Annotated in this window: 55 protein-coding genes and 1 riboswitch (1 of these 56 cut by a window edge); of the genes, 36 read left to right on the top strand and 19 right to left on the bottom strand. The window is 71.7% G+C overall.

What is annotated here, in order from left to right:
• Nucleotides 1-85 precede the first annotated feature (85 nt).
• Both ACZ7L7_RS28720 and ACZ7L7_RS28715 read right to left on the bottom strand, forming a co-directional pair.
• Nucleotides 86-1,060: an NADPH:quinone oxidoreductase family protein gene (locus ACZ7L7_RS28720; RefSeq protein WP_471592841.1), complete on the bottom strand. Its 975-nt coding sequence runs from the start codon at nucleotides 1,058-1,060 to the stop codon at nucleotides 86-88.
• A gap of 261 nt (nucleotides 1,061-1,321) precedes the next feature.
• Nucleotides 1,322-1,894 carry a helix-turn-helix domain-containing protein gene (locus tag ACZ7L7_RS28715; protein WP_285514945.1) on the bottom strand — a complete coding sequence of 191 codons (573 nt, stop codon included), beginning with the start codon at nucleotides 1,892-1,894 and terminating at the stop codon, nucleotides 1,322-1,324.
• 63 nt (nucleotides 1,895-1,957) lie between these two features.
• On the opposite strand from ACZ7L7_RS28715, the gene ACZ7L7_RS28710 reads away from it, so the two are divergent.
• The 8 genes from ACZ7L7_RS28710 (at nucleotide 1,958) to ACZ7L7_RS28675 (ending at nucleotide 9,579) form a co-directional block, all read left to right on the top strand.
• Nucleotides 1,958-2,890, top strand: a complete 933-nt coding sequence (locus tag ACZ7L7_RS28710) for an NAD(P)/FAD-dependent oxidoreductase (protein ID WP_472077599.1) — start codon at nucleotides 1,958-1,960, stop codon at nucleotides 2,888-2,890.
• 54 nt (nucleotides 2,891-2,944) lie between these two features.
• A complete protein-coding gene (locus tag ACZ7L7_RS28705; protein WP_472077598.1) occupies nucleotides 2,945-4,483 on the top strand; it encodes an ATP-dependent DNA ligase in 1,539 nt (512 codons plus the stop codon).
• The gene (locus ACZ7L7_RS28700; protein WP_285514948.1) at nucleotides 4,480-4,944 is read left to right on the top strand and encodes an NUDIX hydrolase; all 465 of its coding nucleotides are present in this window, start codon (nucleotides 4,480-4,482) and stop codon (nucleotides 4,942-4,944) included. Before ACZ7L7_RS28705 ends, ACZ7L7_RS28700 begins: the two co-directional genes overlap by 4 nt.
• Nucleotides 4,945-5,012: 68 nt before the next feature.
• The gene (locus ACZ7L7_RS28695) at nucleotides 5,013-6,407 is read left to right on the top strand and encodes an NADP-dependent succinic semialdehyde dehydrogenase (RefSeq protein ID WP_453604146.1); all 1,395 of its coding nucleotides are present in this window, start codon (nucleotides 5,013-5,015) and stop codon (nucleotides 6,405-6,407) included.
• Nucleotides 6,408-6,432: 25 nt separating this feature from the next.
• The gene (locus ACZ7L7_RS28690) at nucleotides 6,433-6,663 is read left to right on the top strand and encodes a DUF6213 family protein (RefSeq protein ID WP_093719193.1); all 231 of its coding nucleotides are present in this window, start codon (nucleotides 6,433-6,435) and stop codon (nucleotides 6,661-6,663) included.
• A gap of 87 nt (nucleotides 6,664-6,750) precedes the next feature.
• Nucleotides 6,751-7,839: a type III polyketide synthase gene (locus tag ACZ7L7_RS28685; protein WP_453604198.1), complete on the top strand. Its 1,089-nt coding sequence runs from the start codon at nucleotides 6,751-6,753 to the stop codon at nucleotides 7,837-7,839.
• Nucleotides 7,836-9,050 carry a cytochrome P450 gene (locus ACZ7L7_RS28680; RefSeq protein ID WP_285514950.1) on the top strand — a complete coding sequence of 405 codons (1,215 nt, stop codon included), beginning with the start codon at nucleotides 7,836-7,838 and terminating at the stop codon, nucleotides 9,048-9,050. The genes ACZ7L7_RS28685 and ACZ7L7_RS28680 overlap by 4 nt, the downstream gene beginning before the upstream one ends.
• Nucleotides 9,051-9,057: 7 nt before the next feature.
• A complete protein-coding gene (locus ACZ7L7_RS28675) occupies nucleotides 9,058-9,579 on the top strand; it encodes a cupin domain-containing protein (RefSeq protein ID WP_453604149.1) in 522 nt (173 codons plus the stop codon).
• Here the strand turns inward: ACZ7L7_RS28675 and ACZ7L7_RS28670 are convergent.
• On the bottom strand, nucleotides 9,576-10,799 hold the full coding sequence (locus tag ACZ7L7_RS28670) for an acyl-CoA dehydrogenase family protein (protein WP_285514952.1): 1,224 nt from the start codon (nucleotides 10,797-10,799) through the stop codon (nucleotides 9,576-9,578). The two genes, ACZ7L7_RS28675 and ACZ7L7_RS28670, sit on opposite strands and share 4 nt — an antisense overlap.
• Nucleotides 10,800-10,971: 172 nt before the next feature.
• Between ACZ7L7_RS28670 and ACZ7L7_RS28665 the strand changes: the two genes are divergently transcribed.
• Complete coding sequence (locus ACZ7L7_RS28665; RefSeq protein ID WP_093719198.1) at nucleotides 10,972-11,616, top strand: TetR/AcrR family transcriptional regulator; 645 nt, start codon at nucleotides 10,972-10,974, stop codon at nucleotides 11,614-11,616.
• Nucleotides 11,617-11,645: 29 nt separating this feature from the next.
• On the opposite strand, the gene def is transcribed toward ACZ7L7_RS28665, so the two are convergent.
• Nucleotides 11,646-12,191: a peptide deformylase gene (def, locus tag ACZ7L7_RS28660; protein WP_453604152.1), complete on the bottom strand. Its 546-nt coding sequence runs from the start codon at nucleotides 12,189-12,191 to the stop codon at nucleotides 11,646-11,648.
• Nucleotides 12,192-12,274: 83 nt separating this feature from the next.
• Here def and ACZ7L7_RS28655 point away from each other — a divergent pair, with 83 nt between their 5' ends.
• From ACZ7L7_RS28655 to ACZ7L7_RS28625, 7 genes are all read left to right on the top strand, one after another.
• Nucleotides 12,275-13,513 carry a MurT ligase domain-containing protein gene (locus ACZ7L7_RS28655; protein ID WP_093719200.1) on the top strand — a complete coding sequence of 413 codons (1,239 nt, stop codon included), beginning with the start codon at nucleotides 12,275-12,277 and terminating at the stop codon, nucleotides 13,511-13,513.
• Between the two features lie 17 nt (nucleotides 13,514-13,530).
• The gene (locus tag ACZ7L7_RS28650; RefSeq protein WP_093719201.1) at nucleotides 13,531-14,259 is read left to right on the top strand and encodes a type 1 glutamine amidotransferase; all 729 of its coding nucleotides are present in this window, start codon (nucleotides 13,531-13,533) and stop codon (nucleotides 14,257-14,259) included.
• Between the two features lie 227 nt (nucleotides 14,260-14,486).
• On the top strand, nucleotides 14,487-15,512 hold the full coding sequence (locus ACZ7L7_RS28645) for a 6-phosphofructokinase (RefSeq protein WP_285514954.1): 1,026 nt from the start codon (nucleotides 14,487-14,489) through the stop codon (nucleotides 15,510-15,512).
• A gap of 104 nt (nucleotides 15,513-15,616) precedes the next feature.
• A complete protein-coding gene (locus tag ACZ7L7_RS28640) occupies nucleotides 15,617-16,567 on the top strand; it encodes a cytochrome c oxidase assembly protein (protein WP_285514955.1) in 951 nt (316 codons plus the stop codon).
• Nucleotides 16,568-16,634: 67 nt separating this feature from the next.
• Entirely contained in the window at nucleotides 16,635-17,927 is a 1,293-nt protein-coding gene (locus ACZ7L7_RS28635; RefSeq protein ID WP_472077597.1) for a DUF6777 domain-containing protein, read from the top strand.
• Between the two features lie 31 nt (nucleotides 17,928-17,958).
• The gene (locus tag ACZ7L7_RS28630; RefSeq protein WP_472077596.1) at nucleotides 17,959-19,743 is read left to right on the top strand and encodes a serine/threonine-protein kinase; all 1,785 of its coding nucleotides are present in this window, start codon (nucleotides 17,959-17,961) and stop codon (nucleotides 19,741-19,743) included.
• Between the two features lie 13 nt (nucleotides 19,744-19,756).
• Nucleotides 19,757-19,927, top strand: a complete 171-nt coding sequence (locus ACZ7L7_RS28625) for a hypothetical protein (protein WP_285514958.1) — start codon at nucleotides 19,757-19,759, stop codon at nucleotides 19,925-19,927.
• Nucleotides 19,928-19,930: 3 nt separating this feature from the next.
• Here ACZ7L7_RS28625 and ACZ7L7_RS28620 read toward each other — a convergent pair whose 3' ends face one another.
• Genes ACZ7L7_RS28620 through ACZ7L7_RS28605 form a run of 4 tightly spaced genes read right to left on the bottom strand, consistent with a single transcriptional unit; the run spans nucleotide 19,931 to nucleotide 23,980 of the window.
• A complete protein-coding gene (locus ACZ7L7_RS28620) occupies nucleotides 19,931-21,145 on the bottom strand; it encodes a sensor histidine kinase (protein ID WP_285514959.1) in 1,215 nt (404 codons plus the stop codon).
• Nucleotides 21,142-22,851 carry a sodium/solute symporter gene (locus ACZ7L7_RS28615; RefSeq protein ID WP_285514960.1) on the bottom strand — a complete coding sequence of 570 codons (1,710 nt, stop codon included), beginning with the start codon at nucleotides 22,849-22,851 and terminating at the stop codon, nucleotides 21,142-21,144. The genes ACZ7L7_RS28620 and ACZ7L7_RS28615 overlap by 4 nt, the downstream gene beginning before the upstream one ends.
• Nucleotides 22,852-22,857: 6 nt before the next feature.
• Entirely contained in the window at nucleotides 22,858-23,226 is a 369-nt protein-coding gene (locus ACZ7L7_RS28610; RefSeq protein ID WP_285514961.1) for a hypothetical protein, read from the bottom strand.
• A gap of 1 nt (nucleotide 23,227) precedes the next feature.
• Nucleotides 23,228-23,980, bottom strand: a complete 753-nt coding sequence (locus ACZ7L7_RS28605) for a LytR/AlgR family response regulator transcription factor (RefSeq protein ID WP_472077595.1) — start codon at nucleotides 23,978-23,980, stop codon at nucleotides 23,228-23,230.
• A gap of 78 nt (nucleotides 23,981-24,058) precedes the next feature.
• Between ACZ7L7_RS28605 and ACZ7L7_RS28600 the strand changes: the two genes are divergently transcribed.
• The 6 genes from ACZ7L7_RS28600 (at nucleotide 24,059) to ACZ7L7_RS28575 (ending at nucleotide 31,445) form a co-directional block, all read left to right on the top strand.
• Entirely contained in the window at nucleotides 24,059-24,562 is a 504-nt protein-coding gene (locus ACZ7L7_RS28600; protein WP_285514963.1) for an Lrp/AsnC family transcriptional regulator, read from the top strand.
• A 122-nt stretch (nucleotides 24,563-24,684) separates the two neighbouring features.
• Complete coding sequence (gene ddaH / locus ACZ7L7_RS28595) at nucleotides 24,685-25,497, top strand: dimethylargininase (RefSeq protein WP_285514964.1); 813 nt, start codon at nucleotides 24,685-24,687, stop codon at nucleotides 25,495-25,497.
• The gene (rocD, locus tag ACZ7L7_RS28590; RefSeq protein WP_471592836.1) at nucleotides 25,494-26,711 is read left to right on the top strand and encodes an ornithine--oxo-acid transaminase; all 1,218 of its coding nucleotides are present in this window, start codon (nucleotides 25,494-25,496) and stop codon (nucleotides 26,709-26,711) included. Before ddaH ends, rocD begins: the two co-directional genes overlap by 4 nt.
• A gap of 124 nt (nucleotides 26,712-26,835) precedes the next feature.
• Nucleotides 26,836-29,283: a SpoIIE family protein phosphatase gene (locus ACZ7L7_RS28585; RefSeq protein ID WP_285514966.1), complete on the top strand. Its 2,448-nt coding sequence runs from the start codon at nucleotides 26,836-26,838 to the stop codon at nucleotides 29,281-29,283.
• A 68-nt stretch (nucleotides 29,284-29,351) separates the two neighbouring features.
• Nucleotides 29,352-30,581: a PP2C family protein-serine/threonine phosphatase gene (locus tag ACZ7L7_RS28580; RefSeq protein WP_285514967.1), complete on the top strand. Its 1,230-nt coding sequence runs from the start codon at nucleotides 29,352-29,354 to the stop codon at nucleotides 30,579-30,581.
• Between the two features lie 138 nt (nucleotides 30,582-30,719).
• Nucleotides 30,720-31,445: a lysophospholipid acyltransferase family protein gene (locus ACZ7L7_RS28575; protein WP_285514968.1), complete on the top strand. Its 726-nt coding sequence runs from the start codon at nucleotides 30,720-30,722 to the stop codon at nucleotides 31,443-31,445.
• A 337-nt stretch (nucleotides 31,446-31,782) separates the two neighbouring features.
• Here ACZ7L7_RS28575 and ACZ7L7_RS28570 read toward each other — a convergent pair whose 3' ends face one another.
• The 7 genes from ACZ7L7_RS28570 to ACZ7L7_RS28540 all read right to left on the bottom strand — a co-directional run bounded on the left by ACZ7L7_RS28570 (nucleotide 31,783) and on the right by ACZ7L7_RS28540 (nucleotide 36,766).
• Nucleotides 31,783-32,553: an urease accessory protein UreD gene (locus tag ACZ7L7_RS28570; RefSeq protein ID WP_472077594.1), complete on the bottom strand. Its 771-nt coding sequence runs from the start codon at nucleotides 32,551-32,553 to the stop codon at nucleotides 31,783-31,785.
• Nucleotides 32,541-33,218: an urease accessory protein UreG gene (gene ureG / locus ACZ7L7_RS28565; protein ID WP_285514970.1), complete on the bottom strand. Its 678-nt coding sequence runs from the start codon at nucleotides 33,216-33,218 to the stop codon at nucleotides 32,541-32,543. Before ureG ends, ACZ7L7_RS28570 begins: the two co-directional genes overlap by 13 nt.
• Nucleotides 33,219-33,347: 129 nt before the next feature.
• Nucleotides 33,348-34,022, bottom strand: a complete 675-nt coding sequence (locus ACZ7L7_RS28560; protein WP_453604167.1) for an urease accessory protein UreF — start codon at nucleotides 34,020-34,022, stop codon at nucleotides 33,348-33,350.
• Nucleotides 34,022-35,743, bottom strand: a complete 1,722-nt coding sequence (locus ACZ7L7_RS28555) for an urease subunit alpha (RefSeq protein ID WP_471432225.1) — start codon at nucleotides 35,741-35,743, stop codon at nucleotides 34,022-34,024. The genes ACZ7L7_RS28560 and ACZ7L7_RS28555 overlap by 1 nt, the downstream gene beginning before the upstream one ends.
• Nucleotides 35,736-36,047: an urease subunit beta gene (locus ACZ7L7_RS28550; RefSeq protein ID WP_471432223.1), complete on the bottom strand. Its 312-nt coding sequence runs from the start codon at nucleotides 36,045-36,047 to the stop codon at nucleotides 35,736-35,738. Before ACZ7L7_RS28550 ends, ACZ7L7_RS28555 begins: the two co-directional genes overlap by 8 nt.
• Nucleotides 36,048-36,060: 13 nt before the next feature.
• Nucleotides 36,061-36,363 carry an urease subunit gamma gene (locus ACZ7L7_RS28545; RefSeq protein WP_093719218.1) on the bottom strand — a complete coding sequence of 101 codons (303 nt, stop codon included), beginning with the start codon at nucleotides 36,361-36,363 and terminating at the stop codon, nucleotides 36,061-36,063.
• Between the two features lie 109 nt (nucleotides 36,364-36,472).
• Entirely contained in the window at nucleotides 36,473-36,766 is a 294-nt protein-coding gene (locus ACZ7L7_RS28540) for a type II toxin-antitoxin system Phd/YefM family antitoxin (RefSeq protein ID WP_285514974.1), read from the bottom strand.
• Between the two features lie 66 nt (nucleotides 36,767-36,832).
• Here ACZ7L7_RS28540 and ACZ7L7_RS28535 point away from each other — a divergent pair, with 66 nt between their 5' ends.
• From ACZ7L7_RS28535 to ACZ7L7_RS28525, 3 genes are all read left to right on the top strand, one after another.
• Nucleotides 36,833-37,462 (top strand): ATP-dependent Clp protease proteolytic subunit, encoded by a 630-nt coding sequence (locus ACZ7L7_RS28535; RefSeq protein WP_453604171.1) that lies wholly within the window; start codon nucleotides 36,833-36,835, stop codon nucleotides 37,460-37,462.
• Between the two features lie 7 nt (nucleotides 37,463-37,469).
• Nucleotides 37,470-37,775 (top strand): hypothetical protein, encoded by a 306-nt coding sequence (locus ACZ7L7_RS28530; RefSeq protein WP_285514976.1) that lies wholly within the window; start codon nucleotides 37,470-37,472, stop codon nucleotides 37,773-37,775.
• A 351-nt stretch (nucleotides 37,776-38,126) separates the two neighbouring features.
• A riboswitch (cyclic di-AMP (ydaO/yuaA leader) is annotated at nucleotides 38,127-38,322 on the top strand.
• A gap of 3 nt (nucleotides 38,323-38,325) precedes the next feature.
• Nucleotides 38,326-38,799: a C40 family peptidase gene (locus ACZ7L7_RS28525; RefSeq protein WP_285514977.1), complete on the top strand. Its 474-nt coding sequence runs from the start codon at nucleotides 38,326-38,328 to the stop codon at nucleotides 38,797-38,799.
• Nucleotides 38,800-38,960: 161 nt separating this feature from the next.
• Here the strand turns inward: ACZ7L7_RS28525 and ACZ7L7_RS28520 are convergent, their stop codons facing one another.
• Complete coding sequence (locus ACZ7L7_RS28520) at nucleotides 38,961-39,419, bottom strand: ATP-binding protein (RefSeq protein ID WP_285514978.1); 459 nt, start codon at nucleotides 39,417-39,419, stop codon at nucleotides 38,961-38,963.
• A 212-nt stretch (nucleotides 39,420-39,631) separates the two neighbouring features.
• Between ACZ7L7_RS28520 and ACZ7L7_RS28515 the strand changes: the two genes are divergently transcribed.
• Both ACZ7L7_RS28515 and ACZ7L7_RS28510 read left to right on the top strand, forming a co-directional pair.
• Nucleotides 39,632-40,498 (top strand): helix-turn-helix domain-containing protein, encoded by an 867-nt coding sequence (locus tag ACZ7L7_RS28515; RefSeq protein ID WP_093719223.1) that lies wholly within the window; start codon nucleotides 39,632-39,634, stop codon nucleotides 40,496-40,498.
• A 9-nt stretch (nucleotides 40,499-40,507) separates the two neighbouring features.
• The gene (locus ACZ7L7_RS28510; protein ID WP_285514979.1) at nucleotides 40,508-40,735 is read left to right on the top strand and encodes a DUF397 domain-containing protein; all 228 of its coding nucleotides are present in this window, start codon (nucleotides 40,508-40,510) and stop codon (nucleotides 40,733-40,735) included.
• A gap of 102 nt (nucleotides 40,736-40,837) precedes the next feature.
• Here the strand turns inward: ACZ7L7_RS28510 and ACZ7L7_RS28505 are convergent, their stop codons facing one another.
• Nucleotides 40,838-41,965 carry an 8-amino-7-oxononanoate synthase gene (locus ACZ7L7_RS28505; RefSeq protein WP_471592833.1) on the bottom strand — a complete coding sequence of 376 codons (1,128 nt, stop codon included), beginning with the start codon at nucleotides 41,963-41,965 and terminating at the stop codon, nucleotides 40,838-40,840.
• Between the two features lie 147 nt (nucleotides 41,966-42,112).
• Here ACZ7L7_RS28505 and bioB point away from each other — a divergent pair, with 147 nt between their 5' ends.
• The 4 genes from bioB (at nucleotide 42,113) to ACZ7L7_RS28485 (ending at nucleotide 46,045) form a co-directional block, all read left to right on the top strand.
• A complete protein-coding gene (bioB, locus tag ACZ7L7_RS28500) occupies nucleotides 42,113-43,282 on the top strand; it encodes a biotin synthase BioB (RefSeq protein ID WP_453604177.1) in 1,170 nt (389 codons plus the stop codon).
• Nucleotides 43,275-44,555 carry an adenosylmethionine--8-amino-7-oxononanoate transaminase gene (locus ACZ7L7_RS28495; RefSeq protein ID WP_471432217.1) on the top strand — a complete coding sequence of 427 codons (1,281 nt, stop codon included), beginning with the start codon at nucleotides 43,275-43,277 and terminating at the stop codon, nucleotides 44,553-44,555. The genes bioB and ACZ7L7_RS28495 overlap by 8 nt, the downstream gene beginning before the upstream one ends.
• A 1-nt stretch (nucleotide 44,556) precedes the next feature.
• The gene (gene bioD, locus ACZ7L7_RS28490; RefSeq protein WP_472077593.1) at nucleotides 44,557-45,279 is read left to right on the top strand and encodes a dethiobiotin synthase; all 723 of its coding nucleotides are present in this window, start codon (nucleotides 44,557-44,559) and stop codon (nucleotides 45,277-45,279) included.
• A 79-nt stretch (nucleotides 45,280-45,358) separates the two neighbouring features.
• The gene (locus tag ACZ7L7_RS28485) at nucleotides 45,359-46,045 is read left to right on the top strand and encodes a class I SAM-dependent methyltransferase (protein ID WP_285514984.1); all 687 of its coding nucleotides are present in this window, start codon (nucleotides 45,359-45,361) and stop codon (nucleotides 46,043-46,045) included.
• Nucleotides 46,046-46,052: 7 nt separating this feature from the next.
• Here the strand turns inward: ACZ7L7_RS28485 and ACZ7L7_RS28480 are convergent, their stop codons facing one another.
• Nucleotides 46,053-46,427 (bottom strand): fic family toxin-antitoxin system, toxin component, encoded by a 375-nt coding sequence (locus ACZ7L7_RS28480; protein WP_285514985.1) that lies wholly within the window; start codon nucleotides 46,425-46,427, stop codon nucleotides 46,053-46,055.
• Between the two features lie 4 nt (nucleotides 46,428-46,431).
• Complete coding sequence (locus ACZ7L7_RS28475; RefSeq protein WP_093719231.1) at nucleotides 46,432-46,659, bottom strand: antitoxin; 228 nt, start codon at nucleotides 46,657-46,659, stop codon at nucleotides 46,432-46,434.
• Nucleotides 46,660-46,803: 144 nt separating this feature from the next.
• On the opposite strand from ACZ7L7_RS28475, the gene ACZ7L7_RS28470 reads away from it, so the two are divergent.
• The 5 genes from ACZ7L7_RS28470 to ACZ7L7_RS28450 form a co-directional block, all read left to right on the top strand.
• Nucleotides 46,804-47,622: an ABC transporter ATP-binding protein gene (locus ACZ7L7_RS28470; protein ID WP_285514986.1), complete on the top strand. Its 819-nt coding sequence runs from the start codon at nucleotides 46,804-46,806 to the stop codon at nucleotides 47,620-47,622.
• 4 nt (nucleotides 47,623-47,626) lie between these two features.
• The gene (locus ACZ7L7_RS28465; RefSeq protein WP_472077592.1) at nucleotides 47,627-50,194 is read left to right on the top strand and encodes an ABC transporter permease; all 2,568 of its coding nucleotides are present in this window, start codon (nucleotides 47,627-47,629) and stop codon (nucleotides 50,192-50,194) included.
• 57 nt (nucleotides 50,195-50,251) lie between these two features.
• A complete protein-coding gene (locus tag ACZ7L7_RS28460; protein WP_472077591.1) occupies nucleotides 50,252-50,677 on the top strand; it encodes a GNAT family N-acetyltransferase in 426 nt (141 codons plus the stop codon).
• A gap of 267 nt (nucleotides 50,678-50,944) precedes the next feature.
• Complete coding sequence (locus tag ACZ7L7_RS28455) at nucleotides 50,945-52,282, top strand: hemolysin family protein (RefSeq protein WP_285514989.1); 1,338 nt, start codon at nucleotides 50,945-50,947, stop codon at nucleotides 52,280-52,282.
• Nucleotides 52,279-52,371, top strand: partial view of a hemolysin family protein gene (locus tag ACZ7L7_RS28450; protein ID WP_285514990.1) — the beginning only. 921 nt of this gene lie beyond the right edge of the window; 93 of the gene's 1,014 nt are visible here — the first part of the coding sequence; its start codon is at nucleotides 52,279-52,281; the stop codon falls past the right edge of the window. Before ACZ7L7_RS28455 ends, ACZ7L7_RS28450 begins: the two co-directional genes overlap by 4 nt.

Here is a 52,371-nt window from a genome sequence, read left to right as displayed (position 1 = left end):
AGATCAACGTTCTCTACGCCATCCTGCGCGACCGTCGCCCCTACGAGGCCCGGCCGCCTCTTCGTCTCGTGGCTTGACAACAGCATTAGGCAGCGGCCTCCGCTTCTTCCGGTACGACCACGACGCGGCCGGTGGTCACTCCGTCGCCGACGCGCTGCACGGCCGCCGCGGCGTCGGCGAGCGGGATGCGTTCGCTGATCAGCGGCTTGACGGCGCCGCGGGCGGCGAGGTCGACGAGCTGTTCGTGGCAGTGCTGGACGAGCTTGGGGTTCTTGGTGTTGTACAGGCCCCAGTGCAGGCCGAGGATCGAGTAGTTCTTCACCAGCGCGTGGTTGAGCGCCGGGGTCGGGATGGTGCCGCTCGCGAAGCCGATGACGACGATCCGGCCCTCGAAGGCGACGACCTTCGTGGACTGCGTGTAGGCGTCGCCGCCGACCGGGTCGAAGACGACGTCGGCGCCCCGGCCGCCGGTCGCCTCCTTGACCGCGGCCACCACGTCCTCGGTGCGCCGGTCGATCACCACGTCGCAGCCCAGTTCCCGGGCGACCGCGGCCTTCTCGGGGCCGCCGACGACACCGATGACGGTGGCGTCGGCGGCCTTGCCGAGCTGCACGGCCGCGCTGCCGACCCCTCCCGCGGCAGCGTGGACGAGCAGCGTCTCCCCCGCTTCGAGTCCGGCCCGGCGGTGCAGTGCGAACCAGCCCGTCTGGTAGCCGATGTGCAGCGCGGCGGCCTCGGCGTCGTCCAGCGAGTCCGGCGCGGGCAGCAGGGCGGCGGCGTCCGCGACCGCGTACTGGGCGAAACCGCCGTACGGCAGGGCGGGGTTGGCGATGACGCGGCGGCCGTCCTCGGTCTCGCCGCAGATCTCCACGCCGGGCGTGAACGGCAGGGGCGGGCGGACCTGGTAGTGGCCGCGGCACATCAGCACATCGGGGAAGTTGATGTTGGCCGCGCGTACCTTCAGCAGGACCTGGCCGTCGCCGGGAGTGGGCTGCTCGACGTCCGCGAGCCGCATCACCTCGCTCGGCTCGCCGTTCTCGTGCACTTGCCAAGCCTGCATGCGGGCCTCCACGGGACTGCGTCGTCTGACCGGGGTCGATTCGCATACTAAGCGGTCGCTTGCCGATCAGGGAACAGTAGCGTGCGTCACGGCGCGGCCGGTCCGGCTCAGGCCCCGGCCCGACACGGCCGGTCCGGCTCAGGCCCCGATCCGACACGGCCGGCCCGACACAGGCCCCGGCCCGACACGGCCGGCCCGACACAGGCCCCGGCCCGACACGGCCGGTCCGACACAGGCCCCCTCCGGCGCGGCTCGCCCGGCTCACGCCCCCTTCGGCTTCGCCCGTACGTGCATCCGCTCGCCCTGCGGCCCGAACAGGCTCAGGAACTCCGCGGGCCCCTCCCCCGTCGAGCCGAACCAGTGCGGCACCCGGGTGTCGAACTCGGCGGCCTCCCCGGCCGTCATCACCACGTCGTGCTCGCCCAGGACCACCCGCAGCTTCCCGGAGAGCACGTACAGCCACTCGTAGCCCTCGTGGGTGCGCGGTTCCGGCTCCTCCGCGCTCTGCGGTACGAGCACCTTGAAAGCCTGCAGGCCGCCGGGCTGCCGGGTGAGCGGCCAGAAGGTGCGGCCGTGCCGCACCATGGGCGCCGTGCGCACTCGCGGATCCCCCACCGGCGGCGCCCCGACCAGCTCGTCCAGCGGCACCTGGTGGGCCTGGGCGATCGGCAGCAGCAGCTCCAGGCTGGGCTTGCGCAGGCCGGACTCCAGCCGGGACAGGGTGCTGACGGATATCCCGGTGGTCTCGGACAGGGCCGTCAGGGTGACCTCGCGCTCCTTGCGGAGCCGTCGCAGCCGGGGGCCCACCTCGGCGAGAACGTCTTCGGTACTCATGCCGACATTGCAGAATCGGCAAAGAAGTTTGTCAATCCCGCAGCCGCGAGCGACGGTGGCCGCATGACCGAGACCTATGAAGTGATCGTGATCGGCGGCGGCGCGGCGGGCCTGTCCGCGGCCCTGGTGCTGGGCCGCTCCCGGCGCCGCACCCTGGTGGTCGACGCGGGCGAGCCCCGCAACGCGCCCTCGGCCCATATGCAGGGCTACCTGTCCCGGGACGGCATGAGCCCGGCCGAGTTCCTGGCGATCGGGCGGGAGGAGATCGCCCGCTACGGCGTGGAGCTGGTCCGGGACCGGGCGGTGGACGTGACGAAGGACGGGTCCGGCTTCACCGTCGCCCTGGAGAGCGGGCGCGGTGTGCGGGCCCGGCGGCTGGTGATCGCCACCGGGCTCAGGGACGAGCTGCCCGAGGTGCCCGGACTCGCCGAGCGGTTCGGCAGGGACGCGCTGCACTGCCCGTACTGCCACGGCTGGGAGGTGCGCGACCGGGCCTTCGGCGTGCTCGCCACCACCCCGCTGAGCGTGCACCAGGCGCTGATGGTGTCCCAGTGGTCCAAGGACGTGACCTTCTTCCTCCACGAGGTCGACGAGGGCGAGCTGTCCGACGACGACCTGCGCCGACTTGCGGCGGCCGGGGTCCTGGTGGTGCCGGGCACGGTGGCGGAGGTGCTGGTCGAGGACGACCGGCTGACCGGCGTACGGCTCGCGGACGGCTCGGAGCACGCCCGCGAGGTGCTGTTCGTGGCACCCCGGGCCGTCCCGCAGACCGACCTCCTCCAGCGGCTGGGCGCGGAACTGACCGAGACCCCCTTCGGCGCGTACCCGGTCGTTGACCCGACGGGCCTGACGACCGTGCCGGGCGTCTGGACGGCCGGCAACGCGATGGGCTTCGCCGAGCAGGTGATCAACGCGGCGGCGGGCGGCTACCGGGCCGCGGCGACGATCAACGGGGAGCTGCTGATGACGGACCTGGACGCCGGCGACGCCTCCTGAGAGCACCTCCGCGGTGGGCGTGTGCTCCGGCGCCGCCCGTTGCACCATGGGGGCATGCTGCTGACCCGGCTGGCCCAGGTGTCCCAGGAGGTCGCCGCGACCTCGGCCCGGTCCCGGAAGGTCGCCCTGCTGGCGGAGTTGTTCCGGGACGCCGAGGCCGCGGACGTGCCGATCGTCATCCCGTATCTGGCGGGGCGGTTGCCGCAGGGGCGGCTCGGGGTCGGCTGGAAGGTGCTCGGGCGTCCCGTGTCCCCGGCCGCCGAACCCACCCTGACCGTTGCCGAGGTCGACGCCCTGCTGACCGGGCTGGCCAAGGTGTCCGGCGCCGGATCACAGGCCGAACGGTCCCGTCTGGTGGGCGAGTTGATGAGCGCCGCCACCGACCGGGAGCAGCGCTTCCTGATCGGTCTGATCACCGGCGAGGTCCGTCAGGGCGCCCTGGACACGGTGGCCGTGGAAGGGCTGGCCAAGGCGACCGGCGCGGACGCGGCGGCCGTACGGCGGGCGGTGATGCTGGCCGGCTCGCTCCAGACGGTGGCCGAGGCGCTGCTCGCGGACGGTCCGGCGGCGCTGGAGCGGTTCCGGCTCACCGTCGGGCGGCCGGTGCTGCCGATGCTGGCGCACAGCGCGTCCTCGGTCGCCGAGGCCGTCGACAAGCTCGGCGCCTGCGCGGTGGAGGAGAAGCTGGACGGCATCCGGGTCCAGGTGCACCGGGTCGGCGACGAGGTGCGCGTCTACACCCGCACCCTCGACGACATCACCGACCGGCTCCCCGAACTCACCTCGGCCGCACTGGAGTTGCGCGGCGAGCGGTTCATCCTGGACGGCGAGGTCATCGCCTTCGACGCCTCCGGACGGCCCCGTTCCTTCCAGGAGACCGCCGGGCGTGTCGGCTCCCGTACGGACGTGGCGACGGCGGCCCGCGAGGTGCCCGTGGCCCCCGTCTTCTTCGACGCCCTGTCCGTCGACGACCGCGATCTGCTCGACCTGCCCTTCGCCGAGCGCCACGCGGAACTGGCCCGGCTGGTCCCCGAGCCGATGCGGGTCCGGCGCGCCCTGGTCGGCGGTCCCCAGGACGTGGGGCGGGCCGAGGAGTTCTGGGCCGCGACCCTGGAGCGGGGCCACGAGGGCGTGGTGGTCAAGGCGCTGGACGCCGCCTACAGCGCGGGGCGGCGCGGCGCTTCCTGGCTGAAAGTCAAGCCCGTGCACACCCTCGACCTGGTGGTCCTGGCCGCCGAGTGGGGCCACGGCAGACGCACCGGCAAGCTCTCCAACCTGCACCTCGGCGCCCGCACCGCCGACGGCTCCTTCGCCATGCTGGGCAAGACCTTCAAGGGCATGACGGACGCGATGCTGACCTGGCAGACCGAGCGGCTGAGGGAACTCGCGGTCGAGGAGAGCGGATACGTCGTCAAGGTCCGCCCCGAACTCGTGGTCGAGATCGCCTACGACGGACTGCAGAGATCCAGCCGCTATCCGGCGGGCGTCACCCTGCGCTTCGCCCGTGTGGTTCGCTACCGCCAGGACAAGCGTCCCGAGGAGGCGGACACCGTGGAGACCCTGCTGGCGGCACACCCCGAGGTGAAGCCGTGAAGTACAGCGCCGGGCTGCTGCTGTACCGGCGCGACGGCGACGGCGGCACGGAGGTACTGCTCGGCCATATGGGCGGCCCCTTCTTCGCGCACCGCGACGCGGGGGCGTGGGGCGTGCCCAAGGGCGAGTACGAACCGGAGTCGGAGACCGCCTGGGACGCGGCCCGGCGCGAGTTCCAGGAGGAGCTGGGACTGGAGCCGCCGGACGGGGACCCGGTGCCGCTCGGTGAGGTGCGCCAGTCCAACGGCAAGCTGGTCACCGTGTGGGCCATCGAGGCGGACCTCGATCCGGGCGCCGTCACCCCGGGGACCTTCCGGATGGAGTGGCCGCCGAAGTCGGGACACGTGGAGGAGTTCCCGGAGCTGGACCGGGTGGCCTGGTTCCCGCTGGACCGCGCACGCACGGTGATCATCAAGGCCCAGGGGGCGTTTCTCGACCGGCTGGCGGAGCACTCGGGCTGAACTCCGCGTTGCGGGCACCGGCGACGCGCGGGAAGGTCGAAGCACATCAGCTCCCCGGGAGGTCAGTCATGCCCATCGCAACGGTGAACCCGGCGAACGGCGAGACGCTGAAGACGTACGAGGCCATGGGCGCCGAGGAGACCGAGCGCCGCCTCCAGCTCGCCGAGGCCACGTTCCGCACGTACCGGACGACGACGTTCGCCGAGCGCGCCCGGCTGCTGAACCGGGCCGCCGGTCTCCTGGACCAGGACCAGGAAGACATCGCCCGGGTGATGACCACCGAGATGGGCAAGCCGATCAAGCAGGCCCGCGCCGAGGCCGCCAAGTGTGCCAAGGCGATGCGCTGGTACGCCGAGCGCGCCGAGGACCTCCTCGCCGACGAGGTGCCCGCGGACACCGACGTCCGGGACTCCGGCGCCGTACGGGTGCGGGTCCGCTACCGGCCGCTGGGCCCGGTGCTGGCGGTGATGCCGTGGAACTTCCCGCTGTGGCAGGTCATCAGGTTCGCGGCACCCGCGTTGATGGCGGGCAACGTCGGCCTGCTCAAGCACGCCTCCAACGTCCCGCAGACCGCGCTGTACCTGGAGGACCTCTTCCATCGTGCGGGCTACCCCGAGGGCGCCTTCCAGACGCTGCTGATCGGCTCCGGCGCGGTCGAGGAGATCCTGCGCGACGAGCGGGTCAAGGCGGCCACCCTCACCGGCAGCGAGCCGGCCGGCCGGGCCGTCGCCTCGGTCGCCGGGGACATGGTGAAGAAGACGGTGCTGGAGCTGGGCGGCAGCGACCCGTACGTGGTCATGCCCTCCGCCGACCTCGACCGGGCCGCGCAGGTCGCGGTGACGGCACGGGTGCAGAACAACGGCCAGTCGTGCATCGCCGCCAAGCGGTTCATCGTGCACACCGACGTCTACGACGCCTTCGCCGAGCGGTTCGTGGCGGGCATGAAGGCGCTGACGGTCGGCGACCCGATGGACGAGGAGACCGAGGTCGGGCCGCTCGCCACCGAGCAGGGGCGCACCGATCTGGAGGAGCTGGTCGACGACGCCACGCGCAGCGGCGCGACGGCACTGTGCGGCGGCCACCGGCTGCGCCGGCCCGAGCTGCCCGGCTGGTACTACCCGCCGACCGTCCTGTCCGGCATCACCCGCGAGATGCGCATCCACCGCGAGGAGGCCTTCGGGCCGGTGGCCACGCTGTACCGGGCGGGCGACCTCGACGAGGCGGTGCTGATCGCCAACGACACGCCGTTCGGGCTGAGTTCAAATGTGTGGACGCGCGAGGCGGCCGAGGCCGAGCGGTTCGAGCGGGACCTGGAGGCGGGCAGCGTCTATGTGAACGGGATGACCGCCTCCCACCCGGCGTTCCCGTTCGGCGGCGCCAAGCGGTCGGGGTACGGGCGTGAGCTGTCCGGGCACGGAATCCGCGAGTTCTGCAACATCACCACGGTTTGGCACGGCGCGTGACACCTGCGCGGCTACCATCCCGTTTGTGAACCGCGAAGTGACTCTGCCTCTGATCGTCGACGACCGCGGGACGTTGCAGGTGGCCGCGGCCGACGTCAGCAAGTTGTTGCGCACCGTGGGCGGCCGCTGGCTGCACCTCGTGGAGGCCGGCGAGGACCTCGACGAGGACACCGTGGCCGCCCTCACCATCGAGCTGGCCAAGCTTGCGGATCGTATCGACGTGGCCTGCATCGCGCACAGCAGCGGTACGCCGTAGGAGCCCCGCCGGTCCCGCCGTCGCGCGTTCGGAGTAGCCCCGCGCGAAGTCGCCGCCCTCCGGGGTGAAGGTGGACTGGACCACCTCCTGAGGCGAAAGCAGGCACGGTTCATGGCGACTTTGTGCAGACCCTCGGTGTCCGTTCCAGAGCACGTGATCACCATGGAGGAGACGCTGGAGCTGGCCCGCTCCCGGCACTCCGATCACCCTCAACTGCCGTTGGCGCTCCGGCTGATCGAGAACACGGGAGTGCGCACCCGGCACATCGTCCAGCCCATCGAGGAGACGCTGAGGCATCCCGGCTTCGAGGAACGCAACAAGATCTACGTGGCGGAGGCCAAGTCCCGGGTCCCCTCCGTCGTGCAGCGGGCGCTCGACGACGCCGAGCTGCTGGCCACCGACATCGACGTGATCATCTACGTCTCGTGCACGGGCTTCATGATGCCCTCGCTGACGGCCTGGATGATCAACGAAATGGGCTTCGACGCCACCACCCGGCAGATACCGATAGCCCAGCTGGGCTGTGCGGCGGGCGGCGCGGCGATCAACCGGGCCCATGACTTCTGCACGGCCTACCCGGAGGCCAACGCGCTCATCGTGGCCTGCGAGTTCTGCTCGCTGTGCTACCAGCCCACCGACCTGGGCATCGGCAATCTGCTCTCCAACGGCCTGTTCGGCGACGGGATCGCCGCGGCCGTGGTGCGCGGACGCGGCGGCGAGGGCATCTCGCTGGAGCGCAACGGCTCGTACCTGATCCCCAAGACCGAGGAGTGGATCATGTACGACGTCCGGGCCACCGGCTTCCACTTCCAGCTGGACAAGCGGGTGCCCGCCACCATGGAGCCGCTCGCTCCGGCGCTCCAGGACCTCGCGGGCCTGCACGGCTGGGACGCGGCCGACCTGGACTTCTACATAGTCCACGCGGGCGGTCCCCGCATCCTGGACGACCTGAGCAAGTTCCTCCAGGTCGACCCGCACGCCTTCCGGTTCTCCCGGGCCACCCTCACCGAGTACGGCAACATCGCCAGCGCCGTCGTCCTGGACGCGCTGCGCCGGCTGTTCGACGAGGGCGGTGCCCGGCACCGGGCGCGCGGGCTGCTCGCCGGGTTCGGACCCGGTATCACCGCCGAGATGAGCCTCGGCCGCTGGCAGCGCACGGACGAAGAGGCGGCATGACCGAAGAGACACTCACCGAGATCCTCCCCCCGCTGCGGCACTGGCCGGCCCTGGACCTGTCCGGTGTCGCGTTCGACCCGGTGCTGACCGAGCTGATGCGGGAGGGCCCCATCACCCGCATCCAGCTCCCGAACGGCGAGGGCTGGGCCTGGCTGGTCACCCGGTACGAGGACGTGCGGATGGTGACCAACGACCCCCGGTTCAGCCGCGAGGCGGTGATGGACCGGCCGGTCACCCGGCTCGCCCCGCACTTCATCCCGGAGCGCGGCGCGGTCGGCTTCCTCGACCCGCCGGACCACACCCGGCTGCGCCGCTCGGTGGCCGCCGCGTTCACCGCCAAGGGCGTGGAGCGCATCCGGGAGCGGTCCCGGCACATGCTGGAAGAGCTGGTGAGCGAACTGATCCAGGACGGCCCCCCGGCCGACCTGACCGCGACGGTCCTCTCGCCGTTCCCCATCGCGGTGATCTGCGAGCTGATGGGGGTGCCCGCCGGGGACCGGCATCTGATGCACACCTGGACCCAGTTGATCCTGTCCTCCTCGCACGGCGCCGATGTCAGCGAGAAGGCCAAGAAGGAGATGGGCGCCTACTTCGCCGATCTCATCGGGCGGCGCGAGAACAGCTCCGCCGAGGACGTCGCCTCCCTGCTCGGCGCGGCCGTGGGACAGGACGAGGTGACGCTCCAGGAGGCCGTGGGCCTCGCGGTGCTGCTCCAGATCGGCGGCGAGGCGGTCACCAACAACAGCGGGCAGCTGTTCTACATCCTGCTCACCCGCCCCGATCTGGCCGAACGGCTGCGCGCCGAGCCGGAGATCCGCCCACAGGCCATCGAGGAGCTGCTGCGGTACATCCCGCACCGCAACGCGGTGGGCCTGTCCCGGATCGCCATGGAGGACGTGGGCATCCGGGGTGTGCGGATCCGGGCCGGGGACGCGATCTATGTGTCGTACCTGGCCGCCAACCGGGACCCGGACGTCTTCCCGTACCCGGAGACGATCGACTTCGACCGCTCACCGAATCCGCATGTCTCCTTCGGCTTCGGGCCGCACTACTGCCCTGGCGGGATGCTGGCGCGGATGGAGGAGCAGCTGCTGGTGGACGCGCTGCTGGACCGGCTGCCCGGGCTGCGGCTCGCGGTGGAGCCGGAGAAGGTGCCGTTCAAGAAGGGCGCGCTGATCCGCGGGCCCGAGGCCCTGCCCGTGACGTGGTGAGCGGCCGATGACGGCGACGGAAGGGCTGCTGGTGCCGCCGGGTGCGGGCCGGGTCGTCGAGGCTCCGGCCCAGCAGGTGACCTTCAAGGTCACCGGCTCCCACTCACGGATGGCGTCCACCTTCGAGGTGGTCGTGCCGCCCGGGTTCGACGTGGGCGCCCATGTGCACACCCGCAGCGAGGAGTTGTTCTATGTGCTGGAGGGCGAGCTGGACGTGCTCGCCTTCGAGCCGAAGGTGCGGACCCCCGACAACTGGCAGCGCTGGGAGTCGGGTTCGGGCAACCGGGTGGTACGGGCGACACCGGGCACGGTGATCGTCGTACCCCCCGGCTGCCCCCATGCCTTCGCCAATCCGACCGGCGAGCCCGCGAAGATGTTCTTCCAGGCGAGCCCGCCGCCGGACCACGAGCGGTACTTCGAGGAGCTGCTGGAGATCCTCGGCGCCGGCGGTCCGCCGGACCACGCGGCGATCGAGGAACTGCGCCGCCGCTACGACATCGAGCAGCTGACCCCGCTGAAGCATCGTTAGCGGATCGGCATCCCCGACAGGGTGCGGGCGATGACCAGGCGCTGGATCTCGCTCGTGCCCTCGAAGATGGTGTAGATCGCGGCGTCCCGGTGCATGCGCTCCACCGGGTACTCCCGGGTGTAGCCGTTGCCGCCGAGGATCTGGATCGCCTGGGCGGTGACCTTCTTGGCGGTCTCGCTGGCGAACAGCTTGGACATCGAGCCCTCGGCGGCCGTGAACGGCTTGCCGTTGATCGCCATCCAGGAGGCCCGCCACACCAGCAGGCGGGCGGCGTCGATCTGCGTGCGCATGTCGGCGAGCTGGAAGGCGACGCCCTGGTTGTCGATGATCGGGCGGCCGAACTGCTCACGGGTGGAGGCGTACTCCAGCGCCACCTCGTACGCGGCGCGGGCGGTGCCGACCGCCATGGCGCCGACGGCGGGGCGGCTGGCCTCGAAGGTGGCCATGGCCGCGTTCTTCACGCGCTCGCCGGACTTGGCCTTCTCACGGGCACGGGCCAGGCGCTCGTCGAGCTTCTCCTTGCCGCCGAGCAGGCAGGAGCCGGGCACCCGGACGTTCTCCAGGACGACCTCGGCAGTGTGCGAGGCGCGGATGCCGTGCTTCTTGAACTTCTGGCCCTGGGACAGGCCGGGGGTGTTCGGCGGGACGATGAAGGAGGCGTGGCCCTTGGAGCCGAGCTCCGGGTCGACGACGGCGACGACGACATGGACATTGGCGATACCGCCGTTGGTCGCCCAGGTCTTGGTGCCGTTGAGCACCCACTCGTCCTTGGCCTCGTCGTACACGGCACGGGTGCGCATGGAGGCGACGTCGGAGCCGGCGTCGGGCTCGGAGGAGCAGAAGGCGGCCACCTTGACATCGTTGGCGTCGCCGTACATCTGGGGGATCCAGGTGCCGATCTGCTCCTCGGTGCCGTTGGCGAGGACGCCCACCGCGGCGAGGCCGGTGCCGACGATGGACAGCGCGATGCCCGCGTCGCCCCAGAACAGCTCCTCCATCGCCATCGGGATACCGAGGCCGGTGGGGTCGAAGTACTGCTGCGCGTAGAAGTCGAGGGAGTAGATGCCTACCTTCGCGGCCTCCTGGATGACCGGCCAGGGAGTCTCCTCACGCTCGTCCCATTCGGCGGCCGCGGGGCGGATGACATCGGCGGCGAAGCCGTGCAGCCAGTCGCGGACCTCCTTCTGTTCGTCGTTGAGCTCCATGGTGAACTCGGCCATGTTCCCTCCAGCGGCGGCGCACATGCATGTTACTTGGGGTAACCGCAGTCTGTTACCAGCGAGTAGGAAAAGTCAACTCCTGATGACAGGTCGGCAGCCCGTTCGATGTCGGGGCCGAGATGGGTGTTAGTTTGCGCTGGCGTCACCGAAACAGCACGGGTGGGGAGAGCACATGGACACCACACAGCGGACCGAGCAGCAGCGGTCCGCCGATCGCCGTCGGCGCGAGCTGCTGGAGGCCGCCGACAGAGTGGTGCTGCGCGACGGCCCGCAGGCCTCGATGAACGCCATCGCCGCCGAGGCGGGCATCACCAAGCCGATCCTCTACCGGCACTTCGGCGACAAGGGCGGGCTCTACGCGGCCCTCGCCAAGCGGCACACCGACGCGCTGCTGGACTCCCTGCGCGCCGCGCTGGACGCCCCGGCCGAGCGGCGCGAGCGGGTGGAGGCCACCCTCGACACCTACCTGGCCGCGATCGAGGCACGCCCGCAGGTGTACCGGTTCCTCATGCATCCGGCGGAGGGCGGCCAGTCCGGCGACCAGGGCTTCGATGTCGGCAAGCACTCCGCTCCCCTGCTGCGGCGGATGGGCGAGGAGTTGGCGCAGGTCATCGAGGACCGGCTGGACCTCGGCCCCGGCAGCCAGCAGCTCGCCCGGGTGTGGGGGCACGGCATCGTCGGCATGATGCACGCGGCCGGCGACTGGTGGCTCGGGGAACGCCCCTGCTCCCGCGCCGAGTTGGTGCGCAGCCTCGCCGACCTGCTGTGGGGCCGGCTGGCCGCCGCCGGGGACAAGATGGGCGGACCGGGGTTCTGAGCACCCCCGGCACAACCCCGCGCAGAACGCTACGGCCGACGGCGCCAGGACGCCTTCTCCACCTGGCGCCTCAGCCTCCTGTACCGCCAGCCCGTCACGCGCTCCGCGTACACCGTCCCCTCCAGGTGGTCGCACTCGTGCTGCAGACATCGCGCGAAAAAACCGGTCCCGTGCACCGTCACCGGCTCCCCGGTCACCGTGAACCCCTCGACCACGGCGTGGTCGTGGCGTTCCGTCCCCGCCTCCAGCCCCGGCAGCGACAGACAGCCCTCGGGCCCGCGCACCACCACCCCGTCCACCTCGACCAGGCGCGGGTTGACGACATGGCCCACGTGCCGTACGTCCTCGTCGTCGGGACAGTCGTAGACGAACACCCTGAGCGGCTCGCCGACTTGGTTGGCCGCGAGGCCCACGCCCTGGGCCGCGTACATCGTCGCGAACATGTCCTCGACGAGCGTCGCCAGTTCGGGGCCGAAGTCCGTGACCTCCCCGGCGGCGGCGTGCAGAACCGGGTCGCCGTACAGGGTGAGGGGCCGGACACGCCCGTGGGCGCCGGGGATCGAGCCGTGTCGCATGGGCGCAAGACTACGGCCGATTCGGGAGTGCGAATGGATCTCGATAGGCTGACCACCTACGACGTTGGGAGGATCGAGGACTGATGGCAGGCAACTCGGACCCGCTCACTCCGCGGGCCAAGATCGCCGTTACCGCGGGCAAGGCGGTCGCGGCGGCATCGCGCGCCGCGGGGCGCGGCAGCGGATCGGTGATCGGCGGACGGGTGGCGCTGAAACTCGACCCCGACCTCCTCGCCCGGCTCGCCCAGAACCTGGACGTGGTCCTGGTCTCGGCGACCAACGGCAAGACCACCACCACCCGGCTCATCGCGGAGGCGCTGCGCGCCGCGGGCCCGGTCGTCTCCAACGCGCTCGGCGCCAACATGCCCGCGGGCATCACCTCCGCGCTGGCCGGCGGCTCCGACGCCCGCTACGGCGTCATCGAGGTCGACGAGAAGTACCTCGCGGGCGTCGCCCGGGACACCGACCCCAAGTGCATCGCCCTGCTCAACCTCTCCCGCGACCAGCTCGACCGCGCCGCCGAGACGCGGATGCTCGCCGAGAACTGGCGCGAGGGGCTCGCCGGGTCCAAGGCCGTGATCGTCGCCAACGCCGACGACCCGCTGGTGGTGTGGGCCGCGTCCTCCTCCCCCAATGTGATCTGGGTCGCCGCCGGTCAGATGTGGAAGGACGACGCCTGGTCCTGCCCATCCTGCGGCGGTGTGATGCAGCGGCCCGGCGACGACTGGTTCTGCGGCGAGTGCGGCTTCCGCCGTCCGACGCCGAGCTGGGCGCTCTCCGGCGACCACGTCCTCGACCCGCACGGCTCGGCCTGGCCGATCCACCTCCAGCTGCCGGGCCGCGCCAACAAGGCCAACGCCGCCTCCTCGGCCGCCGTCGCCGCAGTGTTCGGGGTGCCGCCGCAGGTCGCCCTGGAGCGCATGTACCAGGTGCAGGCGGTGGCCGGACGCTACGACGTGGTCCAGTTCCAGGGCCGCGACCTGCGTCTGCTGCTGGCGAAGAACCCGGCCGGCTGGCTGGAGACCTTCTCCCTGATCGACCCGCCGCCCACCCCGGTGATCCTCTCGGTGAACGCCCGCAGCGCCGACGGCACCGACACCTCCTGGCTGTGGGACGTCGACTACACGCGGCTGACCGGGCACCCGATCTGTGTCATCGGTGACCGCAAGCTCGACCTCGCGGTGCGCCTTGAGGTCGCCAACCAGCAGTTCCAGGTCTGCGACACCCTCGACCAGGCCGTGCAGCTGAGCCCGCCCGGCCGTATCGAGGTCATCGCCAACTACACCGCCTTCCAGGACCTGCGCCGCCGCGTCGGCAACTGACACCCCAGGGGACACAAGTGAGCGACAACCAGTTGCGGGTCGTGTGGGTCTACCCCGACCTGCTGAGCACCTACGGCGACCAGGGCAACGTCCTGGTCGTGGAGCGCCGCGCCCGCCAGCGCGGCCTGGACGTGGCCCGGCTCGACGTGCGCAGCGACCAGCCGATCCCCACCTCCGGGGACATCTACCTGATCGGCGGCGGCGAGGACCGGCCGCAGCGGCTCGCGGCCGAGCGGCTGCGCCGGGACGGCCATCTGTACCGGGCGGTGGAGAACGGCGCGATCGTCTTCTCCGTCTGCGCGGGCTACCAGATCCTCGGCCACGAGTTCATCAACGACCTCGGCCAGCGCGAGCCGGGCCTCGGTCTGCTGGACGTGACGTCGGTGCGCGGCGAGGGCGAGCGGTGCGTCGGCGATGTGCTCGCCGACATCGACCCGCGGCTCGGCCTGCCGCCGCTGACCGGGTTCGAGAACCACCAAGGCGTCACCCACCTCGGTCCGACGGCCCGCCCGTTCGCCCAGGTCCGCCTCGGCCGGGGCAACGGCACCGGCGACGGCACCGAGGGCGCGTACAACGACACCGTCTTCGGTACGTACATGCACGGCCCGGTGCTCGCCCGGAACCCGCAGATCGCCGACCTGCTGCTGAAGCTGGCGCTGGACGTCAACGCCCTGCCGCCGACCGACGACCGCTGGTACGAGGCGCTGCGCAACGAGCGCATCGCGGCCGCCCAGCAGCCCGCGTGACCGGGGCGTGACCGGGGCCCTCCAGGGGTCCTGAAGCCGCTTTCCAGCGGCTCCTGCCACCGTGACGTACCGGGCCCGCCTGACGGCTCGTCCGCTCACATGTGCGGGCGCGTCCAGCAGGCGGACGCCCGGTACGGTGCCACCCCCTCACGCCGGTAGGGTGGCCGGGATCTCAGCCGGACAACGTGGTCCGGTCCCCGGCCCACGTTGAGAAGGTATTTCGGGCTATGCGCATTGGTGTCCTCACGTCTGGCGGCGACTGCCCCGGCCTGAACGCCGTCATCCGGTCCGTCGTGCACCGTGCCGTCGTCGACCACGGCGACGAGGTCATCGGTTTCCGGGACGGCTGGAAGGGCCTCCTGGAGTGCGACTACCTCAAGCTCGACCTCGACGCGGTGAGCGGCATCCTCGCTCGCGGCGGCACCATCCTCGGCTCCTCCCGCGTCCAGCCCTCGCACCTGCGCGACGGCGTGGAGCGGGCCAAGGGGCATGTGGCGGAGCTCGGGCTCGACGCCATCATCCCGATCGGCGGCGAGGGCACGCTGAAGGCGGCCCGGCTGCTCTCGGACAGCGGCCTGCCGATCGTCGGCGTGCCGAAGACCATCGACAACGACATCGCGGTCACCGACGTCACCTTCGGCTTCGACACCGCCGTGGGCGTGGCGACCGAGGCGCTCGACCGGCTGAAGACCACCGCCGAGTCGCACCAGCGGGTGCTGGTCGTGGAGGTCATGGGCCGGCACACCGGCTGGATCGCGCTGCACTCCGGCATGGCCGCCGGCGCGCACGCCGTGGTCGTCCCCGAGCGCCCCTTCGACATCGAGGAACTGACCCGCAAGGTCGGCGAGCGGTTCGAGGCGGGCAAGCGGTTCGCGATCGTCGTCGCCGCCGAGGGCGCCAAGCCCGCGCCGGGCACCATGGAGTTCGACGAGGGCGGCAAGGACATCTACGGCCACGAGCGCTTCGCGGGCATCGCCCGCCAGCTCTCCATCGAGCTGGAGCACCGGCTCGGCAAGGAGGCCCGGCCGGTGATCCTCGGTCACGTCCAGCGCGGCGGCACGCCGACGGCGTACGACCGGGTCCTCGCCACCCGCTTCGGCTGGCACGCCGTGGAGGCCGTGCACCGCGGCGAGTTCGGCAGGATGACGGCACTGCGCGGCACCGACATCGTGATGGTGTCCCTGGCGGAGGCCGTGGAGACGCTGAAGACGGTGCCGGAGGACCGGTACGCGGAAGCGCAGTGCGTGCTGTAGTCCGGTAGCGGACTATCGGCCCCCGGTCACGGCGGTGACCGGGGGCCGTTCTAGTGTGGGGGCCGGACAGAATCGCACAACCCCCACGAAACAGGAGCCGCCGGATGGATCACAGCGGGCACGGCATGATGATGGATCTGCCGCCGTTCACGCTGGGGCGAGGTCTTCAGTGGTCGGCGGACCCCTTCTTCCTCATCGCCTGCACGGCGGGGCTCGTCCTGTACGTGTGGGGCGTGGTGCGGCTCAAGCGGCGCGGGGACTCCTGGTCGCCGGCGCGGACGGTGTCGTACGTCGTGGGCGTGCTGTCGATCATGCTGGTGATGTGCACCAGGCTGAACGACTACGGCATGGTGATGTTCAGCGTGCACATGGTGCAGCACATGGTGATCAGCATGCTGTCGCCGATCCTGATCCTGCTCGGGGCGCCGATGACACTGGCCCTGCGCGCGCTGCCGGTCGCGGCGCGCGGCCACAAGGGTCCGCGCGAGCTGCTGCTGGCGCTGCTGCACAGCCGCTACATGCGGGTCGTGACGCACCCGGGCTTCACCATCCCGATGTTCATCGCGAGCCTGTACGCGCTGTACTTCACCCCGCTGTTCGACTTCCTGATGGGCTCCAAGACCGGGCACGTGGCGATGATGGTCCACTTCCTCGCCGTGGGCGTGGTGTTCTTCTGGCCGATCATCGGCGTGGACCCGGGCCCGCACCGGCCGGGCTATCTGATGCGGATGCTGGAGCTGTTCGCGGGCATGCCGTTCCACGCCTTCTTCGGTATCGCGTTGATGATGGCGTCCGCCCCGATGGTCGACACGTTCAAGAATCCACCCGCCTCGCTCGGCATCGACGCGCTCTCCGACCAGAACGCGGCCGGCGGTATCGCCTGGGCGTTCAGCGAGGTCCCGTCCGTGCTGGTCCTGATCGCGCTGCTGTTCCAGTGGTACGGCTCGGAGCAGCGGCAGGCGAAGCGGAAGGACCGGGCCGCCGACCGGGACGGCGACAAGGAACTTGAGGCGTACAACGCCTATTTGGCCTCACTGAACGCAAAGGGTAACTAACCCGCCGGAAAGCCTTTTCGGTTCAGTAGCATGAATCGCGTCGGGGGAACCGCCGGGGGGAGCGGTCATGACGCGAGGAATGTACGTACGAATTCTGCTGGTGTGCGTTCTGGCGCTGAGCGCCTGTGACGTGGGGCGGGCTTCGGCCACGGTGCGGGCGGTGGCGGTGGGAGTTCCGTCGCTCGCACCCTTTTTCGATGAGAGCAAAGGGCTCGGGCGGGATGCCCGGGTCCCTTCGCGGAGCGTCGGCGGAGGGCTTCAGCGGGGTGACACCCCCGGTCTGTACGGGGGCTCCAGGAAGCCACGGATCTGCGACGTCGACAAGCTGGAGCGGTTCCTCACGGACCCGGCCAACGAGCGCAAGGCGGATGCGTGGGCGCGGGTGCCGGGGATCGGCAGGGACGGGATTCCGGATTATCTGGACCGGCTCACACCTGTTCTGCTGCGTCACGACACGCTGGTGAAGAACCACGACTACAAGAAGGAAAAGGCAGTCCCGTTCGACTCGCTGCTCCAGGCGGGGATCGCGATTCTCGTCGATGCCCAGGGACAGCCCGCGGTGAAGTGTTCGTGCGGAAATCCGCTGCGCGCCTTCGAGGGTGACAAGAGCGGGATTTCCGTGAAGTTCGAGAACGGGAACGAGAAGTGGAAGGGGTACGACGCCGCTTCCGCGGTCGTCGTGCGCCCCGCGCCGCGGGAACTGGAGCGGCTGGCCCTGGTCGACGTGGAGGAACCCGAGCGGGGCATCGAGCGGCCGGTGGGCACGACGGGCGGGGACGACAAGGGTTTCGACGCGAGCGAGCGGCGGGAGGTGCCCGATGTCGTGGGGGCCACCGTCGGGGAGGCCGTGGCGCGGCTGACGGAGCAGGGGCTCGCCGTCCGGTACGGCGGGGCGGGGCAGCCGTCGGACGGGGCCGTGGTGACGGGGTCGGACCCGGCCGCGGGGAGCCGACTGGCGTTCGGGGAGTACGTGACGCTGGCCGCGGAGGAGGATGCGGAGGTCGCACCGGAGACCTCACGGACGTCCGGGCCGCCGGATCCGCCGACGCCGTCGGAGTCCGAGTCCGAGACGGAGCCGGTACCGACCCAGTCGTCCGGGGGCTCGGGACCCACCTCCTCCGGGACCACGAGCTCGCCGCCGCCGACGTCGGAACAGCCCCCGGCCTCGACCCCGCCCCCGACATCCACCTCCGCTCCCCCGCCGACGGTCTCCAGCCTGCCGCCACCGCCCTCCAGTACGCCGCCGACGACGATCTCGACTCCCCCGACCACGGCGACGACCACAACCACGGCCCCGGCCAGTGAGTCGCCGCCCCCACCCCCGCCCAGCGAGACACCCAGCACCAGCGCGAGCACCTAGGTGGAACCTCGTGGAACCCGGGAGTCAGTGGATGCCTTCAGGACCGTCGACATCGGGAGTGGGCCGGGTCATCGCCGGCCGCTATCTGCTGCTGCACCGGCTCGGGGGCGGCGGCATGGGACATGTCTGGCTGGCCCACGACCAGAGACTCGCCTGCGAGGTCGCGCTCAAGGAGATCGTCTTCCCGGACCCGGCCGAGGGCGCCCACGAGCGGGAGGCCCGGGTCGCCCGCGCCCGCGCCGAGGCACGGCACGCGGCGGGGCTGCGCGACCACCCGCACGTCGTGACCGTGCACGACGTGCTGGAACACGAAGGGCTGCCCTGGATCGTCATGGAGTACGTGGCGGGCGCCGTGGACCTGCGCGACCTGGTCGAGCAGCGCGGCCCGCTCGCCCCGGCGGAGTGCGCCCGCGTCGGGCTGGCCGTGTTGGACGCGCTGACCGCCGGGCACGAGCGGGGCGTCCTGCACCGGGACGTGAAGCCGGCGAACATCCTGCTGGCGCCGGACCGCTCGGGCGCCCCGCACGGCAGGGTGCTGCTCGCCGACTACGGCATCTCCGTGCGGCCCGCCACCGGGGAGACCCGGTGGACCATGGCCTCCGCACTGGTGGGCACCCCCGGCTACCTCGCCCCCGAGCGGGCCACGGGCGGGCCGCCGACCCCGGCCGCCGATCTGTTCTCGCTGGGGTGCACGCTCTACTTCGGGGTCGAGGGCCTGGGGCCGTTCGCCCGCCCGTCGCACCTCGCGGAGCTGACGGCGGTGGTCGCGGAGGAGCCGCGGCCCGCCACCCGCGCCGGCGCGCTCGGGCCGCTCGTGCACGCGCTGCTCGCGAAGGACCCGGCGGCCCGGCCGTCCGCGGCCGAGACGGAGGCGGCGCTGGCCCGGATCGTCGTACCGCAGGCCGCGGCCTACTCCCGGACCCAGACCGACCTCGGATCGCAGCCGCAATGGGCCGCCGCTCCCCCACCGCCCCCGCCCCCGCACCGCGCCCCCAAGCGCCGGGTACTGCACTCCGCGCTCGGCGGGCTGCTGGGGCTGGCGCTGGCCGGGGGCGGGGTCTGGTACGCCGTGGCCGGGCAGGGCGACGGGACGGGGTCGACGGGGTCCGGGCTCCCGTATGGCGCGGAGGTGGGGCTGACCCGGGCGCTGGCGGCCGGGGACTGCGTGATCGCCGCCTGGCCGGGCGACCCCTTCGTGGGCGCCCCCGGACTGACCCTCGACCCGAGTTGCACGCGCCTGAAGCCGGACGGGCAGGTGATGGCGTTCGTCGAGGCCGCGTCGGCGCGGGAGGCGCGGGAAGAGGGCGCCGCGCGGTGCGAGGAGCGGACGCGGGAGGTGCGGGAGCGGCTGGCGGACGTGCGGTCGTTCGCCGTGGTGCCGGCGGACGAGGGGTTCGAGGCGGCCGGGCGGAGAACGGCCTGTCTGGTGCTGGGCGGGCATGCGCCGGTGTACGGGCCGCTGGCCGGGTACCGCAAGGTCGGCGCGGTCTTCGCGGACGTGGCGACCGTGCAGCGCCGGGACTGCCTGGACGTGGCCAGGGAGGGGCAGGTGCGGCTGGCGTCCTGTGCCGGAAGGTACGACGAGCAGGTGCTGGGATTCACCCGGATGGGCGAGGGCGTCACGTACGACGACGGCCAGGAGCAGGCCGGCGAGATCTGTGCCCGGGACGTGCCGCCGCAGGACTACGGATTCGACCCTTCCGTCTACGAGGCGACGGGGTGGGTCAGCGAGGGCACCTGGAAATCGGGCACACATTTGGTCGTCTGCACCGTGCGGAAGCAGAACGGGGGCACCATGGAGGGGGACGAACCATGAGGAGGGTGTTGCGATGCCCGGTTCTACGGACAGTTCTACGCGGACGATGGGGGTGCTCACCGTCGGCGGTCTGGTCGTGGTGACGGCCTACACGGTGGCGCTCGGCAGCAACGGCTGGCTGTGGTTCGGCTGGGTCGTGCTCGGGCTGATCACCCTCGGCATGGTGGTCACGCGCAGTTCGTGACGGTCAGGTGCCGGTCAGCCGGCCCGCTGAGTGGACGCCCGGCTGGTACTTGGGCAGCCGGGCGGTCACCTTCATTCCCGCCCCCACGGCGGTCTCTATGACGAGGCCGTAGTCGTCTCCGTAGACCTGACGGAGCCGGTCGTCGACATTGGACAGCCCGATGCCGCCGGACGGGCTGACCTCGCCCGCGAGGATGCGGCGCAGCAGGTCGGGGTCCATGCCGGCGCCGTCGTCCTCGATGACGACCAGGGCCTCGGCTCCGGCGTCCTGCGCGGTGATGCTGATCCTGCATTTGCCGGTGGAGGCCGCCCGTCCCTCCAGTCCGTGCTTCACGGCGTTCTCCACCAGGGGCTGGAGGCACAGGAACGGCAGGGCGACCGGCAGTACCTCGGGGGCGATCTGGAGGGTGACGGAGAGGCGGTCGCCGAAGCGGGCCCGGACCAGTGCCAAGTAGTGGTCGATGGCGTGGAGTTCGTCGGCGAGCGTGGTGAAGTCGCCGTGCCGGCGGAACGAGTAGCGAGTGAAGTCGGCGAACTCCAGGAGCAGTTCGCGGGCCCGCTCGGGGTCGGTGCGCACGAAACTGGCGATCACCGCGAGCGAGTTGAAGATGAAGTGCGGGGAGATCTGGGCGCGCAGGGCCTTGATCTCGGCCTCGATGAGGCGGGTGCGGGACTGGTCGAGGTCGGCCAGCTCCAGTTGGACGGAGACCCAGCGGGCGACCTCTCCGGCGGCCCGGACCAGCACGGCGGACTCGCGGGGCGCGGCGGCGACGAGGGCGCCGTGGACGCGGTCGTCGACGGTGAGCGGGGCGACGACCGCCCAGCGCAGCGGGCAGTCGGGGGTGTCGCAGGTCAGCGGGAAGGCCTCGCCTCGGCCGGACTCCAGGGGGCCGGAGAGGCGTTCCATGATCTCGGCGCGGTGGTGGGCGCCGACGCCGTCCCAGGCCAGCACCTGTTTCTCGTCGGTGAGGCACAAGGCGTCGGTGCCGAGCAACGACCGCAGTCTGCGGGCCGATTTGCGCGCGGTCTCCTCGGTGAGTCCGGCCCGCAGCGGGGGTGCGGCGAGGGAGGCGGTGTGCAGGGTCTCGAAGGTGGCGTGTTCGACGGGTGTGCCGAGTCCGCCCTGGCTCTCGGGGCGCGCGGTGCGCCGTCCGAGCCAGAACCCGGCCGCCAGCAGGGGCAGGATCGCCACGCAGAGTCCGGCGATGAAGTCGCTCATCCCTTCACCTCCGCCAGTTCCTCGGGCAGGTGGAAGCGGGCCAGGATCGCCGGAGTGCCCGGCGGGACCCGGTGGGAGGTGGACAGGGACACCAGGATCATCGTGAGGAAGCCCAGGGGCACCGACCAGAGGGCGGGCCAGGCCAGGAGGGCGTGCAGGGCGCCGGTGCCGAAGAAGCCGGACATCGTCGCCGCCACGGCGAGCAGGGCGGAGCCGCCGCCGACCAGCATTCCGGCGGCCGCCCCGGGCGGGGTGAGCCGGCGCCACCAGATGCCGAGCACGAGCAGCGGGCAGAAGGAGGACGCGGACACCGCGAAGGCCAGCCCGACCGCGTCGGCCACCGGCAGCCCGCCGACCAGGACACTCGCCGCGAGGGGCACCGCCATCGCGAGGACCGTGCCGAGCCGGAAGTGCCGTACGCCGCGCGCGGGCAGGACGTCCTGGGTGAGGACACCCGCGACGGCCATGGTCAGACCGGACGCGGTCGACAGGAACGCCGCGAAGGCGCCGCCCGCGATCAGCGCGCCGAGCAGGTCGCCGCCGAGGCCGCCGATCATGCGCTCGGGCAGCAGCAGGACGGCGGCGTCCGCGTCACCGGTGAGGGTCAGTTCGGGGGAGTACAGGCGGCCGAGGGCGCCGTAGACGGGTGGCAGCAGGTAGAAGGCGCCGATGAGTCCCAGGACCGCGACGGTGGTGCGGCGGGCGGCGACTCCGTGCGGGCTGGTGTAGAAGCGGACCACGACGTGGGGCAGGCCCATGGTGCCGAGGAAGGTCGCGAGGATCAGCCCGTACGTGGCGTACAGCGGGCGCTCGCCCCGGCTCTCGGCCTGGGACGGGGAGAGGCTGCCGTCGGTGCCGCGGGCCGGTTCGGGAACGGCGGTTCCCGCGGCGAAGGTCAGCCGGGTGCCCGCGTCGATCCGGTGCGTACCGGCGGGGAGTTCGACGCGCCGCCCGTCGTGCTCGTCGCCGTCGACGGTGCCGCTCACGGTGACGGTGAGCGGGCGCTCCAGACGCAGGTCCAGTCTGTCGTCGACGCGCACGGTGCGCTGTTCGCGGAAATCGGCGGGTTCGTCGAAGGCGTGGTGGGGCGCGCCGTCCCCCTGCCAGGCGAGGATCAGGAACAGCGCGGGCACCAGCAGCGCCGTCAGCTTCAGCCAGTACTGGAAGGCCTGCACGAAGGTGATGCTGCGCATGCCGCCCGCCGCGACGATGGCGACGACCACGACCGCCACGATCACCGCGCCGAGGGAGTCGGGCGCCCCGGTGAGCACGGTCAGGGTGAGTCCGGCGCCCTGGAGCTGGGGCAGGAGGTAGAGCCAGCCGACGCCGACGACGAAGGCCCCGGCGAGCCGTCGTACCGCCTGGGAGGCGAGCCGGGCCTCGGCGAAGTCGGGGAGGGTGTAGGCGCCGGAGCGGCGCAGCGGGGCGGCGACGAACAGGAGCAGGACGAGGTATCCGGCGGTGTAGCCGACCGGGTACCAGAGCATGTCGGGGCCCTGGACGAGGACGAGTCCGGCGATGCCGAGGAAGGAGGCGGCGGAGAGGTATTCGCCGCTGATGGCGGCGGCGTTCAGGCGGGGGCCGACGGTGCGGGAGGCGACGTAGAAGTCGGAGGTGGTGCGGGAGATGCGCAGTCCGAAGGCGCCGACGAAGACGGTCGCGAGGACGACCAGGGCGACGGCGGGGACGGCGAAGTTCTCGTTCACGGTGGTTCAGCGGTCCTGGTCCTCGACGAGGCGGACGAAGTCGCGTTCGTTGCGTTCGGCGCGCCGTACGTACCAGCGGGCGAGCAGCACGAGCGGGGCGTACAGGCCGAAGCCGAGGACGGCCCACTCCAGGCGCTCGGAGTCGGGGATGGTGGCGAACAGCAGGGGCAGAGGGCCGATGAGCAGGCCCAGGACGGCCACGACGGCGAGTCCGGCGCGCAGTTGGGAGCGCATCAGGGAGCGGACGTAGGTGTGGCCGAGGGTGGTCTGCTCGTCGATCTCGGTGCGTGGGCGGTAGTAGCCGGAGGTCGGCCGGGTGCGCCGGGGCGGCCCGGTGACGACGACGCGGCGCTCCGCGGGGTCCTGGCCGGGCATGTCAGGGCCTCCTCATCAGCAGTTCCCGCAGTTCGCGGGCGTGGCGCCGGCTGACCTGGAGTTCCTCGGAGCCGACGATCACGCTGACCGTGCCCGCGTCCAGGCGGAGTTCGCCGATGTGGCGCAGGGCGACCAGGTGGCGGCGGTGGATGCGGACGAAGCCGCGGTTGCGCCAGCGTTCCTCCAGGGTGGACAGCGGGATGCGGACCAGGTGGCTGCCCCTGTCGGTGTGCAGACGGGCGTAGTCGCCCTGGGCCTCGACATGGGTGATGTCCTCGACGGGCACGAAGCGGGTGACGCCGCCGAGTTCCACGGGAATGTGGTCGGGGTCGGGCTCACTGACGGGGATGCGCGGACCGGTGCTGCCGATGCGTTCGGCGGCCCGGCGAACGGCTTCCGCCAGGCGTTCCTTGCGGACCGGTTTGAGGACGTAGTCGACGGCCTTGAGGTCGAAGGCCTGGACGGCGAAGTCCTCGTGGGCGGTGACGAACACGACCAGCGGCGGTTTGGCGAACCCGGACAGCAGCCGGGCCAGGTCGAGTCCGTCGAGGCCGGGCATGTTGATGTCCAGGAAGACGACGTCGATCGAGTCCGGTCCAAAGGGCCCCGACTCCAGCGCCCGGTTGATGCGGCGCAGCGCCTCGGTCGCGTCGTGGGCGCCCTCCGCGCTGCCGATGCGGGGATCGGCGTTCAGGAGGTACAGCAGTTCCTCCAGCGAGGGGCGTTCGTCGTCGACAGCCAGGGCACGCAGCATGAACGTGGAGTGTAGGAGTAATTCGTACGCCTGCACACGGGCCGGGCCAAGGCCGTTTCCGCTGGATAGGGTGCCGCCATGAACAGCAGGACCCCCGCGTTCGACGAGCTCGACCGGAAGATCATCACCGCCCTGATGGCGAACGCCAGGACGAGTTTCGCCGAGATCGGCGCAACGATCGGACTGTCCCCGACGGCGGTCAAGCGGCGGGTGGACCGGCTGCGGGAGACCGGTGTGATCACCGGGTTCACGGCCACGGTGAAGCCGTTGGCGCTGGGCTGGCGCACGGAGGCGTACGTCGAGGTGTACTGCGAGGGCGCGGCGCCGCCCAGGCGGCTGGCGGAGGTGGTCCGCAACCACCCGGAGATCACCGCGGCGATGACCGTGACCGGCGGCGCGGACGCGTTGCTGCATGTGCGGGCGCGGGACGTGGAGCACTTCGAGGAGGTGTTGGAGCGCATCCGTGTGGAGCCGTTCATCCGGAAAACGATCAGCGTGATGGTGCTCTCCCACCTGATCCCGGAGAGCCCGGAGGCGGGCGCCAGCCACGCCGCACCCGACGACGCAGCAGAACTGCGCTGAGCGGGAAAACTACGCAGCATTCCTGCGTGAACACGCAGTGGTCGTTCCTTGTCGGGCTTCTCCGTCACTTCCTACCTTGGTGTCAACCCAGTCCCACCCCCAGGAAGCGGAGGAACACCTCTGTGCCCGAATCCCGTGTGCCGCGCCGGCGGCGCTTCCTCGTCTGCGAACCCAGACACTTCGCCGTGCAGTACGCGATCAACCCCTGGATGCATCCCGATGCCCGGGTCGACACCGATCTCGCCGTGGAGCAGTGGCACAAGCTGATCGCCACCTACCGTTCCTACGGCCACACCGTCGAGACCGTGGAGCCCGTCCCCGGCCTGCCCGACATGGTGTTCGCCGCGAACTGCGCGGTCACCGTGGAGGGCAAGGTCTTCGGCTCGCTCTTCCACGCGCCCGAGCGACGCCCCGAGTCCACGCACTACGAGACCTGGTTCAAGGCGGCCGGGTTCGACGTCTACCGGCCCGAGTCGGTCTGCGAGGGCGAGGGCGACCTGGTCCCGGCGGGCCGCTGGATCCTGGCCGGCACCGGTTTCCGCACCACCCGCGAGGCGCACCGCGAGGTGCAGGAGCACTTCGGCGTGCCGGTGATCAGCCTGACGCTGATGGACCCGCTCTTCTACCACCTCGACACCGCGCTGTTCGTGCTGGACGAGGAGAACATCGCCTACTACCCGGAAGCGTTCTCGCCGGGCAGCCGTGAGGTGCTGCGGCGCCTGTACCCGGACGCGGTGATCGCGACCCGCGAGGACGCGATGGCGTTCGGCCTGAACTCCGTCTCCGACGGACTGCACGTCTTCATCGCCCCGGGCGCGACCGCCCTCGCCGAACAGCTGTCCGAGCGCGGCTACCTTCCCGTCCCCGTCGACCTGTCCGAGCTGCTCAAGGCAGGCGGCGGCATCAAGTGCTGCACCCAGGAGATCCGCTCATGACCGCACCCGCGCACACCCGTTCGTCCGCCGAGCTGATCCGCGCGGAGGAGCCCGTCCTCGCGCACAACTACCACCCGCTGCCCGTCGTCGTCGCGTGCGCCGAGGGCACCTGGGTGGAGGACGTCGAGGGCCGCCGCTACCTGGACATGCTGGCGGGCTACTCGGCGCTCAACTTCGGCCACCGCCACCCCGGGCTCATCGAGGCCGCCCACCGCCAGCTCGACGTGCTGACGCTGACCTCGCGTGCCTTCCACAACGACCGGCTCGCCGAGTTCGCCGAGCGGCTGGCCGCGCTGGTGGGCCTGGACATGGTGCTGCCCATGAACACCGGCGCCGAGGCCGTGGAGAGCGCCATCAAGGTGGCCCGCAAGTGGGCCTACGAGGTCAAGGGCGTCCCCGCCGACCGGGCCACGATCGTGGTCGCCGCGGACAACTTCCACGGCCGTACGACGACCATCGTCAGCTTCTCCACCGACGAGACCGCCCGCGCCGGTTTCGGTCCCTTCACCCCGGGCTTCCGGATCGTCCCGTACAACGACCTGGCCGCGCTGGAGGAGGCCGTCGACGACACCACGGCGGCGGTGCTCATCGAGCCCATCCAGGGCGAGGCGGGCGTGGTCATCCCGGACGACGGCTACCTGGCCGGGGTGCGGGAGCTGACCAGCCGCAAGGGCTGCCTGTTCATCGCGGACGAGATCCAGTCGGGCCTCGGCCGTACGGGCCGCACCCTCGCCGTCGAGCACGAGTCGGTCGTGCCGGACATGGTGCTGCTCGGCAAGGCGCTGGGCGGCGGCATCGTGCCGGTGTCCGCGGTGGTGGCCCGGCGTGACGTGCTCGGCGTACTGCGTCCGGGCGAGCACGGCTCCACCTTCGGCGGCAACCCGCTGGCCGCCGCCGTCGGCACGGCGGTGGTGGAGCTGCTGGAGACCGGAGAGTTCCAGCGCCGGGCGGCCGAACTGGGCGTCGTGCTGCGCGGCGGGCTGACCGACCTGGTCGGCAAGGGCGTCGTCGGCTTCCGGGCGCGCGGCCTGTGGGCGGGCGTCGACATCGACCCCGCCGTGGGCACCGGCCGGGAGATCAGCGAGCGGCTGATGCGGGAGGGCGTCCTCGTCAAGGACACCCACGGCTCCACGATCCGGCTCGCCCCGCCGCTGACCATCACCGCCGAGGAGCTGACCGGGGCACTGGGCTCGCTGGAGAAGGTGCTGGCCTGAAGGCCGACACCGCCTGCGGGTGGCCGTCTCCCCTGGGGACTGCGAGGGTGAACACTGGGATCAGAGGTGGTACACCACTGACGTAGACCACTCTCAGCGACTCTCAGCGACGGAGAGGTCGGCCGTGGGCACACAGGAGGAGCACGCCACAGCACGGCATCGGTTCGATGTGGCCGATGCCGTGCCCGTGCTGGTCGACGACCAGGGGCTGGTGACCTGCTGGACCAGTGGGGCGCAGCGGCTTCTGGAGTACGGCCCGTCCCAGGTGGTGGGTCGGCCGGTGACCGGGCTGCTCGTGCCCGAGGACGCGGCGCGCCTGCCGGAGCTGGCCGAGCGGTGCCGCCGGGACAACGGCTGGGTGGGGCTGCTGACCGCCCGGCGCTCGGACGGCACCCCGGTGCGGGTGATGGCGCGGGTGGTGGCGGCCCCGGAGAAGGACGGTCCGGCGCGCTGGCTGGCGCTGCTGTCGGAGATGGAGCAGGCGCAGGGCTGGGACATGAGCCGGACGGTGCTGGAGCAGATGGTGACCGGCTCCCCCGTCGGTATCGCGATCGTCGACACCGATCTGCGATTCGTCTGGTCCAACGCGGCGCTGGAGGAGTTCGGCGGCGGAGCGCCCTACCAGCGGCTGGGCCGGCGGCTCGCGGACATCCAGCCGGGCCTGGACGCGGCGGCGCTGGAGACCCAGATGCGGCGGGTGCTGGACACCGGCGAGCCGATCGTCGGCTACGAGCACCTGGGCTCCATCCGGTCGGCGCCGCACCGGGAGACGGCGCACATGATGTCCTTCACCCGGCTCGACGACGACCAGGGCCGGGCGATGGGCGTGTACTACACGGTCGTCGACGTCAGCGAGCGGCACCAGGCCCGGCGGCGGCTGGCCCTGCTGGACCGGGCGGGCCGGCTCATCGGGCGCACCCTGGACGTGGCGCACACCGCGCAGGAGCTGGCGGACGTGGCCGTGCCGGGCTTCGCCGACCTGGTCTGGGTGGACCTGCTGGACTCGGTGCTCTGCGGTGGCGAGCCCCCGCCCGGCCCGCTGAGCGACACCGAGCCGGTGAAGCTGCGGCGCTCCGGGTACCGCTCGGACCACGAGGACGAGGCGGTCGGCATAGGAGATGCGGCCACCTATCTGTCCGGTTCGCCGCCGATCCGCTGTCTGACCAGCGGCGACTCCTGGCGTGCCGAGCACCTCGACCCGATGGCCCGGGAGTGGGCCGCGGATGTGCTGGGCCGCAAGGCCACGTTCCGGGAGCTGGGGCTGCACAGCGTGATGATCGTGCCGGTCCGGGCGCGGGGCGTCACCCTGGGCATCACCACGTTCCTGCGGCGGCGCCGCAAGGAGCCGTTCGACGAGGACGATCTGCGGCTCGCCGAGGACCTGGTCTCGCGGGCCGCGGTCTGCATCGACAACGCCCGCCGCTACACCCGCGAACGCGACGCCGCCCTGCTCCTGCAGCGCAGCCTGCTGCCGCACCGGCTGTCCGAGCAGGACGCCGTGGACGTCGCCGCCTGCTACCGGCCCGCCGACGAGCTGACCGGCCTCGGCGGCGACTGGTACGACGTGGTGCCGCTGTCCGGTGCCCGGGTGGCGCTGGTGGTGGGCGAGGTGCCGGGGCACGGCATCACGGCGGCGGCCGCCATGGGCCGGCTGCGCACGGCCGTACGGACGCTGGCCGCGCTGGACCTGCGGCCCGAGGAGGTGCTGGCCCACCTCGACGACCTGGTGGGGCGCTCGGCGCGGGACGAGGGCCCGGTGCCGGACGCGGAGGGCGCCGACAGCATGCGGGGCGTGGGCGCGGGCTGCCTGTACGCGGTGTACGACCCGGTGGACGGGCAGTGCACGATGGCCACCGCCGGGAATCCGTCCCCCGCCGTGGTGCTGCCGGACGGCGAGGTGACCTTCGTCGACCTGCCGCAGGGCCCGCCGCTGGGGGTGGGCGGTCCGCCCTTCGAGTCGGTCGAGATGGCGCTGGCCGAGGGCAGCACCCTCGCCATGTACACCGACGGGCTGCTCGCGCGCGGCGACGACTGGGCCACGGACGCGGACCCCGAGCGGCTGATCCCGGCCCTGGAACGGACCGCGCCCACGCTCGCCCTGCGCTCCCGGGCCGTGGTGGACGCGCTGGTGCCGGTCCGGCCGCACGACGACGTGGTGCTGCTGATGGCGCGCACCCGGCTGCTGGGCGACAACCAGGTCGCGGACTGGGACCTGCCCAGCGACCCCGCCGTCGTCGCCGACGCCCGCAAGAGCGCCACCCGTCAGCTCGCCGAGTGGGGTCTGGAGCCGCTGGCCTTCACCACCGAGCTGGTCGTCAGCGAGCTGGTCACCAACGCCATCCGGTACGCGACCGGGCCGATCCGGCTGCGGCTGATCAAGGAGCGCTCACTGATCTGCGAGGTGCTCGACGGCGGCGCCTCCGCACCGCACCTGCGCCATCCGCGCGCCACCGACGAGGGCGGGCGGGGCCTGCTGCTGGTCTCCCAGTTCACGCAGCGGTGGGGGACCCGGTTCGCCCCCGAAGGCAAGGTGATCTGGGCCGAACAGTCCCTCACGGACCCGGTGGAGTGATCCACGAGGGGAGCAATAGCCGCATAACGTGAAAGACTGGGGTGACCCCGGTGGTGAGGCGGGCAGCCATGAACGACACGGCGATCGACTACACGGCGATCTTCCAGGCCCTGCCCGGCATGGTGGCGGTGCTGACGCCCGAGCTGATCTACGCGGACGTCAACGAGGAGTTCCTGCACATGACCGGGCGCAGCCGCGAGGACCTGGTCGGCCGCTATCTCTTCGACGCCTTCCCCGACAACCCCAACGACCCCACCGCCACCGGCATGCGCAACCTCGCGGCGTCCCTGCAACGGGTGGCGGCCACCGGTGAACGGGACGTGATGGCTCTCCAGCGCTACGACGTGGAGTCCACCGAGCGGCCGGGGCACTGGGAGGAGCGGTACTGGAGCCCGGTCAACGCCCCCGTCCTCGGCCCCGACGGCACGGTTCGGCTGCTGGTGCACCGCGTCGAGGACGTCACCGACCTGATCCGGGCCCGCGGCGGCCCGACCGGCGGCCGGCCGCGGGTGATGGAGGCCGAGCTGTACACGCGGGCGCGCGAGCTGCAGGAGCTCAACGACCGGCTCCGCCAGGCACACGCCCGCGAACGCGAGGTCGCGCTCGCGCTCCAGGAGTCGATGCTGCCCGCCCGCCCCCAGGTCCGCCATCGGGCCGTGGCGGTGCGCTACCGGCCCGCGGTGGGCGCGCTCAACGTGTGCGGGGACTGGTACGACCTGGTCGACCTGGTCGGCGGCCACCGCATCGGGGTCTCCGTCGGGGACGTGGTCGGGCACGGACTGCCGGCGGCCGGGGTGATGGGCCAGCTGCGCAGCGCGCTCAGCGCCGCGTCCCGGGTCGCCGAGGGGCCCGCTGAGGCGCTCGATGTGCTGGGCCGGTACGCGCATGTGGTGGAGGGCGCGGAATCGGCCACCGCGGTCACCACATTCGTCGATCTCGACCGGCGCACCATCGTCTACAGCAGCGCCGGGCATCCGCCGCCCGCGCTCCTCCACCCGGACGGGCGGGTGGAGTTCCTCGACCGCGCCACCGACCCGCCGCTCGACGCCCGCCCCGAACCGCTGCGCCGGCCGCAGGCGCAGACGTACTACACCAAGGGCGCCACACTCGTGCTCTACACCGATGGCCTGGTCGAACGCAGACAGGAGGACATCGACTGCGGTCTGGCCCGGCTCGCCAAGTCCCTTGTCGCGCACCGCCAGGACGACCCCGAGAGCCTCGCGGACGCGGTCCTGCTGGACCTGCTGCCGCCCGGCGGGGCCACCGATGACACGGCCCTTGTGGTGGTGCGTCTCTGACGGGGCGTGAGGCGGGTGTCAAGATCGCCGGAAAGGTCTGCGCCAGTCGCTGCGGCGGCGGTTACGGGCGCCGTTGCCTGTGCCTACACTGACAGCCCCACAACACGCCGGTTGACCTGCAAGTAGAGGAGCTCCTCCTTGTTCTACTACCTGCTCAAGTACGTGTTGCTGGGCCCCTTGTTGAGACTGGTCTTCCGGCCCCGCACCGAGGGCCTGGAGAACGTCCCCGCCACCGGTGCGGCGATCGTGGCGGGCAACCATCTCTCCTTCTCGGACCACTTCCTGATGCCGGCGATCCTCAAGCGGCGCATCACCTTCCTCGCGAAGGCCGAGTACTTCACCGGCCCCGGCCTCAAGGGACGGCTGACGGCCTTCTTCTTCCGCAGCGCGGGCCAGATCCCCGTCGACCGCTCCGGCAAGGAGGCGGGTCAGGCCGCGATCCGCGAGGGCCTCGGCGTCCTGCGCAAGTACGAACTCCTCGGCATCTACCCGGAAGGCACCCGCTCCCACGACGGCCGCCTCTACAAGGGCAAGGTCGGGGTCGCCGTGATGGCGCTCAAGGCGGGCGTCCCGGTGATCCCCTGCGCGATGATCGGCACCTTCGAGGCCCAGCCGCCGGGCAAGGTCATCCCCCGGATCCACCCCGTGGTCATCCGCTTCGGCAAGCCCCTGGACTTCTCCCGCTACGCCGGCATGGAGAACGAGAAGGCCGTCCTGCGCGCCATCACCGACGAGATCATGTACGCCATCCTCACCCTCTCCGAGCAGGAGTACGTCGACCAGTACGCGGCGGTCGTCAAGGCCGAGGAGGCCGCGGCGGCCGACCAGAAGTCCCGCCGCTTTCCCAGAATGCCGCTGGGCTGACACGGATACGGCACCGGTCGAGGCGAGTTGACCCCACCCGGTTCCGCAACGGGGCCGTGCGGCGGCCCTGCGACGAGCGTCCCGGCCGCTCGGCCGAGAAACATCACCGGGCTCTCCGCCACGGCCCGGCCGCCCGGCGCCACGGCCCCGAACGGAGCACCAGACCCGACGGGGCTGCCCGCCACGTCCCAGGCCGGTCAACTCGGGCGCCACGACCGGAACCGCACAACCGAACAGCGGCACGAGGACGGCAAACACCCCCGCCCGCCGGACAGAGCGACACGGCAAACCGGAAGCCCGCCCGCGACCCGGCGGCCCGCCACGTCGCGGGCGGGCCCTACCCGGAGAGGGACGCCAGAGCCCGGTCCAAGAGCCGGCGCAGCACTCGGGCGTCCCGCGCCACGGCGGTGACGAGGGCCGCCGGGCCGGGGAGGGGCATGAGGGCGGCGCCTTCGGTGAGGACTTGAGGGGTTACCGGGCTCTTCTCGAACTCGGGGCGCGCAATGAGGAGTTGGCCCACTGCACGGTGTCCACCGAGACCCGCCGGACCGTCCCATCCACCTGGTGCGCCGGGACCGCAGGACAGCTCCTGGTCGAGGACCGTGCGCTCGGCGATGCGGACGGTCAGGCGGCTGGTGAGGCGGCCCGGTTCCTCCGCGGCGCGGCCGAGTACCTGCTCCTCGCGCAGGACCAGGCGGGCCGTGGCACCGAGGTCGACGCGGGTGGTGACGTACAGCTCGCTGCCCGCAGCGGAGATCAACTGCTCGGGCAGCCAGCGCAGTTCGCCGCCGTCGGCGACGGTGAGGCGGACGTCGTAGTGGGCCGCGCCCTTGGCCTGGCCCGGGAGGGCGAGGGTCGCGGCGGCGGAGCCGATGTGCAGCCGGGCGCCGTCCGCCACGTCGGCCTCGACGGCGAACCGGTCGCCGCCGAGCGGTCCGCTCATCGCACCGACGAGCAGGACCCGTGCCTCCCCGCCGCTCCCCCGGGTGCGCCGGGGCGCGAGCGGGCCTTCGCCCTCCAGCACGGGCAGCGCCGTACCGCCCCTGCCGTCACCGCGTGCGCCGATCCGGGCGGTGGCGGCGACGCCGGTCACCGTCACGCCGTCCACGCGGCGAGCTGCCCGCGCACCCAGTCGGCGACCTCCCGGACCCCGTCCTGCTCGCGCAGCGACTGGAAGACGACCGGCAGTTCGGCGCGCTGCGCCTTGGCGTCGGCGGCCATCCGGGCGAGGTCGGAGCCGACGTGGGGCGCCAGGTCGGTCTTGTTGACGACGAGCAGGTCGGCGGTGGTGACACCGGGTCCGCCCTTGCGCGGGATGTCGTCGCCGCCCGCGACGTCGATCACGAAGATCTGCGCGTCCACGAGTCCCTTGGAGAAGGTGGCGGTCAGATTGTCCCCGCCGGACTCCACCAGGACGAGGTGGAGCGGTCCGACCTCGTCCTCCAGGTCCTCGACGGCTTCGAGGTTGGCGGAGATGTCGTCCCGGATGGCGGTGTGGGGACAGGCGCCCGTCTCGACGGCGGTGATCCGCTCGGGCGGCAGCACGGCCTCCCTGAGCAGGAACTCGGCATCCTCACGGGTATAGATGTCATTGGTCACGACGGCGAGCGAGAACTCGTCGCGCAGGGCGCGGCACAGCGCGGCCACGGTGGCGGTCTTCCCGGACCCGACGGGCCCGCCGAGCCCGATGCGCAGCGCACGCCGGGACCCGTCGGGACGCCGGGCGTCGGCGCTGACGGCGGGGGTGTCGTGGTGGTGATGGTCAAGATGCATGAGCAGTTCCGATCTTCAGCCCGTCCGGCGATTGAGGACGCGGCCCGTTCAGGGCCGATACGGGGGTCTGGGGGCCAAGCCCCCAGGGACGGGAACGGGAAGGGGCGGCGGGGGCGAACACCAAACCCCTCACGACGCGAACAACCGAACCGACCAACCCGCATGCACCTCCGCCCCGATCTCCAGAAGCGGCGCGGAGGACGCGGGCAAGGCATCAACCCCCGCATCGACCGCCCCGCGCGCCGCCTCCACTGCCTGATCCACGACAAGATCCATCTCGGTCGACAGCCGTGCCAGCACCCCCGTCGCGTCAAACGGATCCAGACTCAGCAACCGCACCGTCGCGGAGGCGGGCCCGCTGACGCTCTCGTACACCGCGCAGTACGCCGCGTCAGCGGGCCCGAGCCCGGCGGCCCTGGCCGTCAACCCCAGCACCACCGGCTGATGCGCCCCCTTGGGGAACCGCACCCCGAGCGCGTCGAGTTCACCGCTCGGCCAGGTGGCACGAGCCGCCCGCAGCAACTGCCGCCCCAGCTTCCGCGAAGCGACCCGCAACGCGGGCGACGGCGTCCGCGCATCGGCAGCCGCGTCGAGCGCGACCGGATCCAGACCGAGCGCCGAAGCCGCGGCCAGCGCCGCCGCCACCCGCCCGGCGGTGTGCAACCGCCCCCGGCAGAAGGACTCCAGACTCGCCGCCCCGGTCACCCGGCCCGCCTTCACCGCCTCCTCCGCGCCGCCGGAGTGCGCGTGCCCCCCGGCGGGGAAGCGGCCGTCGGCCAGGACGAGAAGCGCTGCCCAGGACATCAGAAGAGGAAGTAGCGCTGGGCCATGGGCAGTTCCGCGGCGGGCGTGGCCTCGACCAGCTCCCCGTCGATACGCACGGCGAAGCTGTCCGGGTCCACCTCGACACGCGGCCGGGCGCCGTTCTCCCGCATGTCGGCCTTGGTGACCGCACGCGTGGACTCGATCGCGACGAACGGCTTGCCGAGCCCGAGCCGCTCCGGCAGCCCGTCCTCGATCGCCAACGGGGCCACGAAGTTCAGGGAGTTGACGGCGGGCCCGCGCCCGATCGCGCCGAACATCGGCCGCGGCAGGATCGGCTGCGGCGTCGGGATGGAGGCGTTGGCGTCGCCCATCTGCGCGTAGGCGATCTGCCCGCCCTTGAGCACGAGTTGGGGCTTCACGCCGAAGAACGCGGGGTCCCACAGCACCAGGTCGGCGAGCTTGCCGGTCTCCACGGACCCGACCTCCCCGGCGATGCCCTGGGCGAGGGCCGGGTTGATCGTGTACTTGGCGACGTAGCGCCGTACCCGCAGATTGTCCGCGCGCCCGTCGCCCGGCAGCGCGCCCCGCCGGCGCTTCATGACGTGCGCGGTCTGCCAGGTGCGCAGCACGACCTCGCCGACCCGGCCCATGGCCTGGGAGTCGGAGGAGATGATCGAGATCGCGCCGAGGTCGTGCAGGATGTCCTCGGCGCCGATGGTGGAGGGCCGGATCCGGGACTCGGCGAAGGCGAGGTCCTCGGGCACCGCCGGGTTCAGGTGGTGGCACACCATCAGCATGTCGAGGTGTTCCTCGGCGGTGTTGACGGTGAAGGGCCGTGTGGGGTTGGTGGAGCTGGGCAGCACGTGCGGCTCGGAGACCACGGTCATGATGTCCGGCGCGTGCCCGCCTCCCGCGCCCTCGGTGTGGTACGCGTGGATGCCCCGGCCGCCGATGGCCGCGAGGGTGTCCTGGACGAAACCGGCCTCGTTCAGGGTGTCGGTGTGGATGGCGATCTGGATGCCGGTGCGGTCGGCGACGGTGAGCGAGGCGTCGATGACGGCCGGGGTCGAGCCCCAGTCCTCGTGCAGCTTCAGGCCCATCGCGCCGCCGCGGATCTGGGAGAGCATCGCCTCGTGCGAGACGGTGTTGCCCTTGCCGAGGAAGCCGATGTTGAGCGGGTAGGCCTCCATCGCCTGGAGCATCCGCGCCAGATGCCAGGGGCCGGGCGTCACGGTGGTCGCCTTGGAGCCCTCGGCCGGTCCGGTGCCGCCGCCGATGAGGGTGGTGATGCCGGAGGCCAGCGCCTCGTCGGAGATCTGCGGGCAGATGAAGTGGACGTGCGCGTCGATGGCCCCGGCGGTGACGATCTTTCCGTTGCCCGCGATCACCTCGGTCTCCGGGCCGAGCACCAGGTCCGGGTGCACCCCGTCCATGGTGTCGGGGTTGCCGGCCTTGCCGATGCCGGTGATCCGGCCGTCGCGGATGCCGATGTCGGCCTTGACGATCCCCCAGTGGTCGATCACCACGGCGCCGGTGATGACGGTGTCCGGCGTGCCGTCTGCGCGCGTAGCACGCGACTGGCCCATGGACTCGCGGATGACCTTGCCGCCGCCGAACACGGCCTCGTCCCCGGCGAGTCCGGGGCCCCCTGAACGGTCCTCCTCGATCTCCACCAGCAGGTCGGTGTCGGCGAGCCGGATGCGGTCGCCGGTGGTCGGGCCGAACAGGTCGGCGTAGGCGGCTCGCGAGATCTCAGGCATCGAGGGCACCTCCGGTCTCCCCGCGCAGTCCGGGCACGACGCGGGCGCCGGCCAGCGGGACGAGTTCGACGTCGACGGGGATGCCGGGCTCGAAGCGCACTGCGGTCCCGGCGGCGATGTTGAGGCGCTTGCCGCGGGCGGCGGCGCGGTCGAAGTCCAGACCGGGGTTGGCCTCGGCGAAGTGGTAGTGGGAGCCGACCTGGACGGGGCGGTCGGCGGCGTTGAGGACGGTCAGCCGGGTGACCTCACAGCCCTCGTTGTACACGATCGGCCCGTCCGCGAAGAGGATCTCTCCGGGAATCATCGCTGCCGCCTCCTCAGACGATCGGCTCGTGGACGGTGACGAGCTTGGTGCCGTCGGGGAAGGTGGCCTCGACCTGGACGTCGTGGATCATCTCCGGGACGCCTTCCATGACGTCGTCCCGGGTGAGCAGCTTGCGTCCGGAGGCCATCAGCTCGGCGACCGTACGGCCGTCGCGGGCGCCTTCGAGGATGTGCGAGGTGATGAGGGCGACGGCTTCGGGGTGGTTGAGCTTCAGGCCGCGGGCCCGGCGCTTCTCGGCGACGTCGGCCGCCACATGGATGAGCAGCCGCTCTTGTTCGTGCGGGGTCAGTTGCACGTCCCACCTCACAGTCTCGCTCCGGGCCGTGCGGGGCCCGGTTGCCGCGGCCACCGGCAAAGTCCCAGGTGGCGTGGGGGGAGGCTAGTTGGGGCGGGTTTCGGGCACGTTAACCGAGCTGTGATCCGGTCGCGCCCGGCCCGCGGTGCTCGGCGGCGATGCCGAAGCGCTGCGGCTCACGGGGCGCGGCAGCGGCCTCCCCGACCTTGGAGACGGCGCTGATCACCTGCTCCTCGGCGGCTGCCTCCAGGGCGTCCAGGCGCTCCAGGTCGGCCGCGGAGACCAGGGCGACGAGGGGCTTTCCGTGCCGGGTCACGACGACGCGCTCCCCGCCGTACACCACGCGGTTGATGAGGTCGGCGAGCTCAGCCCTGGCTTGCGTCACCGGGATCTCGTAGGCCATGGCCCTACATTACGTCATGTACGTCCTGTACATTTCTTACAGGCACCCGACGAGGGAGGCACGCTCATGACCCGGCCGACCGCCCGCCATGTCCTGCCCGAGTTCACCGAGCGCACCAGCGCCGGAGCGCGGCCGAAGGACCCGTACTCCAAGCTCCTGGAGGAGCGGATCGTCTTCCTCGGGACGCCGCTCGACGACACCGCGGCGAACGACGTGATGGCGCAGCTCGTGTATCTGGAGCACCACTCCCCCGACCGGGACATCTCGCTGTACGTGAACTCCCCGGGCGGCCCGTTCAGCGCCATGTCCGCGGTCTACGACACGCTTCGGTACGTCAGCTGCGAGGTGGAGACGGTCCTGCTGGGCCACGCCGGGCCGACCGCGGCGGTGCTGCTCGCGGCCGGGACCCCGGGCAAGCGGTCCGCGCTGCCGGACGCGCGGGTGACGCTCGGCCAGCCCACGCTGCCCGGGCCGGTGGAGGGGCAGGCGAGCGATCTGGTGATCCAGGCCGCGGAGCTGACGCGGATTCGGGCCCGCTTGGAGGAGATGCTCGCCCGGCACACCGGACGCAGCCGGGAGCAGGTGAGCGCCGACATCGAGCGGGAGAAGGTGCTGGACGCGCGGGAGGCCCTGGCGTACGGGCTGGTGGACCGGATCGTGCCGAGTCGCAAGAGCACCACCCCGGGCACGAGGTGAGCCGCGGATGCTGCCGGACCTTCCGCCGCTGCCCGCGCTGACGCGCGCCGAGGCCGAGTTGATCGACCGTTACCTCGACGTGGTCGATCTGCTCGGGCACATCAACCCCACGCGCCGCACCGACACCTACGGCGGGCTGCGGGCCGCCCAGGCACTCGTGTCCCGCGCGACCGAACTGCGTGACGCGCTGGCGCTCATGCATCAGCGCGGTGAGACCGAGCTGCATGCCCCCACGCTGGCGCGTGCGCTGCGCGTGCTGGACGGGGAGCGCCGCACGGCTCGCGTCACGGTTCCTCCGCGCTCGGACAGTTGACGCACGTGAGAGGGGTGCGGGCGGCTCCTCGCCATGTCGAGTCGTCCGGACCTGAGTTGAAACGGACCGAACGACGTACCCACTGTTGGCGTAGTCGCGTGTCCTTTTTCCGGCCCGCCGGGGTTGCGCAACGCGCGTAGCGCCGGAACCGAAAGAGACGTTCCGTGCCTGGTCCGGGCATCCCCCAACGCCTGGACGGTAGTTCGAATGGAGCAGTGTCCACCCGAACGGATGAGTGGTGAGTAACACCACAAATCCCCGGTTCCATTGGGATTTTCGGACATCGGTGAGCCAAGATCCCTGTCTGACGACAAGCCCCCGCCACAGCGGCGGGGCGGTCCGGGCGGACGCCGAGTCCTGCCGCCGCCCGGATGACCGGTCGACAGGAGTGGATCGGCAGGAGTGGAGGACCCAAGCACGACGGGTCGCCGGTGCGGAGTCTCCGCGCACCGAGCAGCCCTTGGGGTGAAGCCGCTCTCAGCGGCCGGGCAACTTCGCCAGCCCGAATCCGACAGGTCATCCTTCACAGGCGGCTGACGAAGGGTTGCGCATGACTGCGCTCAATCGTGTCCCGTCGCTGATGGTCCGGGCCGGTACGGCCTCGGCTCTCACCCTCGCCGCCGTCGGCGGCTCGATCGTGGCTCCCGGCCTCGCCTCCGAGGCGGCCGCTGCCACTCCGGCGTCGAAGGCACTGAAGGTCGCGGCTTCGAAGAAGGGATCCCCCTACAAGTGGGGTGCCGTGGGGCCGCACCGCTTCGACTGCTCCGGGCTCACGCTGTACTCGTACAAGAAGGCGGGCAAGAAGCTGCCTCGTACGGCGGCCCAGCAGTACAACAAGACGCGCCACATCTCCGCCGGCAACCGCAAGGCGGGTGACCTCGTGTTCTTCCACTCGGGGTCGAACGTCTACCACGTCGGTATCTACGCCGGGAAGGGGAAGATCTGGCACGCCCCGAAGACCGGTGACGTGGTGCGGCTGCAGAAGATCTGGACCAAGAGCGTCTGGTACGGCCGGGTGAGCTGACCGGGCGGTTCTCAGGGGCGGCGGCGCCCTGACGCGCCGTCGCCCTGAGGGCTGTTCAGGGGGCTTTGCAGGGACTTCCCTCCCAAGGGACTTCCCAGGGGCCTTCCCAGGGGGACTTTCAGAGGGCTTTCAGGGGGCTTTTCAGGCGTTCCGACGGAGTTTCAGGGCTCCTGCTGCCCCGCCGCGGTGACCGGGCGGGCCGGGACCGTCCAGGGCAGTTCGATGGAGACCGTCTTCCCGCCCTCGCGGGTCGGCCGGACTCTGAGCCGGCCGCCGCACTCGGCGGTGAGCCAGCGGATGATCACCAGTCCGCGGCCGTTGTCCTGCTGGACGGCGGCGGGCAGGCGCCTGGGGAACCGGGGATGACTGTCGGTCACCCCGATGCGCAACTGCTCGTCATGGTGCAACTCGATGTCCACCGTGAAGGTGGGTGACTGACCCAGGGTGTGCTGGACGGCGTTGGTCGCGAGTTCGGAGACGATGAGCCGGATGGTGTCGGCCGCGTCCGTCTCGGCCGGCAGCCCCCATTCCGCGAGGGTGCTGACCACATAGCCGCGGGCCGCGGAGACCGAGGCGGGATCGCTCGGCAGAGTGACGGATGCTTCCAGATGGTCTGCCATGGCGACGTCGTCCCTTTCCCACGGGACCGCAGTCCGACACGGAGCGGATGGTTCGAGTACGGTCCCGGACTGGTGCTTCGTCGCCAGACTGCCATTACCGCGCCGGTCACGGTGCCGATCCACCAAGATATGCATATATCTGTCGCTCAAAGCGGTGAACTCTGCTACGCGAGACCGTATTTGGGCGGCCCGGTTGGAGTAAGGAGGAGCGCATGCAGCACGGTCCCGCGGTACGCCGCCGAAAGCTGGGCGCCGAACTGCGTGCGTTGCGCACCGGTGCGGGTCTCACCAGCGGTGAGGCGGCGCGTCTGGTGGGCTGGCACCAGTCCAAGGTGAGCCGGATCGAGACCGGCGCCAGCGGGGTGAAACCGGCCGATGTGCGGTTACTCCTCGACGCCTATGGCGTACGGGACGAGCAACTGCGGGAGTTGCTCCTGGTGTTGGCGGGGTCCGACGACGGTGCCGGACGACACCACTGGTGGCACGCGTACCGGGGGGTGCTGCCGCCGACCTACCGGGATTTCATCAGCCTGGAGTCCCAGGCGACCGCGATGCGCACACTGGAGACCTCGGTGGTGCCGGGGCTGTTGCAGACACCGGAGTACGCGCGCGCGGTGACCCGGGCCGCGGTGGGCGGCCTGGACGAGGCGGACGAACGGCTGGACGCGCTGGTCGAGGTGCGCCTGGCCAGGCAGGACGTCCTGCGCGGCCGGCCCCCGCTGGAGCTCAGCGCCGTTCTGGACGAGGCGGTCCTGCGCCGGAGGATCGGCGGGCCCGGGGTGATGGCGCGGCAGCTGTGGCGGCTGGTGGAGGCGGGGCGGCTGCCTCAAGTGCGTTTGCAGGTGCTGCCGTTCACTGCGGGGGCGCACATCGGCATCACAGGGCCTTTCGTAGTCTTCTCATTTTCGCGCACCTCTGATCTGGATGTGGTTGTTCTCGACCACTTGACGAGTAGCCTCTACCTGGAGCGGAAAGAAGACCTCCAGGCGTACACGGAGGCATTCACCACCCTTCAGATCCACGCCCTTTCGCCCGAGGAATCGTTGGATTACATCGCCGGGATAGCTGACGGCGCGTAAGGAGGCACCATGTCTGCACTGCCTCGGCACGTTCCTTCCAGTACCGATCTACCAGCCGTGCACTGGCTGCGCAGCAGCTACAGCACGGGCGCGAACAACTGCGTGGAGACCGCTCGGCCGCGGACCGGACCTTGGGCCGGGCTGCTCGCCGTACGCGACTCCAAGGCTCCGGCCGGACCCGCGCTGCTCTTCTCCCCCGAGAGCTGGGCGGACTTCACGACCGCGGTCAAGGCCTGAGGACTTCCATCAAGGCCTGAGGACCTCAAGCAATTCGCGATCAACTTCCGATCAATTTCGATCAGTTCCGCAGCCGCGGCGGCAGGGCCGTGTCACGCCGACTCATGGTCGTGTCTCGCCGATGATCCGAACAGCGCGTGCGATCTGACCGTCCGTGAGATCCGCACGGGCGGTCAGTCGCAGACGTGAGATGCCGTCGGGCACGGAAGGAGGACGGAAACAGCCGACGGCCAGGCCCGCCGCCCGGCAGTCCGCCGCCCAGCGCACGGCCTCCTCCGGGGAGGGCGCGCGCACCGAGACGACCGCGGCGTCCGGACGTACCGCCTGATGACCCGCGGCCGTCAGGCGGGCGTGCAGTTCACCGGCCACCGCTCGCGCCCGTGCCGCCCGCTCCGGCTCCCGGCGAAGCAGCCGCAGGGCCGCCAGGGCGGCACCGGTCGCGGCGGGCGCCAGGCCCGTGTCGAAGATGAACGTCCGGGCCGCGTTGACCAGATGGTCGATCACCCGGGCCGGGCCGAGCACGGCCCCGCCCTGACTGCCCAGTGACTTCGACAGCGTCACCGTGACGACGACATCGTCCGCGCCCGCGAGGCCCGCCGCGTACGGGGCGCCCCGGCCGCCGTCGCCCAGCACCCCCAGCCCATGCGCGTCGTCGACGACCAGTCCCGCGCCGTACTCCCGGCACGCCTCGGCGAGACCCGCCAGCGGGGCCGCGTCGCCGTCCACCGAGAAGACGGTGTCGGAGACCGCGATCGCCGGGCCGTCGTGCGTCTGCAGCGCCTTGCGCACCGCGTCCGGCTCGGCGTGCGCGACGACCTGGGTCGTCCCGCGGGCCAGGCGGCAGCCGTCGATGAGCGAGGCGTGGTTGCCCGCATCGGAGACGATCAGCGAGCCGTGCGGCCCGAGCGCGGTGACCGCGGCGAGGTTGGCCGCGTAGCCGGAGGAGAAGACCAGCGCCGCCTCGAAGCCGCAGAAGTCCGCCAGCTCGCGCTCCAGCTCCCCGTGGAGTTCCGTCGTACCGGTCACCAGCCGGGATCCGGTGGCGCCGCCGCCCCAGGTCCGCGCCGCCCGGGCCGCGCCCTCGGTCACCTCGGGATGGTGGGCCAGGCCCAGGTAGTCGTTGCTCGCGAGGTCCAGCAGCGGCGAGTCGGCCGGGCGGGGGCGCAGCGTCCGGACGAGTCCGGCGCGCCGGCGCAGCTCCGCCTGCTCGTCGATCCAGCCGAACGCCATGGGTCCTCCGGGGTTTTTGTAGGCAGCGCACAGACACTAGCGGCACGACCGGTCACCCAGGGTGTGGCAATACCCACACCTCCGAGCGCCCGAGTTGTACGAACTCTCCTTGGCCAGGAACCACTCCGTAGGACAGGATCAGCTCTCATGGACCTGCTGAACACGCTGGTGGAAAAGGGGCTGCGGCGCGAGCTGCCGACCCGCGAGGAAGCCCTGGCCGTCCTCGCGACCTCCGACGACGACCTGCTCGATGTGGTGGCCGCGGCCGGCAAGGTGCGCCGGCACTGGTTCGGCCGTCGGGTGAAACTGAACTACCTGGTCAACCTCAAGTCCGGCTTGTGCCCCGAGGACTGCTCCTACTGCTCGCAGCGGCTCGGCTCGACCGCCGGGATCCTGAAGTACACCTGGCTCAAGCCCGACGAGGCGTCCGAGGCGGCCGCCGCGGGGCTCGCGGGCGGCGCCAAGCGGGTCTGTCTGGTGGCGAGCGGGCGCGGTCCGACCGACCGTGACGTGGACCGGGTCTCGGACACCATCAAGGCGATCAAGGAGCAGAACGAGGGCGTCGAGGTGTGCGCCTGCCTGGGTCTGCTCTCCGACGGGCAGGCCGAACGGCTGCGCGAGGCCGGGGCGGACGCCTACAACCACAACCTCAACACCTCCGAGGCCACCTACGGCGACATCACCACCACCCACACCTACGCCGACCGCGTGGACACCGTGCGGAAGGCGCACGCCGCGGGTCTGTCCGCCTGCTCCGGCCTGATCGCCGGCATGGGCGAGAGCGACGAGGACCTGGTGGACGTCGTCTACTCGCTGCGCGAGCTGGACCCGGACTCGGTGCCGGTGAACTTCCTGATCCCGTTCGAGGGCACCCCGCTGGCCAAGGAGTGGCACCTGACCCCGCAGCGCTGTCTGCGGATCCTGGCGATGGTGCGGTTCGTCTGCCCGGACGTGGAGGTGCGCATCGCGGGCGGCCGCGAGGTCCATCTGCGCACGATGCAGCCGCTCGCGCTGCACCTGGCCAACTCGATCTTCCTCGGCGACTACCTCACCAGCGAGGGCCAGGCCGGCAAGGCCGACCTGGAGATGATCGCCGACGCCGGGTTCGAGGTGGAGGGCGCCGACGAGGTGACGCTGCCGGAGCACCGGGCGGCCGGTGGCGGCTGCGGCTCGGAGAGCTCCTGCGGTTCCGAGGGCGGGGGTGTGTGCGGCACTGCTCCGGCCCCTGCCGAACAGGCCGAGCCCGGTCAGGTACGCACCGATCTGGTCGCGGTGCGCCGCCGGGGCGCCGGTACGGACCTCGCGCCCAATGCCTGAGCTGAGCGTCCCCGAGCTGCTGGACCTCGACCGGCGGCATGTGTGGCACCCCTACGGTCCGATGCCGGGCCGTCAGGAGCCGCTGGTCGTGGAGTCGGCGAGCGGGGTGCGGCTGCGCCTCGCGGACGGCTCGGGCGAGCTGGTTGACGGGATGTCGTCGTGGTGGTCGGCCATCCACGGCTACAACCACCCGGTGCTCAACGAGGCGGCGCGCGAGCAGCTCGGCCGGATGAGCCATGTGATGTTCGGCGGGCTCACGCACGAGCCCGCCGTGCGCCTGGCGAAGCACCTTGTCGACATGTCGCCCCAGGGACTTGAGCATGTGTTCCTCGCCGACTCGGGCTCGGTGTCGGTCGAGGTCGCGGTGAAGATGTGCCTGCAGTACTGGCGCTCGCTGGGCCGGCCCGGCAAGCAGCGGCTGATGACCTGGCGGGGCGGCTACCACGGCGACACCTGGCAGCCGATGTCGGTGTGCGACCCGCGGGGCGGGATGCACGAGCTGTGGACCGGTGTGCTCCAGCGCCAGCTGTTCGCGGACCCGCCGCCGGTGGAGTACGAGGAGTCCTACGCCGAGCATCTGCGCTCGCTGATCGAACGGCACGCCGGTGAACTGGCCGCGGTGATCGTGGAGCCGGTGGTGCAGGGCGCGGGCGGGATGCGGTTCCACTCCCCCGCGTATCTGCGGGTGCTGCGCGAGGCGTGCGACGCGCACGACGTGCTGCTGGTCTTCGACGAGATCGCGACCGGTTTCGGGCGGACCGGCGCGCTGTTCGCGGCGGAGCACGCGGCCGTGACTCCGGACGTGATGTGCGTCGGCAAGGCGCTGACCGGCGGTTACCTGACGCTCGCCGCCACCTTGTGCACCTCGCGCGTGGCCGACGGGATCTCGCGGGGCGAGGTGCCGGTGCTGGCGCACGGGCCGACGTTCATGGGCAATCCGCTGGCCGCGGCGGTGGCGTGCGCCTCGATCGAACTGCTGCTCGGCCAGGACTGGCTGACCGAGGTCAAGCGGATCGAGGCGGGGCTGCGCGAGGGCCTGGCCCCGGCGGCGGAGCTGCCGGGCGTGCGGGACGTGCGGGTCCTCGGCGCCATCGGCGTGGTCCAGCTCGACCACTCGGTGGACATGGAGGCGGCGACCGAGGCGGCGGTGCGCGAGGGTGTGTGGCTGCGGCCGTTCCGGGACCTGATCTACACAATGCCGCCGTACATCACGGGCGACGCGGACCTGGCGCGGATCGCGAACGCCGTGTGCGCGGCGGCGCGGGAGGGCTGAGATGTCGGTTCTGGTGATCACGGGCACCGGCACGGAGATCGGCAAGACGGTCACCACGGCCGCGATCGCCGCCACGGCGTTGGGCGCGGGCCGCACGGTGGCCGTGCTGAAGGCGGCCCAGACGGGCGTACGGCCGGACGAGCGCGGGGACGCCGAGGAGTGCGTGCGCCTGGCGGGGGCCGTGACGGCCGCCGAACTCGCCCGCTACCCGGAGCCGTTGGCGCCGGGCACGGCCGCGCGCCGGTCCGGGCTGCCGCCGGTGACCCCGGAGCGGATCGCCGAGGCCGCCGCGAAGCTGGCCACCGAGCACGATCTGGTGCTGGTGGAAGGGGCGGGCGGGCTGCTGGTCCGCTTCGACGACCGGGGCGGCACGCTGGCGGACGCGGCCGAACTGCTGGCGGTGCCGGTCCTGGTGGTGGCGCCGGCCGGGCTGGGCACCCTGAACTCCACGGAGTTGACGGCCCGTGAACTGCGCTCCCGGCACCTGGACCCGCTGGGCGTGGTGATCGGCAGCTGGCCCGACGAGCCGGACCTCGCCGCGCGGTGCAACGTGGCGGACCTGCCGGAGGTGTCCGGTGCCCCGCTGCTGGGCGCGCTGCCCGCGGGGGCGGGGGGCTGGGCGCCGGCCGACTTCCGGGCGGCGGCGCCCGGTTGGCTGGGGGCGGAGCTGGGCGGGCGCTGGGACGCGGTGGCGTTCCGGGAAGGGATCGACGTCAGTCCGTAGCGGACGGCGTACAGCGGGGGTGCGCGACCGGAGTCCGGGGGACAATCGGGTTATGGCCCGTCCTGCCCGGGAGGTTTCCATGCCGCTTCGGTCCGCCGGTACCGGGAAGGTGCCGCGCGATGCCGTGCACCACCCGCTGTTCGCCCGCTTCTACGCCCGTCTGAGTGTGAACGCCGAGACCGGTCTGGGCATGGCCGCTTTGCGCGACCGGCTGCTCGCCGGGCTGTCCGGGCGGGTGATCGAGATCGGCGCGGGCAACGGCCTGAACTTCGCCCACTATCCGGGCACCGTCTCGGAGGTCGTGGCGATCGAGCCGGAACGGGTGCTGCGCCAGCACGCTGTCGAGGCGGCCCTGCGCTCGGAGGTCCCGGTGGATGTGGTGCCGGGCGCGGCGGAGGCGCTGCCGGTCAAGAGCGAGGCCTTCGACGCGGCGGTGGTCTCGCTGGTGCTGTGCAGCGTCCGGGACGTGCCGCGCGCGCTGACGGAGATCCGCCGGGTGCTGCGCCCGGGCGGCACGCTGGTGTTCCTGGAGCACGGCCGGGGCGGCGGCCCCGCGATGCACCTCACCCAGCGCGCCTTGGACCGCACGGTCTGGCCCTTCCTGTTCGGCGGCTGCCACGTGGCCCGGGACCCGGTGGCGTCGATGCGCGCCGCCGGCTTCGAACTCGGCCCCTACCGCCGGATCCTGTTCCCGGAGAAGGGGCCGACGATGCCGACGTCGTACTGCGTGCTGGGGACGGCGTGGCGGCCGGCCGGGGCGGACTGAGTACCGGTCAGTCGCACCACTGCCGCAACTCCCCCGCGATGTCCTCCACCGTCGCCGCTCCGCTCTTGACCAGGCGGGCCAGATCGCGGACCTGGACCGGGGAGGTGGCGACCTTCAGGCCGCTCGCGACCAGGTAGCCGTAGGCCACGGCGGAGGCGAAGAGGGCGTTGGAGCGCTCCAGGGCCGGGACGTGGATGAGGAGTTGGAGCAGGGCTGCGGCGCGGGTGTGCGGGGTGTCGTAGACGGGGACGTCGAATATCTCGGCGTCGTGGCGGGCGACGGCGGCGATCAGGGCGCCCCAGTCGGTGACCTGCGGGTCCCCGGGGGTGTTCTGCTCGGCGAGCATCAGCAGCCAGGCGAGGTCGATCCTGAGGTTGCTCAAGGGGTCAGCGACGGCCTTCGCGATCGGCGCCGAACTCCTCGGCGAAGACGGACTCGTACTGCTTCATGAAGTCGGCGGCGGACTCCACGAAGGTGTGGCCGACCTCTCCGGTGTCCTGTCGGACCAGTTCCTCGATGTAGCGGTTGACGCTCATCCCGCGCGCCAGGGCACGTTCGCGCGCCGCGCGGGCGGTGTCCTCGTCGACGCGGACGTTCAGCTGGGTCTTGGCCATAACTCGAAGCTAGCGCCGAAGCGCTAGCACCGGCAAGGGGGTGCGGCTGTCGGCTCATTCCTGAGGTGGAGGCCGACTCGACCCCGAGGGGGATATCCGGTGTGGGCCTGATCACATTAGGCTCGGCCCGACAAGGAAGTCCCGATGTCCAGGAACGAGGAGGCCGCCTTGTCCGCACCAGCTTCGGTACCGGACCAGGACGACGACGCGATCGCGGCCCGGGCACGCGGTCTGACCAAGGCGTACGGCTCGGGCGAGACGGCCGTTCTGGCGCTGGACTCGGTGGACGTGGACATCGCGCGCGGCCGGTTCACAGCGGTGATGGGCCCCTCGGGGTCCGGGAAGTCCACGCTGATGCACTGTCTCGCCGGGCTCGACAACGTCTCGGCGGGGCAGGTATGGCTCGGCGACACCGAGATCACGGGGTTGAAGGAGCGGGAGCTGACCCGGCTCAGGCGGGACCGGATCGGGTTCATGTTCCAGTCGTTCAACCTGATCCCGACCCTGAACGCGGTCGAGAACATCACCCTGCCCATGGACATCGCGGGCAAGAAGCCCGACCAGAAGTGGCTGGACCAGGTCATCGACACGCTCGGGCTGCGCGACCGCCTCAAGCACCGGCCCACCCAGCTCTCCGGCGGCCAGCAGCAGCGCGTGGCCTGCGCCCGCGCGCTCGCCTCCCGCCCCGAGCTGATCTTCACCGACGAGCCGACCGGCAACCTGGACTCGCGCGCGGGCCTTGAGGTGCTGGGCTTCCTGCGGGACGCCGTGGACCAGCTCGGGCAGACCGTCGTCATGGTCACCCACGACCCGGGCGCCGCCGCCCACTCCGACCTGGTCCTCTTCCTCGCGGACGGGCGGATCGTGGACCGGATGCCCCGGCCCACGGCGGAGGCGGTACTGGAACGCATGAAACGGTTCGACGTGATCCGGGGCGCCGCCGACGTCCCCGAGGAGGACTGACCCGGTGCTGAAGGCGACCCTGCGCAGTTTCCTCGCCCACAAGGGGCGGCTGCTGCTCTCCGCCCTCGCGGTGCTGCTGTCGGTGGCGTTCGTCTCGGGCAGCCTGATCTTCTCGGACACCGTCAGCCGTACCTTCGACCGGCTGTTCGCGTCGACCGCGGCCGATGTCACGGTCAGCCCCAAGGAGAACCTCGACGAGGCGCTCCCCTCGGGATACACGCCCACGCTGCCCGCCTCGCTGGTGGAGCGGGCCGCCCGGGTGCAGGGCGTGGCGGACGCCCGCCTGGACGTGGAAGTGGACGGCATCACGGTCGCCGACGAGGACAACGAGTCCGTCGGCCCGACCACCGGCGCCCCCACCATCGGCACCAACTGGAACCCCACCGAGCGCAGCCCCGTCGAGCTGACATCCGGGCACGCGCCCGAGGGGCCGGGTCAGGTGCTGATCGACGCGGACACCGCCGACAACAAGGACGTGCGGATCGGCGACACGCTCCATGTGATCGCGGCGCCCGGCTCCTTCAAGGTCGAGGTCGTCGGCATCGTCACGTTCACCACGACCAACCCCGGCGCCGCCCTGATCTTCTTCGACACCCCGACCGCGCAGACCAAGCTGCTCGGCGACGCGGACGCCGCCACCGGTATCTCGCTGGAGGCCGCCGAGGGCGTCAGCGATTCCCAGCTCAAGCGGCGGGTGGCCGCGGCGCTCGGCGCGGACGAGTACGAGTTCCGCACCGCCGACGAACAGGCCGAGTCCGACCTGGACCAGCTGGGCGGATTCCTCGACGTCATCAAGTACGTGATGCTCGGGTTCGCCGGGATCGCCGTCCTGGTCGGGGTCTTCCTGATCGTCAACACCTTCTCGATGCTGATCGCCCAGCGCACCCGTGAGCTGGGCCTGCTGCGGGCGCTCGGCGCCGACCGCCGCCAGGTGCGCCGGTCGGTGCTCACCGAGGCGCTGCTGCTGGGCCTGGTCGGCGCCACGCTGGGCCTGGCCACCGGGATCGGTCTCGCCATCGGCCTGATCGAGCTGATGGGCCTGCTCGGTATGAACATCCGCTCCGCCGACATGGTGATCGGCTGGGCGACACCGGTGTCGGCGTACGCCGTCGGCCTCGGCGTCACCTTCGTCGCGGCCTACCTCCCGGCCCGGCGCGCGGCCACCGTCTCCCCCATGGCGGCGCTGTCGGACGCGGAGATCTCCGGAATCGGCAAGCCGCTGCGCACGCGCGCGGTGGTGGGCACGGTGGTCGGGGCGCTCGGCGCGGCGGCGCTCGTCGGGTGCGTCACCTCGTCGGACACGTCGACGTCCGCCTCGCTGCTCGGGCTCGGTGTGGTCCTCACGCTGATCGCGACGGTCATCGCGGGCCCGCTGCTGGTGCGGCCGGTGATCCGGGTGCTGGGCGGCGCGTTCCCGGCGCTGTTCGGGTCCATCGGCCGGATGAGCCAGCGCAACGCCCTGCGCAACCCGCGCCGCACCGGGGCCACCGCAGCGGCGCTCATGGTCGGGCTGGCCCTGGTCGGCGGAATGTCGGTGGCGAGCGCCTCGATGACCAAGTCGTTCGACGAACAGATCGACAAGACCCTGGGCGCCGACTTCGTCGTCCAGAACGCCAACTTCGTGCCGTTCCCGCGCGAGATCACCGAGAAGATCCGCGACACCGAGGGCGTCGGACTGGTGGTGCGCTCCCAGTTCGCGCCCATCGCGGTCCGGCTGCCCGACGGCGACCGCGTCGAGACGACCGCCGCGGCCTACGATCCGCAGCTCGACGAGGTCGCCAACATCACCTACGCCGAGGGCGACACGGCCGCCGCACTGGCCGAGGGCGCCATGGCCATGGACGTGGACTTCGCCCGGGACCACGGCGTGAAGGTCGGCAGCACGATCCCCGTCGAGTTCCAGGGCGGGCGCACCGGCGAGCTGACCGTCGGGGCGCTCACCGACCAGGAGTCCGCGGACGGCTTCGCCGCCCAGGGCGGCATGTACTTCGGCCTGGACACCCTGGAGCGGTACGCGCCGGGCGGCCAGGACGCCGCGGTGTACGTCAACGCGGCCTCCGGGGTCGCCGACGACGACCTGCGCGCCGGCCTGGAGGAGACCCTCGACCCGTACCCCCAGGTGCAGGTCCGGGACCTCGCGGACTACAAGAAGCTGGTGCGCGACCAGATCGCGGTACTGCTGTACCTGGTGTACGCGCTGCTGGGCCTGGCGATCGTCATCGCGGTGCTCGGCGTCGTCAACACCCTCGCCCTGTCGGTCGTGGAGCGGACCCGGGAGATCGGGCTGCTGCGGGCGATCGGCCTGTCCCGGGTGCAGCTGCGCCGGATGATCCGCCTGGAGTCGGTGGTGATCGCCGTGTTCGGCGCGGTGCTGGGGCTGGCGCTGGGCCTGGTGTGGGGCGTGTGCACCCAGCAGGTGCTGGCCCTGCAGGGGATGACCGCGCTGGCGATTCCCTGGGGCACCATCGTCGCGGTGGTGATCGGCTCCGCGGTCGTCGGCATCGTCGCGGCCCTGCTCCCCGCGCTGCGCGCCTCCCGGATGAACGTGCTGGAGGCCATCGCGCACGAGTGAGGGTCCGGATGCCGGAATTCCGGGTGCCCGCCCCGGCCCGCGTGGTGTGATCGCCGCATGACCGAACTGCGGATACGGGCCGCGGGCCCCGAGGATCTCGACACCGTGCTGGCCTTCTGGAAGAGCGCCGCCGAGGGCACCAGCATCAGCGACGACCGGGAAGGGGTGGAGCGGCTGGTCGCCCGCGACCCCGAGGCACTGATCCTGGCCGAGCGGAACGGCGAGCTGGTCGGCACGGTGATCGCGGGCTTCGACGGCTGGCGCTGCCATCTGTACCGGCTCGCGGTCCACCCCGACCACCGCCGCCAGGGCATCGCCACCGCGCTGCTCGCCGCCGCCGAGGAGCGCTTCACCGCGCTCGGCGGACGGCGCGGCGACGCGATGGTCCTCCGGGCGAACGAGCGGGCCCACCACGCGTGGCGGGCGGCGGGGTACGGCCCGCAGGAGCAGTGGGTGCGCTGGGTGAAGCCCCTCACGGGCTGAGACCACCGCTGAGATCACCGACCGAGAACACCGACCGAGAACACTGACTGAGGTCACCGACCGAGATCACCGCTGAGGTCACCGACCGAGATCACTGACTGAGATCCCCTCACCGTCTGACCGCTTTTGCTCGTCCTTTACTCTTGGAGGACCACTTCCGATCCTCCAATGAAAGGTGTGTGAGCGTCCGCCCATGGGCGAGCCTCCCAGTCCGCGACATCGCGCGCTCCTTGCCACCCTGTCCGACCATGGGACGGAGGTGACCCGATGACCGAAGTGCTCCTCCTTCTGGTGGCCATCCTTCTGTCGCTCGCCTGCGGTGCCTTCGTCGCGGCCGAGTTCTCCCTCACCACGGTCGAGCGCGGCGAGCTCGAAGCGGCCGCCGAACGCGGCGAGCGGGGCGCCGTCGGCGCCCTGAAGGCCGTACGGAACCTGACCTTCCAGCTCTCCGGGGCGCAGCTCGGCATCACGGTCACCAACCTGGTGGTCGGCATGCTCGCGGAGCCGTCCATCGCGGCGCTGCTCTCCGGCCCGCTGGAGTCGCTGGGCGTATCGCCGTCCACGGCCAGTTCGGTCGCCCTGGTGATCGGTACCGCGCTGTCCACGGTGGTGCTGATGGTCGTCGGCGAACTCGTGCCGAAGAACTGGGCGATCTCCTCGCCCCTCGCGGTCGCCAAGCGGGTCGGCAACGCGCAGCGCTGGTTCAGCGCCGCGTTCCGGCCCTTCATCACGCACCTGAACAACACCGCCAACCGCATCGTCGTCCGCTTCGGCGTGGAGCCCGCCGAGGAACTCGCCTCCGCGCGGGGGCCGCAGGAGCTGGCGGCGCTGGCCCGGCACTCCGCCAAGGAGGGCGCCCTGGAGGCGGACACGGCGGAGCTGTTCGTACGGACCCTCAACCTCGCCGACCTGACCGCGGAGAACGTGATGACCCCGCGCGTGCAGGTGATGGCCCTGGAGGCGACGGCGACCTGCGAGGACGTGGCCAACGCCACGCGCGCGACCGGGCTGTCCCGGTTCCCCGTCTACCGCGGCAACCTCGACACGGTCGTGGGCACCGCGCACATCAAGGACATCCTCGCCGTCCCCGCCGAGCGCCGGGCCCGGGTCCCCGTCTCGGAGCTGATGCGCGAGCCGCTGCTGGTGCCCGAGACGCTCACCGTCGACCGGCTGCTGGACCGGCTCTCCGGCAAGCGCACCATGGCCGTCGTCATCGACGAGTACGGCGGCACGGCAGGCGTGGCCACGCTGGAGGACATCGTCGAGGAGGTCGTCGGCGAGGTCCGCGACGAGCACGACCCGCACGAGACGCCCGACATCGCCCCGGCCGGCAGCGACGACGAGGGGCGCGCCCTGTACTCCGCCGACGGCTCGGCCCGTATGGACCAGCTCGCGCGGGTGGGCCTGCGGGCGCCGGAGGGGCCGTACGAGACGCTCGCCGGTCTGGTGGCGACCGAGCTGGGCCGGATCCCCCAGGAGGGCGACCGTGTGCGGGTGGCCGGCTGGCGGCTGGACGTGACGGACGCCTCCGGGCACCGCGCCGCGCGGGTGCTGATGCACGCGCCGCTGGACGACGAGATCGACGCCAAGGAGGAGACGCTGTGACCGCGGTCCAGTTGCTGATCGGTCTGGCGACCCTTGTCGTCAACGCCTTCTTCGTCGGCGCCGAGTTCGCGCTGATCTCGGTGCGCCGC

The organism is Streptomyces sp. NPDC110618 (genome assembly GCF_055657065.1).
This window is presented reverse-complemented; position numbering and strand designations above follow the sequence as displayed.

What these genes read in the sequence shown, in the direction of transcription:
- ACZ7L7_RS28605 (WP_472077595.1), bottom strand. Translation starts at nt 23,980, where the DNA reads ATGCTGCGTGCCCTGGCTGTCGACGACGAACGCCCCTCGCTGGAGGAA.
- ACZ7L7_RS28630 (WP_472077596.1), top strand. Translation starts at nt 17,959, where the DNA reads ATGCCTTCAGGACCGTCGACATCGGGAGTGGGCCGGGTCATCGCCGGC.
- def (WP_453604152.1), bottom strand. Translation starts at nt 12,191, where the DNA reads ATGCGACACGGCTCGATCCCCGGCGCCCACGGGCGTGTCCGGCCCCTC.
- ACZ7L7_RS28625 (WP_285514958.1), top strand. Translation starts at nt 19,757, where the DNA reads ATGCCCGGTTCTACGGACAGTTCTACGCGGACGATGGGGGTGCTCACC.
- ACZ7L7_RS28620 (WP_285514959.1), bottom strand. Translation starts at nt 21,145, where the DNA reads ATGAGCGACTTCATCGCCGGACTCTGCGTGGCGATCCTGCCCCTGCTG.
- ACZ7L7_RS28665 (WP_093719198.1), top strand. Translation starts at nt 10,972, where the DNA reads ATGGACACCACACAGCGGACCGAGCAGCAGCGGTCCGCCGATCGCCGT.
- ACZ7L7_RS28455 (WP_285514989.1), top strand. Translation starts at nt 50,945, where the DNA reads ATGACCGAAGTGCTCCTCCTTCTGGTGGCCATCCTTCTGTCGCTCGCC.
- ACZ7L7_RS28710 (WP_472077599.1), top strand. Translation starts at nt 1,958, where the DNA reads ATGACCGAGACCTATGAAGTGATCGTGATCGGCGGCGGCGCGGCGGGC.
- ACZ7L7_RS28670 (WP_285514952.1), bottom strand. Translation starts at nt 10,799, where the DNA reads ATGGCCGAGTTCACCATGGAGCTCAACGACGAACAGAAGGAGGTCCGC.
- ACZ7L7_RS28530 (WP_285514976.1), top strand. Translation starts at nt 37,470, where the DNA reads ATGCTGCCGGACCTTCCGCCGCTGCCCGCGCTGACGCGCGCCGAGGCC.
- ACZ7L7_RS28655 (WP_093719200.1), top strand. Translation starts at nt 12,275, where the DNA reads ATGGCAGGCAACTCGGACCCGCTCACTCCGCGGGCCAAGATCGCCGTT.
- ACZ7L7_RS28555 (WP_471432225.1), bottom strand. Translation starts at nt 35,743, where the DNA reads ATGCCTGAGATCTCGCGAGCCGCCTACGCCGACCTGTTCGGCCCGACC.
- ACZ7L7_RS28715 (WP_285514945.1), bottom strand. Translation starts at nt 1,894, where the DNA reads ATGAGTACCGAAGACGTTCTCGCCGAGGTGGGCCCCCGGCTGCGACGG.
- ACZ7L7_RS28525 (WP_285514977.1), top strand. Translation starts at nt 38,326, where the DNA reads ATGACTGCGCTCAATCGTGTCCCGTCGCTGATGGTCCGGGCCGGTACG.
- ACZ7L7_RS28610 (WP_285514961.1), bottom strand. Translation starts at nt 23,226, where the DNA reads ATGCCCGGCCAGGACCCCGCGGAGCGCCGCGTCGTCGTCACCGGGCCG.
- ACZ7L7_RS28600 (WP_285514963.1), top strand. Translation starts at nt 24,059, where the DNA reads ATGAACAGCAGGACCCCCGCGTTCGACGAGCTCGACCGGAAGATCATC.
- ACZ7L7_RS28695 (WP_453604146.1), top strand. Translation starts at nt 5,013, where the DNA reads ATGCCCATCGCAACGGTGAACCCGGCGAACGGCGAGACGCTGAAGACG.
- ACZ7L7_RS28640 (WP_285514955.1), top strand. Translation starts at nt 15,617, where the DNA reads ATGGATCACAGCGGGCACGGCATGATGATGGATCTGCCGCCGTTCACG.
- ACZ7L7_RS28680 (WP_285514950.1), top strand. Translation starts at nt 7,836, where the DNA reads ATGACCGAAGAGACACTCACCGAGATCCTCCCCCCGCTGCGGCACTGG.
- ACZ7L7_RS28510 (WP_285514979.1), top strand. Translation starts at nt 40,508, where the DNA reads ATGTCTGCACTGCCTCGGCACGTTCCTTCCAGTACCGATCTACCAGCC.
- ACZ7L7_RS28485 (WP_285514984.1), top strand. Translation starts at nt 45,359, where the DNA reads ATGCCGCTTCGGTCCGCCGGTACCGGGAAGGTGCCGCGCGATGCCGTG.
- ACZ7L7_RS28720 (WP_471592841.1), bottom strand. Translation starts at nt 1,060, where the DNA reads ATGCAGGCTTGGCAAGTGCACGAGAACGGCGAGCCGAGCGAGGTGATG.
- ACZ7L7_RS28560 (WP_453604167.1), bottom strand. Translation starts at nt 34,022, where the DNA reads ATGTCCTGGGCAGCGCTTCTCGTCCTGGCCGACGGCCGCTTCCCCGCC.
- ACZ7L7_RS28675 (WP_453604149.1), top strand. Translation starts at nt 9,058, where the DNA reads ATGACGGCGACGGAAGGGCTGCTGGTGCCGCCGGGTGCGGGCCGGGTC.
- ACZ7L7_RS28460 (WP_472077591.1), top strand. Translation starts at nt 50,252, where the DNA reads ATGACCGAACTGCGGATACGGGCCGCGGGCCCCGAGGATCTCGACACC.
- ACZ7L7_RS28550 (WP_471432223.1), bottom strand. Translation starts at nt 36,047, where the DNA reads ATGATTCCCGGAGAGATCCTCTTCGCGGACGGGCCGATCGTGTACAAC.
- ACZ7L7_RS28635 (WP_472077597.1), top strand. Translation starts at nt 16,635, where the DNA reads ATGACGCGAGGAATGTACGTACGAATTCTGCTGGTGTGCGTTCTGGCG.
- ACZ7L7_RS28470 (WP_285514986.1), top strand. Translation starts at nt 46,804, where the DNA reads ATGTCCAGGAACGAGGAGGCCGCCTTGTCCGCACCAGCTTCGGTACCG.
- ACZ7L7_RS28505 (WP_471592833.1), bottom strand. Translation starts at nt 41,965, where the DNA reads ATGGCGTTCGGCTGGATCGACGAGCAGGCGGAGCTGCGCCGGCGCGCC.
- ACZ7L7_RS28540 (WP_285514974.1), bottom strand. Translation starts at nt 36,766, where the DNA reads ATGGCCTACGAGATCCCGGTGACGCAAGCCAGGGCTGAGCTCGCCGAC.
- ACZ7L7_RS28535 (WP_453604171.1), top strand. Translation starts at nt 36,833, where the DNA reads ATGACCCGGCCGACCGCCCGCCATGTCCTGCCCGAGTTCACCGAGCGC.
- ureG (WP_285514970.1), bottom strand. Translation starts at nt 33,218, where the DNA reads ATGCATCTTGACCATCACCACCACGACACCCCCGCCGTCAGCGCCGAC.
- ACZ7L7_RS28515 (WP_093719223.1), top strand. Translation starts at nt 39,632, where the DNA reads ATGCAGCACGGTCCCGCGGTACGCCGCCGAAAGCTGGGCGCCGAACTG.
- ACZ7L7_RS28645 (WP_285514954.1), top strand. Translation starts at nt 14,487, where the DNA reads ATGCGCATTGGTGTCCTCACGTCTGGCGGCGACTGCCCCGGCCTGAAC.
- rocD (WP_471592836.1), top strand. Translation starts at nt 25,494, where the DNA reads ATGACCGCACCCGCGCACACCCGTTCGTCCGCCGAGCTGATCCGCGCG.
- bioB (WP_453604177.1), top strand. Translation starts at nt 42,113, where the DNA reads ATGGACCTGCTGAACACGCTGGTGGAAAAGGGGCTGCGGCGCGAGCTG.
- bioD (WP_472077593.1), top strand. Translation starts at nt 44,557, where the DNA reads ATGTCGGTTCTGGTGATCACGGGCACCGGCACGGAGATCGGCAAGACG.
- ACZ7L7_RS28475 (WP_093719231.1), bottom strand. Translation starts at nt 46,659, where the DNA reads ATGGCCAAGACCCAGCTGAACGTCCGCGTCGACGAGGACACCGCCCGC.
- ACZ7L7_RS28495 (WP_471432217.1), top strand. Translation starts at nt 43,275, where the DNA reads ATGCCTGAGCTGAGCGTCCCCGAGCTGCTGGACCTCGACCGGCGGCAT.
- ACZ7L7_RS28705 (WP_472077598.1), top strand. Translation starts at nt 2,945, where the DNA reads ATGCTGCTGACCCGGCTGGCCCAGGTGTCCCAGGAGGTCGCCGCGACC.
- ACZ7L7_RS28520 (WP_285514978.1), bottom strand. Translation starts at nt 39,419, where the DNA reads ATGGCAGACCATCTGGAAGCATCCGTCACTCTGCCGAGCGATCCCGCC.
- ACZ7L7_RS28580 (WP_285514967.1), top strand. Translation starts at nt 29,352, where the DNA reads ATGAACGACACGGCGATCGACTACACGGCGATCTTCCAGGCCCTGCCC.